General features: G+C 64.3%; 59 protein-coding genes (2 of these 59 cut by a window edge). 19 read left to right on the top strand and 40 right to left on the bottom strand.

The features are described 5' to 3' along the window. The 13 genes from AIOL_RS23395 to AIOL_RS23335 all read right to left on the bottom strand — a co-directional run. Nucleotides 1-1784, bottom strand: the 5' portion of a protein-coding gene (locus tag AIOL_RS23395; RefSeq protein WP_049645191.1) for a 3-hydroxyacyl-CoA dehydrogenase NAD-binding domain-containing protein. It extends 409 nt beyond the left edge of the window; only the first 1784 of its 2193 coding nucleotides appear in the window; it begins with the start codon at nt 1782-1784; its stop codon lies off the left edge, out of view. Then, complete coding sequence (locus tag AIOL_RS23390; RefSeq protein WP_049645190.1) at nt 1777-2265, bottom strand: hypothetical protein; 489 nt, start codon at nt 2263-2265, stop codon at nt 1777-1779. Before AIOL_RS23390 ends, AIOL_RS23395 begins: the two co-directional genes overlap by 8 nt. A 174-nt stretch (nt 2266-2439) precedes the next feature. After that, a complete protein-coding gene (locus AIOL_RS23385; RefSeq protein ID WP_049645189.1) occupies nt 2440-3105 on the bottom strand; it encodes a hypothetical protein in 666 nt (221 codons plus the stop codon). Between the two features lie 14 nt (nt 3106-3119). After that, nucleotides 3120-3596 (bottom strand): cupin domain-containing protein, encoded by a 477-nt coding sequence (locus AIOL_RS23380; protein ID WP_049645188.1) that lies wholly within the window; start codon nt 3594-3596, stop codon nt 3120-3122. A gap of 55 nt (nt 3597-3651) precedes the next feature. Beyond that, entirely contained in the window at nt 3652-4863 is a 1212-nt protein-coding gene (locus AIOL_RS23375) for an acetyl-CoA C-acetyltransferase (RefSeq protein WP_049645187.1), read from the bottom strand. Between the two features lie 72 nt (nt 4864-4935). Next, the gene (locus tag AIOL_RS23370) at nt 4936-5571 is read right to left on the bottom strand and encodes a glutathione S-transferase family protein (protein ID WP_049645186.1); all 636 of its coding nucleotides are present in this window, start codon (nt 5569-5571) and stop codon (nt 4936-4938) included. A 257-nt stretch (nt 5572-5828) separates the two neighbouring features. Continuing rightward, complete coding sequence (locus AIOL_RS23365; protein WP_049645185.1) at nt 5829-6995, bottom strand: acyl-CoA dehydrogenase family protein; 1167 nt, start codon at nt 6993-6995, stop codon at nt 5829-5831. Then, nucleotides 6992-7204, bottom strand: a complete 213-nt coding sequence (locus AIOL_RS23360) for a hypothetical protein (protein WP_049645184.1) — start codon at nt 7202-7204, stop codon at nt 6992-6994. Before AIOL_RS23360 ends, AIOL_RS23365 begins: the two co-directional genes overlap by 4 nt. A gap of 147 nt (nt 7205-7351) precedes the next feature. After that, a complete protein-coding gene (locus AIOL_RS23355; protein WP_152912665.1) occupies nt 7352-7831 on the bottom strand; it encodes a hypothetical protein in 480 nt (159 codons plus the stop codon). A 26-nt stretch (nt 7832-7857) separates the two neighbouring features. Continuing rightward, a complete protein-coding gene (locus AIOL_RS23350; protein WP_049645182.1) occupies nt 7858-9636 on the bottom strand; it encodes an acyl-CoA dehydrogenase C-terminal domain-containing protein in 1779 nt (592 codons plus the stop codon). Between the two features lie 24 nt (nt 9637-9660). Then, the gene (locus AIOL_RS23345; RefSeq protein WP_049645181.1) at nt 9661-10059 is read right to left on the bottom strand and encodes a MerR family transcriptional regulator; all 399 of its coding nucleotides are present in this window, start codon (nt 10057-10059) and stop codon (nt 9661-9663) included. A gap of 297 nt (nt 10060-10356) precedes the next feature. After that, nucleotides 10357-10725 carry a MerR family transcriptional regulator gene (locus tag AIOL_RS23340; protein WP_049645180.1) on the bottom strand — a complete coding sequence of 123 codons (369 nt, stop codon included), beginning with the start codon at nt 10723-10725 and terminating at the stop codon, nt 10357-10359. 80 nt (nt 10726-10805) lie between these two features. Further along, nucleotides 10806-11927 carry a putative manganese transporter gene (locus AIOL_RS23335; RefSeq protein WP_235439147.1) on the bottom strand — a complete coding sequence of 374 codons (1122 nt, stop codon included), beginning with the start codon at nt 11925-11927 and terminating at the stop codon, nt 10806-10808. 169 nt (nt 11928-12096) lie between these two features. Between AIOL_RS23335 and AIOL_RS23330 the strand changes: the two genes are divergently transcribed. The 3 genes from AIOL_RS23330 to AIOL_RS23320 all read left to right on the top strand — a co-directional run bounded on the left by AIOL_RS23330 (nt 12097) and on the right by AIOL_RS23320 (nt 14446). Then, nucleotides 12097-12522, top strand: a complete 426-nt coding sequence (locus AIOL_RS23330) for a PaaI family thioesterase (protein ID WP_049645178.1) — start codon at nt 12097-12099, stop codon at nt 12520-12522. Further along, complete coding sequence (locus AIOL_RS23325) at nt 12519-13034, top strand: PaaI family thioesterase (RefSeq protein WP_049645177.1); 516 nt, start codon at nt 12519-12521, stop codon at nt 13032-13034. The genes AIOL_RS23330 and AIOL_RS23325 overlap by 4 nt, the downstream gene beginning before the upstream one ends. An 86-nt stretch (nt 13035-13120) precedes the next feature. Continuing rightward, entirely contained in the window at nt 13121-14446 is a 1326-nt protein-coding gene (locus tag AIOL_RS23320) for an MATE family efflux transporter (protein WP_049645176.1), read from the top strand. A 233-nt stretch (nt 14447-14679) separates the two neighbouring features. Here AIOL_RS23320 and AIOL_RS23315 read toward each other — a convergent pair whose 3' ends face one another. Together AIOL_RS23315 and AIOL_RS23310 are read right to left on the bottom strand one after the other, a co-directional pair. Next, complete coding sequence (locus tag AIOL_RS23315) at nt 14680-15327, bottom strand: sulfotransferase family 2 domain-containing protein (protein ID WP_049645175.1); 648 nt, start codon at nt 15325-15327, stop codon at nt 14680-14682. A gap of 50 nt (nt 15328-15377) precedes the next feature. Further along, nucleotides 15378-16298: a DMT family transporter gene (locus AIOL_RS23310; protein ID WP_160314558.1), complete on the bottom strand. Its 921-nt coding sequence runs from the start codon at nt 16296-16298 to the stop codon at nt 15378-15380. Between the two features lie 91 nt (nt 16299-16389). Here AIOL_RS23310 and AIOL_RS23305 point away from each other — a divergent pair, with 91 nt between their 5' ends. The 5 genes from AIOL_RS23305 (at nt 16390) to AIOL_RS23285 (ending at nt 22056) form a co-directional block, all read left to right on the top strand. Then, nucleotides 16390-18018: an AMP-binding protein gene (locus AIOL_RS23305; protein ID WP_049645173.1), complete on the top strand. Its 1629-nt coding sequence runs from the start codon at nt 16390-16392 to the stop codon at nt 18016-18018. Between the two features lie 322 nt (nt 18019-18340). Continuing rightward, complete coding sequence (locus tag AIOL_RS23300) at nt 18341-20122, top strand: SLC13 family permease (RefSeq protein ID WP_049645172.1); 1782 nt, start codon at nt 18341-18343, stop codon at nt 20120-20122. Between the two features lie 196 nt (nt 20123-20318). Further along, complete coding sequence (locus AIOL_RS23295) at nt 20319-20786, top strand: type III secretion system chaperone family protein (protein ID WP_049645171.1); 468 nt, start codon at nt 20319-20321, stop codon at nt 20784-20786. Nucleotides 20787-20911: 125 nt separating this feature from the next. After that, the gene (gene proC / locus AIOL_RS23290) at nt 20912-21715 is read left to right on the top strand and encodes a pyrroline-5-carboxylate reductase (RefSeq protein WP_049645170.1); all 804 of its coding nucleotides are present in this window, start codon (nt 20912-20914) and stop codon (nt 21713-21715) included. Beyond that, nucleotides 21712-22056, top strand: coding sequence for a tRNA-binding protein (locus tag AIOL_RS23285; RefSeq protein ID WP_049645169.1), 345 nt, complete (start codon nt 21712-21714; stop codon nt 22054-22056). The genes proC and AIOL_RS23285 overlap by 4 nt, the downstream gene beginning before the upstream one ends. Before the next feature lie 180 nt (nt 22057-22236). On the opposite strand, the gene AIOL_RS23280 is transcribed toward AIOL_RS23285, so the two are convergent. Continuing rightward, nucleotides 22237-22821, bottom strand: a complete 585-nt coding sequence (locus AIOL_RS23280; protein WP_049645168.1) for a thymidine kinase — start codon at nt 22819-22821, stop codon at nt 22237-22239. Nucleotides 22822-22833: 12 nt separating this feature from the next. Next, the gene (locus tag AIOL_RS23275) at nt 22834-23970 is read right to left on the bottom strand and encodes a HupE/UreJ family protein (protein WP_049645167.1); all 1137 of its coding nucleotides are present in this window, start codon (nt 23968-23970) and stop codon (nt 22834-22836) included. A gap of 52 nt (nt 23971-24022) precedes the next feature. Between AIOL_RS23275 and AIOL_RS23270 the strand changes: the two genes are divergently transcribed. Beyond that, nucleotides 24023-24826: a DUF4198 domain-containing protein gene (locus AIOL_RS23270; RefSeq protein WP_049645166.1), complete on the top strand. Its 804-nt coding sequence runs from the start codon at nt 24023-24025 to the stop codon at nt 24824-24826. Nucleotides 24827-24849: 23 nt separating this feature from the next. On the opposite strand, the gene AIOL_RS23265 is transcribed toward AIOL_RS23270, so the two are convergent. Continuing rightward, the gene (locus AIOL_RS23265; protein ID WP_049645165.1) at nt 24850-25770 is read right to left on the bottom strand and encodes a hypothetical protein; all 921 of its coding nucleotides are present in this window, start codon (nt 25768-25770) and stop codon (nt 24850-24852) included. Nucleotides 25771-25791: 21 nt separating this feature from the next. After that, nucleotides 25792-26994, bottom strand: coding sequence for a 3-oxoadipyl-CoA thiolase (gene pcaF / locus AIOL_RS23260; RefSeq protein ID WP_049645164.1), 1203 nt, complete (start codon nt 26992-26994; stop codon nt 25792-25794). A gap of 58 nt (nt 26995-27052) precedes the next feature. On the opposite strand from pcaF, the gene AIOL_RS23255 reads away from it, so the two are divergent. Both AIOL_RS23255 and AIOL_RS23250 read left to right on the top strand, forming a co-directional pair. Further along, nucleotides 27053-28486: a class I adenylate-forming enzyme family protein gene (locus AIOL_RS23255; RefSeq protein ID WP_049645163.1), complete on the top strand. Its 1434-nt coding sequence runs from the start codon at nt 27053-27055 to the stop codon at nt 28484-28486. Continuing rightward, a complete protein-coding gene (locus tag AIOL_RS23250; RefSeq protein WP_200898778.1) occupies nt 28483-30564 on the top strand; it encodes a 3-hydroxyacyl-CoA dehydrogenase NAD-binding domain-containing protein in 2082 nt (693 codons plus the stop codon). Before AIOL_RS23255 ends, AIOL_RS23250 begins: the two co-directional genes overlap by 4 nt. On the opposite strand, the gene AIOL_RS23245 is transcribed toward AIOL_RS23250, so the two are convergent. The 4 genes from AIOL_RS23245 to AIOL_RS23230 form a co-directional block, all read right to left on the bottom strand. Beyond that, the gene (locus AIOL_RS23245; protein WP_049645161.1) at nt 30561-32156 is read right to left on the bottom strand and encodes a DUF6798 domain-containing protein; all 1596 of its coding nucleotides are present in this window, start codon (nt 32154-32156) and stop codon (nt 30561-30563) included. The two genes, AIOL_RS23250 and AIOL_RS23245, sit on opposite strands and share 4 nt — an antisense overlap. A gap of 1 nt (nt 32157) precedes the next feature. Continuing rightward, on the bottom strand, nt 32158-33171 hold the full coding sequence (locus tag AIOL_RS23240) for a glycosyltransferase family 2 protein (protein WP_049645160.1): 1014 nt from the start codon (nt 33169-33171) through the stop codon (nt 32158-32160). A 75-nt stretch (nt 33172-33246) separates the two neighbouring features. Beyond that, a complete protein-coding gene (locus AIOL_RS23235; RefSeq protein WP_049645159.1) occupies nt 33247-34602 on the bottom strand; it encodes an NAD(P)/FAD-dependent oxidoreductase in 1356 nt (451 codons plus the stop codon). A gap of 2 nt (nt 34603-34604) precedes the next feature. Next, nucleotides 34605-35627 carry a lysylphosphatidylglycerol synthase transmembrane domain-containing protein gene (locus tag AIOL_RS23230; RefSeq protein WP_082152759.1) on the bottom strand — a complete coding sequence of 341 codons (1023 nt, stop codon included), beginning with the start codon at nt 35625-35627 and terminating at the stop codon, nt 34605-34607. Between the two features lie 291 nt (nt 35628-35918). On the opposite strand from AIOL_RS23230, the gene folD reads away from it, so the two are divergent. The 6 genes from folD to AIOL_RS23200 all read left to right on the top strand — a co-directional run bounded on the left by folD (nt 35919) and on the right by AIOL_RS23200 (nt 40663). Next, nucleotides 35919-36836, top strand: a complete 918-nt coding sequence (gene folD / locus AIOL_RS23225) for a bifunctional methylenetetrahydrofolate dehydrogenase/methenyltetrahydrofolate cyclohydrolase FolD (protein ID WP_049645158.1) — start codon at nt 35919-35921, stop codon at nt 36834-36836. 323 nt (nt 36837-37159) lie between these two features. Beyond that, nucleotides 37160-37867 carry a hypothetical protein gene (locus tag AIOL_RS23220; protein ID WP_152912662.1) on the top strand — a complete coding sequence of 236 codons (708 nt, stop codon included), beginning with the start codon at nt 37160-37162 and terminating at the stop codon, nt 37865-37867. A 96-nt stretch (nt 37868-37963) separates the two neighbouring features. Further along, on the top strand, nt 37964-38719 hold the full coding sequence (locus tag AIOL_RS23215) for a class II aldolase and adducin N-terminal domain-containing protein (RefSeq protein WP_049645156.1): 756 nt from the start codon (nt 37964-37966) through the stop codon (nt 38717-38719). Between the two features lie 38 nt (nt 38720-38757). Further along, nucleotides 38758-38970, top strand: a complete 213-nt coding sequence (locus AIOL_RS23210; protein ID WP_152912661.1) for a hypothetical protein — start codon at nt 38758-38760, stop codon at nt 38968-38970. A 3-nt stretch (nt 38971-38973) separates the two neighbouring features. Beyond that, entirely contained in the window at nt 38974-39618 is a 645-nt protein-coding gene (locus AIOL_RS23205; RefSeq protein WP_152912660.1) for an endonuclease/exonuclease/phosphatase family protein, read from the top strand. Nucleotides 39619-39676: 58 nt separating this feature from the next. Continuing rightward, nucleotides 39677-40663: a sterol desaturase family protein gene (locus AIOL_RS23200; protein ID WP_049645644.1), complete on the top strand. Its 987-nt coding sequence runs from the start codon at nt 39677-39679 to the stop codon at nt 40661-40663. A gap of 619 nt (nt 40664-41282) precedes the next feature. Here the strand turns inward: AIOL_RS23200 and AIOL_RS23195 are convergent. The 4 genes from AIOL_RS23195 to AIOL_RS23180 are packed head-to-tail and all read right to left on the bottom strand — an operon-like array spanning nt 41283 to nt 43043. Next, nucleotides 41283-41906, bottom strand: coding sequence for a class I SAM-dependent DNA methyltransferase (locus AIOL_RS23195; protein ID WP_049645153.1), 624 nt, complete (start codon nt 41904-41906; stop codon nt 41283-41285). A 42-nt stretch (nt 41907-41948) separates the two neighbouring features. Continuing rightward, complete coding sequence (locus AIOL_RS23190; RefSeq protein WP_049645152.1) at nt 41949-42263, bottom strand: YciI family protein; 315 nt, start codon at nt 42261-42263, stop codon at nt 41949-41951. Between the two features lie 30 nt (nt 42264-42293). Beyond that, entirely contained in the window at nt 42294-42728 is a 435-nt protein-coding gene (locus AIOL_RS23185) for an SRPBCC family protein (protein ID WP_049645151.1), read from the bottom strand. Continuing rightward, entirely contained in the window at nt 42729-43043 is a 315-nt protein-coding gene (locus tag AIOL_RS23180) for an ArsR/SmtB family transcription factor (protein WP_049645150.1), read from the bottom strand. A gap of 178 nt (nt 43044-43221) precedes the next feature. On the opposite strand from AIOL_RS23180, the gene AIOL_RS23175 reads away from it, so the two are divergent. Next, nucleotides 43222-44079 carry an SDR family oxidoreductase gene (locus AIOL_RS23175; protein ID WP_049645149.1) on the top strand — a complete coding sequence of 286 codons (858 nt, stop codon included), beginning with the start codon at nt 43222-43224 and terminating at the stop codon, nt 44077-44079. A 27-nt stretch (nt 44080-44106) separates the two neighbouring features. Here the strand turns inward: AIOL_RS23175 and AIOL_RS23170 are convergent, their stop codons facing one another. From AIOL_RS23170 to AIOL_RS23140, 7 genes are all read right to left on the bottom strand, one after another. Beyond that, on the bottom strand, nt 44107-44295 hold the full coding sequence (locus AIOL_RS23170) for a hypothetical protein (RefSeq protein WP_049645148.1): 189 nt from the start codon (nt 44293-44295) through the stop codon (nt 44107-44109). 109 nt (nt 44296-44404) lie between these two features. Beyond that, nucleotides 44405-46336 (bottom strand): 1-deoxy-D-xylulose-5-phosphate synthase, encoded by a 1932-nt coding sequence (dxs, locus tag AIOL_RS23165; protein ID WP_049645147.1) that lies wholly within the window; start codon nt 46334-46336, stop codon nt 44405-44407. Between the two features lie 12 nt (nt 46337-46348). Then, nucleotides 46349-47167, bottom strand: coding sequence for a polyprenyl synthetase family protein (locus AIOL_RS23160; protein WP_082152758.1), 819 nt, complete (start codon nt 47165-47167; stop codon nt 46349-46351). 89 nt (nt 47168-47256) lie between these two features. Beyond that, nucleotides 47257-47505, bottom strand: a complete 249-nt coding sequence (locus tag AIOL_RS23155) for an exodeoxyribonuclease VII small subunit (protein WP_049645146.1) — start codon at nt 47503-47505, stop codon at nt 47257-47259. Beyond that, nucleotides 47502-48437, bottom strand: a complete 936-nt coding sequence (locus AIOL_RS23150) for a histone deacetylase family protein (RefSeq protein ID WP_049645145.1) — start codon at nt 48435-48437, stop codon at nt 47502-47504. The genes AIOL_RS23155 and AIOL_RS23150 overlap by 4 nt, the downstream gene beginning before the upstream one ends. Before the next feature lie 237 nt (nt 48438-48674). Next, nucleotides 48675-49376 (bottom strand): response regulator, encoded by a 702-nt coding sequence (locus AIOL_RS23145; protein WP_049645144.1) that lies wholly within the window; start codon nt 49374-49376, stop codon nt 48675-48677. Further along, entirely contained in the window at nt 49373-49882 is a 510-nt protein-coding gene (locus tag AIOL_RS23140) for a MarR family winged helix-turn-helix transcriptional regulator (RefSeq protein WP_049645642.1), read from the bottom strand. Before AIOL_RS23140 ends, AIOL_RS23145 begins: the two co-directional genes overlap by 4 nt. Nucleotides 49883-50057: 175 nt before the next feature. On the opposite strand from AIOL_RS23140, the gene AIOL_RS23135 reads away from it, so the two are divergent. Next, the gene (locus tag AIOL_RS23135) at nt 50058-50927 is read left to right on the top strand and encodes a branched-chain amino acid aminotransferase (RefSeq protein ID WP_049645143.1); all 870 of its coding nucleotides are present in this window, start codon (nt 50058-50060) and stop codon (nt 50925-50927) included. A gap of 63 nt (nt 50928-50990) precedes the next feature. On the opposite strand, the gene AIOL_RS23130 is transcribed toward AIOL_RS23135, so the two are convergent. From AIOL_RS23130 to AIOL_RS23105, 6 genes are all read right to left on the bottom strand, one after another. Then, nucleotides 50991-51905, bottom strand: coding sequence for a DMT family transporter (locus AIOL_RS23130; RefSeq protein ID WP_049645142.1), 915 nt, complete (start codon nt 51903-51905; stop codon nt 50991-50993). A gap of 43 nt (nt 51906-51948) precedes the next feature. Continuing rightward, complete coding sequence (gene queG / locus AIOL_RS23125) at nt 51949-52983, bottom strand: tRNA epoxyqueuosine(34) reductase QueG (RefSeq protein WP_049645641.1); 1035 nt, start codon at nt 52981-52983, stop codon at nt 51949-51951. Between the two features lie 72 nt (nt 52984-53055). After that, entirely contained in the window at nt 53056-53721 is a 666-nt protein-coding gene (gene fzlA / locus AIOL_RS23120; RefSeq protein ID WP_049645141.1) for an FtsZ-binding protein FzlA, read from the bottom strand. A gap of 57 nt (nt 53722-53778) precedes the next feature. Further along, the gene (mtgA, locus tag AIOL_RS23115) at nt 53779-54489 is read right to left on the bottom strand and encodes a monofunctional biosynthetic peptidoglycan transglycosylase (RefSeq protein ID WP_049645140.1); all 711 of its coding nucleotides are present in this window, start codon (nt 54487-54489) and stop codon (nt 53779-53781) included. A gap of 184 nt (nt 54490-54673) precedes the next feature. Next, complete coding sequence (locus AIOL_RS23110) at nt 54674-55042, bottom strand: DUF4189 domain-containing protein (RefSeq protein WP_049645139.1); 369 nt, start codon at nt 55040-55042, stop codon at nt 54674-54676. Between the two features lie 93 nt (nt 55043-55135). Continuing rightward, on the bottom strand, nt 55136-55399 hold the 3' portion of the coding sequence (locus AIOL_RS23105; RefSeq protein WP_235439145.1) for a DUF4189 domain-containing protein. Its footprint extends 63 nt past the window's final position; only the last 264 of its 327 coding nucleotides appear in the window; the start codon falls outside the window, past its right edge; it ends in the stop codon at nt 55136-55138.

The following is a 55399-nucleotide window of genomic DNA, read 5'->3' as shown; positions in this document are numbered from 1 at the left end:
CGCCCCATCCGGCCCTGATCGAACAGCCAGAACAGCACCTCATCCGCCGCGCCCGCGTCATAGGCGTCGCCCAACGCCGCCTTGGTCGCCTTGGCGATCTTCACACCCAGGTCAATCGAGGTCTCGTCATTCAGCTGCAGCGGCCCCACCGGGAAGCCCAGCATTTTGGCGGCGTTCTCGACCAAAGCGGGCTCGACCCCCTCGCCGACCATGCGCACGCCCTCATTGATGTAGGGGATGATGCAGCGGTTGGCGTAGAAGAAGCGCGCGTCGTTCACAACGATGGGCGTCTTGCGGATCTGGCGCACGTAATCGAGCGACTTGGCCACCGCGCGGTCGCCGGTCTCGGCGCCCTTGATGATCTCCACCAGCATCATCCGCTCGACGGGCGAGAAGAAGTGGATGCCGATGAACTGCTCGGGGCGGCTCGACGCCTTGGCCAGCTCGGTGATCGGCAAGGTGGAGGTGTTGGAGGCAAAGATGCAATCGGCCGGGATCACGGCCTCGACCTTTTTGGTCATCTCGGCCTTGACCGCGGGGTCCTCGAACACCGCCTCGACGATCAGGTCGCAATCGGCCAGCGCGCTCAGATCCGTGGTGGCGGTGATCCGCGCCAGCATCTGCTCTTTCTTCTCGGGCGTGGCTTTGCGGCGGGCGATGCCCTTGTCCATGTAGGCCTCGGTATAGGCGCGGCCCTTGTCGGCGGCCTCTTGCGTCTGGTCGATCAGCACGACCTCGATCCCCGCCTGCGCAGAGACCAGCGCGATACCTGCGCCCATCATGCCCGCGCCCAGCACGCCGACCTTCTTGACGGTCTCATCGGCCACGTCGGGACGGTTCGCGCCCTTCTCCAGCGCCTCTTTGTTCACAAAGAGCGACCGGATCATCGCCGAGGAGGTCGGGCTCATCAGCACAGAGGTGAAGTGGCGCGCCTCGATCTTCAGCGCGGTCTCGAACGGCACCTGCGCGCCCTCATAGGCCGCCGCCAGCAGGGCCTTGGCCGCGGGGTAGACGCCCTGGGTCTTGCCGTGGACCATGGCCGCGGCCCCCACAAAGGTCATGAAGCCCGAGGGGTGATAGGGCATGCCGCCGGGCATCTTGTAGCCCTTCGCGTCCCAGGGTTTGACGATGTCGGCATCCGTGGCGCCCAGCACCCATTCGCGCGCCGCGGCCATCGGGTCCTCAGAGACCTCGTCGATCAGGCCCGCGGCCTTGGCTTTCTTGGGGTCGGACAGCTTACCTTCGAGCAGGAAGGGCGAGGCCGCCATGGCGCCCAGCTTGCGCACGAGCCGGGTGGTGCCGCCCGCGCCGGGGAAGAGCCCCACAAGGATCTCGGGCAGGCCGATTTTAGCCTTGGGGTTGTCGGCGGCGAAAATCCGGTGGCAGGCCAGCGGGATCTCGAAACCGATGCCCAGCGCGGTGCCCGGCAGCACGCAGGCGATCGGCTTGCCGCCCTTGTTGGTCTTGGGGTCCATGCCCGCGCGCTCGATCTTGCGCAGCCCGTGGTGGCCCGCCATGGTGAAGTCGAACAGAGCCTGGGCGGGATTGTCGCCCGCCTCGGCGCTGATCGAGCCCAGCACGTTGAGGTCCATGCCCCCGGCGAAGTCCTTCTTGCCAGAGGTGATGATGATACCCGTCACCGCCTCATCGGCCAGCGCGTCATCCACCAGGTTGCCCAGCAGGGGCATCGCCTCGCGGCTCATCACGTTCATGGATTTCCCGGGCACGTCCCAGGTGATCACTGCGACGCCATCGTCGCCTTTGGTCATGATAAAGTCAGCCATGGGATTGGTCCTTTTTGTCGGAATTCGGTAAATCGGACGAGCGCGCCGGGCGCGGCTCGAGGGTTTTGTGGAACTGCGCCGAGCCCTCGCTGGCATAGTAAGAGCGCGTCACCGCCCATACGCCGTTGCGGCGATGGATCTCGGTGAACGCAGTCATTTTGTTCTTAAGGAGCTGCTGTGACGAGACGTGCCAGCTTTCGTGGGTGCACAAAATGACGTTTTCATCGCGCGCCTCGATCGAGATCGGTGTGCGAATGGTGTCCGTGATCTGGTTCAGCGCGTAGTAATCAACGAATTCCTGAAAGAGCTGCTTGAGCTCGGAGGTTGTGCGCAAAACGCGATGCCCTTCGAAGGTGCCCGTCTCAAGCGGCAGGTGACAGATCGCAAGGAAGCGTTCAAATGCATTGTCCAGGACGCTGCCTTTTGCCTCTTGCATTAGATGGGCGACGATCGCCTCTGCCTCGGGCTGTTCCAGGGTCATTGCGCGCACAGGCCGCTGGTTGCGGGCGCTGTGCTTAGCTCTGCCAAGCCAGGCAAGGCGCCACGGCGGAGCGTCGGGCCCCGGTATCCCGCAAGAGTTGCGCGCAGAGATCGCTTTGTGCTGGTCGCCCGTGCGAGAAACCTGGGCGCTGATGAGGTATTGGTCAAACATTGCTCAGTCGCCGCTCTCGTCAGAACTCTGACGTATCGACGCCAACCGCCACACTTGGAACCCTGCACTTTGCCCTTCATCTTCCTCTAGGTTTAACTTTTCCTGGCCGCGGCCGATCACAACCGAGGCCGAATCCACGTCACCCGAAAGCACGCGATTCAGCAGATCCGAATCTGGGATGGCATATTGCGAGCACCATACTTGCCAGCCGGCGGTGCCGCGACGCAGTTGCGAATAGACCGCGAAGGCATCCTGGGCGAGACCGCCGTGCGCCAAGACGTAGTTTATATGGCTCGCATGGATGTTATCGGCGCCGTCAAACGCTGCGCTTATGCTACAGCGATGGATCTGGCTGACCCCTAGATCGCGGTAGTATTTGTGCACCGAAAAGAACATGTCCCGCAGCGCCGCCTCGGTGTCTAGGACAATTCGGTTCTCATATGTCTCGACCACGACGGGGATCTCGAAATGACCCACGAACCGGGAAAAGTCTCCGGCGATTAGGGCCGTGCCCGCTTCATTCAAGACATGCTCGACGATTTCCTGGGCCCGGTTCAAGGACGGTGCGCCGCCAAGCGGCCCGGATCCATCGTGAGCCTCAGGCATTCCATGCACCCCGCGCATAGAATACGCGATTTGCCCCGAATACTCGAGCGCCGCAAGCGGCATAGCTAGGTCCAGACTCACTGTCCGCCCTCGCCCCGAATTGGCGACCCGTCACGCCGCGTGAAATTATACTCGCCATCAGTCACACGTACCATCATATCCACATCGCTATAATGTCCAGTTTCTGTGGACGAATGTGTACCGATGACCAAAAATTCGGCGTCTTCTCGGCTGTTGTTCACCAAATGATGCCCGTTAGGGTTGCCTGCGGGGAAAGCCGCACAATCCCCGGGTGATAAAGTGGTCGATCCTTCATCTTCCACCAGCGTGCATGTGCCTTTCGTGACCATTAAGAACTCGTCTTGATTCTCATGCCAATGGCGCTGCGACGCCATTGCGCCTGGCTCCAGCCGCACCAAGTTGGCGCCGAACTGCGTCAGGCCCGCGGCCTTGCCGAGCCGCGTGACGTGACGCTTTTCAAAGCCTGCGTCATACGGCGCGGGGTAGCCCGAGCCGGATTCAGACGGCAACGCGGTGATGTCGATCTTTGGCATCGGGCTTATCTCCTTTGGTCGGGCGCGGCTCGAACAAGCCGCGCCTTCTTTGCGCTTAAACGCGCTCGATGATCGTGGCGGCCCCCATGCCCGAGCCGATGCAAAGCGTGGCCAGCCCGGTCTCTTTGTCGGAGCGCTCCAACTCGTCCAGCAGCGTGCCCAGGATGATCGCGCCGGTGGCCCCCAGCGGGTGGCCCATCGCGATCGAACCGCCATTGACGTTCACCAGGTCGGGGTCGACCTCGAAGGCCTGCATGAAGCGCATCACGACGCTAGCGAAGGCCTCGTTCACCTCAAAGAGGTCGATATCGCTGATGGCCATGCCGCTATCGGCCATGATCTTTTCCGTCACCGGCACGGGGCCCGTGAGCATGATGGTGGGGTCGGTGCCGATCTTGGCGGTGGCCCTGATGCGCGCGCGAGGCTTCAGCCCGTGCTTCTCCCCATAGGCCTTGTTGCCGATGAGGACCGCCGCGGCGCCGTCCACGATGCCCGAGGAGTTGCCCGCGTGGTGGATGTGGTTGATCCGCTCCAGATGCGGGTATTTCATCAGCGCAATGGCGTCGAAGCCGGGCATGGTCTCGCCCAGGTCCTTGAACGAGGGCTTCAGCGCGCCCAGCGCCTGCATGTCGGTGCCGGGGCGCATATACTCGTCATTGTCCAGGATGGTCAGCCCGTTCATGTCCTTGATCGGCACGACCGTTTTGTCGAACCGGCGGTCATCCCAGGCGGCCTTGGCACGGTTCTGGCTGCGCACGGCCAGCTCGTCGGCCATGTCGCGGGTGAAACCATACTCGGTGGCAATGATGTCGCTAGAGATGCCCTGGGGGACGAAGTAGCTCTTCATCGCCACGGTCGGGTCGGCGGCAATGGCGCCGCCATCGGCGCCCATGGGCACCCGGCTCATGCACTCCACACCGCCCGCGATATAGGCGTCGCCAGCCCCGCCGCGTACCTGGTTGGCGGCCATGTTCACGGCCTCCAGGCCAGAGGCGCAGAAGCGGTTGATCGAGACACCGGGGATGCTCTCGTCGAGGTCGCTGGCCAGCACCGCGGTCCGCGCCAGGCAGGCCCCCTGCTCGCCAATCTGGGTGACGTTGCCCCAGATCACGTCCTCGGCGGCGTGCCCGTCCAGATTGTTGCGCGCCTTCAGAGCGTTCAGCATGTCCGCGCTCAGCTTGACCGCGGTCACCTCATGCAGGCTGCCATCCTTGCGTCCCTTCCCGCGGGGCGAGCGCACGGCGTCGTAGATATAGGCTTCTTCCATTTTGGCCTCCTTGGGCGGTCGTTCTTTGTCTCGGGGTCGCTCATCCGCCCTGGCGGGCGTCTGCGCTGTTTCTTAGGCGCGGTCCGCCGGGGAACCGGGCATCAGGTCATACGGGTGCTTCCAGCCCTCCAGGCCCTGGAGGTTCGAAAGCCAACGGTCGATGTTCGGCCAGTCGGCGCGGTCAAAGCCGAACGGCTCTGGGTAGAAAAGATAGCCGCAGCAGGAGATATCCGCATTTGTGACGTTGCGACCGACGATGAATTCCCTGCCGTCAAGATGCGCGTCCAGCACCGTGTAGGCCGCCTTCAGCCGCCCCTGGTTGAAGCCGATCACGTCGGCGCTGCGATGCTGCTCTGGCAGGAAGTTCATCAAGAACCGCGTCATGCCGGCGATCGAGGAGAGCTTGTGGTTGTCCCAGAGCACCCAGCGCAGCACCTCGTATTTCTCCTCCGGCGCGCCGCCGAGCTTGCCGGTTTTGTCGCTGATATACTGCTGGATCACCCCCGATTGCGTCAGCTTCACCTCGCCATCCACCAGCACCGGCGCCTCGCCCATCACGTTCACATCCGCGCGGAATGCCTCGCCGCGGGTCTGCCCGCCGAAGAAGTCCACCTTCACCGGCTCCCAGTCCAGCCCCGACAGCTCCAGCGCCAGCGCCGCCTTGTAGGAGTTCCCGCTTTCGCCGAAGCAGTGCAGTTTGAGGGTCATGTGGTCAGTCTCCGAAGTTGTCGCCCGCGGTTGGGGCTGGATTGCGTATTTTTGACAAGATGAATGCGGAACCTCGTAACCAGAAATTAACGTTAATGCGATCTAAATTGGGGCGCGGTACAGGCTGGCGAGCCGATGACCGCACAAGGTGAAGCCCCGCCTGTGATGCATTTGATGCCCCAGCAGGCGGGGTGGAACTTGTTCCCCTTCATCTTGTCCCAAATACGCAAATTCCGATATCTCTACCCGCGCCGCGCTCACGATTGTTTCCCCGCGAAGCCGCGCGAGATCAGCTCCTTCATGATCTCGTTGGTGCCGCCATAAATCCGCTGCACCCGCGCGTCGGTCCACATCTCGGCCACTGCGTATTCCTGCATGAAGCCGTAGCCGCCATGCAGCTGCAGGCACTCGTCTAGCACCTCGCCCTGGGTGTCGGTCAGCCAGTATTTCGCCATGGCGGCCTTCTCGACGGTCAGCGCGCCTCGAAGGTGTTCCGAGATGCACTCGTTGAGAAAGGCCCGCGCCACGGTGGTCTTGGTCTTGCACTCGGCCAGCTTAAAGCGGGTGTTCTGGAACTGCATGATCGGCCCGCCGAAGGCCTCGCGCTCTTGGCAGTAGGCGATGGTGCGCTCCACCGCGCCCTCCATCGCGCCCACCGCGCCGCAGCCGATGATCAGCCGCTCCTGCGGCAGTTGCTGCATCATCTGATAGAACCCCTGGCCCTCGTCCTGGCCCAGGATGTTCTCGGGCGGGACCTCGACATTGTCGAAGAAGAGCTCTGACGTATCAGCAGCATGGGCGCCGATCTTTTCCAGGTTGCGCCCGCGGCTAAAGCCCTCGGCCCCGTCGGTCTCGACTACCACCAGCGAGGTGCCGCGGGCCTTCTCCTTGGGGTCGGTCTTGGCGGCCACGATGATCAGGTTGGCGTGCTGGCCGTTGGTGATGAAGGTCTTCTGGCCGGTCAGGCGATAGGCGTTGCCGTCCCGAATTGCGCGGGTCTTGATGCTCTGCACATCCGAGCCGCCCGAGGGCTCGGTCATCGCCAGGGCGCCCACCATCTCGCCCGAGACCATCTTGGGCAGCCAGCGCTTCTTTTGCTCCTTGGTGCCGTAGGCGAGGATGTAATGCGCCACGATGCCGGAGTGGATACCGTTGCCCCAGCTGGCCAGGTTGGCGCGCGAGCCCTCCATCAGGATCACCGCCTCGTGGCCGAAATCGCCGCCCGCGCCGCCGTATTCCTCGGGGATCGAGGGGCAGAGAAGCCCCAGCTCACCCGCCTGCTGCCAGGTCGAGCGATCCATCTCGCCCTGCTTGCGCCAGCGCTCGTAATGCGGCTGCCACTCGGCCTCGATGAACTGGCGGGTCATGTCGGCGAGCATCTGGTGCTCGTCGGTCATCCATGTGGTCGGGGTCATGTCGTTCATCGCTTCCGCTCGTCCAGTTCAGCGTTAAAGAGGCGCAGCCGCGCGGTGAGGTTCTCTTCGTTCGTCACCGAGTCGAAATGCTCGAAGAGGAAGGACAGCGCCTCGCCCTCGTCCAGCCCCGCCTCGGAGGCGAAGCGGCGCAACCGGCGATAGCCATCCTCGGTCATGGCGGCGTTGAAGCGGCGCGTCAGACGGAATCGCTTCGGCATGTCTCCTCCCAAATCCTCCGCTCACAAATCCGCCCCGGGGTGCATGCCCGAGGCGGGCCCGTGAGTGGCCCCCTTGCCTTGCGTAAGGGGCCGGCAGGCGCGTCCCCACGCGCCATTCCGTCGTTGCGTATGCGTCACCCCAACACTTTAGGGGTAGCGCTTGTTCCACCAGGCATTAAAGCCCTGAAAATACTCCTTTGGCACAGTAAAGGACTTCTCCACGTCACCGGAGACATTCACCGTGAGCCCATTACGAAGCCCGTGCCTGTAGACATCCATCCCAAAGCCGATCTGGATGTTCACAAATCGCTTCTGCGGCGTGAACTCTGGCTTCGCTCGGACGCCCTCGAAACTCACCGCATCTACCTTGCGCAAGCTCTTGTAAGGCAGGCCGACCAGTCGAAAGTAAGGGCCCTTCGGGCCAACATAGCCCCACATCGCGTAACCAATATTGCCCTTGCCCACATCGCGGAACGTCATCGTGGGCCCCTGCACGACCTTCTGGCGGATTTCCCTGTTATGGATTATCCCGCCGCCATTGGCGATCTCCTGAGCGGTAAAGCTGCGCTGCGCCTGCGTGACGCTCGCGCTGGCCACAAGCGCCAGTATGATTAGCAGAAGTCTCATATTATTCATCTCGCTTGAGACGTACCCTAAAAATTCGCGGCCTCCAGGCCCATCACCGGCTCGGCACCCGACTGAATACGCGCCAGGTGCATCGCCGTCGCTGGCAGGCGCCGCGCCATGTAATAGCGCCCGGTCATCAGCTTTGTCTCATAGAACGTAGCGTCCCCCGTACCATCGGCCAGGGAACGCTTGGCTGCAAGCCCCATCTTGGCCCACATCAGCCCCAGGCAGACATGCCCGAAGAGGTGCATGAAGTCATAGGACCCCGCCAGCGCGTTGTTGGGGTTCTTCATACCGTTCTGCATGAAGTACATCCCCGCCGCTTGCAGGTCCTTGGAGGCGGCCTTTAGTGGCTCCAAATATTGCGCGTCGAATTCTTCGTCGCCCGCGTTCTCCTTGATGAAGCCCTTCACCAGGTCGAAGAAGGCCATCACGTGCTTGCCGCCGTCCTGGGCCAGCTTGCGCCCCACCAGGTCCAGCGCCTGCACGCCGTTGGCGCCCTCGTAGATCATCGCGATGCGGGCGTCGCGGGTGTACTGCGACATGCCCCATTCTTCGATATAGCCGTGCCCGCCATAGACCTGCTGCGCGCGCACGGTCATGTCATAGCCCTCGTCGGTCAAGAAGCCCTTGATCACCGGCGTCAGCAGCGAGACCAGCCCGTCCGCATCGGCGTCCTTGGCGCGGTGGGCGGCGTCGATCATCGTCGCGCCCCACAGAAGGAAGGCGCGGGCGCCCTCGGCAAAGCTTTTCTGGTCCATCAGCGAGCGGCGGATATCGGGATGCACGATCAGCGGGTCCGCCGGGCCGTCGGGGTTCTTCACCCCGGTGACGTCGCGGCCCTGCAGGCGGTCCTTGGCGTAGTCCAGCGCGTTCTGATAGGCGACCTCGGCCTGGGCCAGGCCCTGCATGCCCACGCCCAGCCGCGCCTCGTTCATCATGGTGAACATCGCGCGCATGCCCTTGTGCTCCTCACCCAAGAGCCAGCCCGTGGCAGCGTCATAGTTCATCACGCAGGTCGAGTTGCCGTGGATGCCCATCTTCTCTTCGATCTTGCCGCAGGCCACGCCGTTGCGCGCACCCAGGCTGCCGTCCTCGTTCACCAGGAACTTCGGCACGATAAACAGCGACACGCCCTTGATGCCGTCCGGCCCGCCGGGGATCTTGGCCAGCACCAGGTGGATGATGTTGTCGGCCATGTCATGCTCGCCGGCGGAGATGAAGATCTTCTGCCCGGTGATCGCGTAGGAGCCGTCACCCTGCGGCTCGGCCTTGGTGCGCATCATCCCCAGATCGGTGCCGCAATGCGGCTCGGTCAGGTTCATGGTGCCGGTCCAGTCCAGCGAGACCATGTTCGGCAGATAGGTGGCCTTCTGCGCGTCGGTGCCGTGCGCCAGGATAGCGCTGGCCGCGCCATGGGTCAGGCCCTGATACATGGTGAATGCCTGGTTGGCCGCGCTGAACATCTCGCCCACCGCGGTGCCCATGACTTGGGGCATGTTCTGGCCGCCGAACTCCTCGGGCATGTCCAGCCCGTTCCAGCCGCCCTCTTTGACCTTCTCGAACGCGTCCTTGAACCCGGTGGGCGTGCGCACCACGCCGTTCTCCAGCACGCAGCCCTCGGTGTCCCCGACCACGTTCAGCGGCTGCAGCACCCCGGCCGAGATCTTGCCGGCCTCCTCGAGGATCGCGGATGTGAAATCCGCCTCCAGCTCGTCATAGCCCGGGATGCCCGCGGCGGTGATGTTCAGCACATCATGCAGCACGAACTGCATGTCTTTGGTGGGGGCGGTGTAGCTGGGCATGGTATGCGATCCCTCGTTTAAATCTTACTCGGCAGCTTCGTCTTTCTCGGCGGCGGCCAGCACGCTGGCGCCCCACTCGAGATGTTTCTTAAAATCCGCGATGGTCTCGATCAGCTCGTCGCGCTGCTGCTCCATCTCTGACAGATGGTGCACACCAGCGTTGTAAACCTCGCGCAATTGCGTTTGTTGCTGGTCCTCGATCGAGTACAGATCCAGCAACTGCCGGATCTCTTCCAACGAGAAGCCAAAGCGTTTGCCGCGCAGGATCAGCTTTAGCCGGGCGCGGTCGCGATTGGTGAACAGGCGCCGCTGGCCCTCGCGCAATGGCGAGATCAGCTCTTTGGCCTCGTAGAAACGCAGGGTGCGCGGCGTGACTTCAAAGGCCTCGCACATCTCGCGGATCGTCATCAAGTCTTCGGTCACGGAGCGCTCCTATGGCTTCGGATCGGGTGGCAACCAATTGCTGACACCCTATGATTAAATCAAGATTGCTTTACGCTTACGTAAAGAAAACGTGACGTCACATCCAGTTTGGCGCAGCGTAAAAATGGCCTCAAAGGTGCTGTCTTCCGGTGGCGGGGCAAGATCATCTGCTGATTACGGGCCGCGCTGGGCCTCCGGACGATCTCTCATCAATGCGTCCGAATCGCCAATCCAATGCGCTTTGGATGCCACCCAAGGGCGATTCAGGGTCCGTTTTTGGGAAAGAGCCGCCGGCCCCTAGTCGACCAACCCGACCACTTCGCCGCGCAGCGCCTTTAGGTCGTCGATGGCGGCACCGATCTCGGCGCGCTGCCGCTCAAGCTCGGAAAGCTGGCGGTCCGCCAGCTCAATGAAGGCCTTGAACTGCGTCTGCGAGCCCTTTTCCTCGTACATCAGCAGCCATTGCCGGATCTCCTCCAGCGAGAAGCCGAATTGGCGCCCCCGCATGATCAGCGTCATACGGGCCACCTCGCGGCCGCTATAGAACCGGCTGCGGCCATCGCGTTCGGGCGACAAGAGCTCGATATACTCGTAATAACGCAGGGTCCGGGGGGTCACCTCGAACTTGCTGCACATCTCTTTAAAGGTCAGGCGTGGCTCAGTCATCTCGGGCGTGTCGTGGCGTGTTACCCCTCGAGCTTAGAGCGGAACGCCCGGTCGTTCAATCGCCGCCTTGATGACGTGGACTAGTTCAGGAACCCTGGCGCCAGGAAGAAGAACCCATAGGCGACGACCAGGGCGGGCACCGCGGAGTAGAGCGTGGCCGCAATCGCCGCGCGCGGGTTCAGCGCGATAGCTGGGAACAGCGCGTCCCCGTCATTCGAGATCGCGTTGCCGATCAGCGCCGCAAAGGGGATCACCCCGTTGATATAGAGCGTGGTCACAAGGATCTGCGGCCCGCAGCCCGGCACAAAGCCCACCAGCACCGCGATCAGCGGCAGCACCGGCGCGATGGCGTTGAACCAAGCGGCCAGATCCAGCCCCAGGAACGCCACCGCGTATTCATAGGCCAGAAAGGCCCCAATTACCCAAACCGCGATAAAGCTCGTCTCCTCGGCCATGCGGGTGACCGGGCTGTCGGTGTTGGATGTCATCGCTTTCAGCGGCGAGGTGGCCCAGATCAGCAGGCCCAAGACGGTGCCCGTGATCGCAAGCCACAGCGGGTCGACGCCCAGGATCGACAGGATCTCGACCTGCATCAAACCCGCCGCGCCAACGGCCAACCCCGGCAGCGCCAGGCCCAGGAACAGCATGTCCTGCGGGCGTGTCTTGCCGATGGCGGGCACCAGTTCGGTGGCCCGTGTTGTGGCCCGAAACTCGGTGGTGTTGACCGCGTCCACGATACAGCCGGACAGGATGCCCACGCCGATGCTCAACGGCAGCACGATCACGGCCGCGTCGGGGCGCGTGGCGATCAGCAGGAACGCCGCATCGCCCATGGTCGCTGTCAGCGTCGCCACCACGGCGCCAAAGCCCACCTTACCGCTGGAATAGGCCGCGACCACCACCACGGCGCCGCCGCAACCCGGCGTTGCGCCCAAGAGCGCCGCCAGGGGCACCTGCGCGCCGCGCGACCCCTTCAGCGCCTCGCCAATGTCGAAGTTGAAAACCCGCTCGGCGCTGTAAAACAGCAAAAGCGTGGCCGCCACGAACACGCTCACCGCCAGATAGGCGTCGGCCACCATCTCTTGGGTGACCTCGCCGAGAGCGCCGGGCGCGAAGATCAGGCCGATCAGGATTAGCGCGACGACCAGCCGCTTGCTGCGGAAAGGGCCCAGCTTGTCGCGCGCCACAAAGGTCTCCGGCATCGTTGCCGGCGCGGTCATATTCATTACGTCACCTAAGTACTGCGCTTCACCTGGGACCACATCCTATCTGAGACTGCGAGTAGTTCTCAATCGCGGAAGATAGCGCTTGTTATCCGTTAAGCAAGTGCGAATAACGATACAGCTTGTCACGCCATCTTTGGGGGCCCTCATGGCACCGGATCGCAAGAAAATCGCGTCGCAATTCATCGACGCCCTGCCCCATTCCAATGCGCTGGGCATGGAGGTCATCGAGGTCTCGGACGGCGCGGCCGAGCTTGCGATGGCCTATGACGCGCGGTTTGTCGGCGACCCCAAGACCGGTGTGATCCATGGCGGCGCGGTGTCGGCCCTGCTCGACACCTGCGGCGGCGCGGCGGTGATGAGCCACCCGGACGTGCCCATGGTGACCGCGACGATTGATCTGCGCATCGACTACATGCGCCCTGCCACGCCGGGGCAGCGGATCACGGCGCAGGCCGAGTGCTATCACGTGACCCGCTCGGTGGCCTTCGTGCGCGCCACCGCGATGGACGAGGACCGCGACCGCCCGGTCGCCACCGCCACGGGCGCCTTCACGGTGGAGCAGAAGCGATGAGCCCCCGCGCCCGCCCCGAGCCCGTCCAGGTCGTCAAACAGCGGCGCGACGCAGCGCTCGGCGCGCTGACCGGCGCCATACCCTATGCGCAGTTCCTGGGCATCGCCTTCGAGCGCCATGGCGACGAGCTGACAGCAGTGCTGTCCTTTGATGACAAGCTGATCGGCAACCCAATGCTGCCGGCTTTGCATGGCGGCGTGACGGCGGCGTTCCTGGAGACCACCGCGATCATAGAGCTCGCCTGGGCGCATCTATGGGCCGAGATTGAGGCCGAGCGGGTCGACCCCGCGCAGATCACGGTCGAGACCCTGCCCCACCTGCCCAAGACGATCGACTTCACGGTGGACTATCTGCGTTCGGGCCTGCCGCGCGACGCCTATGCGCGGGCGCGGATCAACCGTTCTGGGCGGCGCTATGCCAGCGTGCATGTGGAGGCCTGGCAGGACAACCGCGCGCGGCTCTTTGCGCAGGCGACGGGGCATTTCCTGATGCCATCACGGGATGGCGCTTAGGTGAGGCCGGGCGGGCCAAATTTCTTCCAAGGAATTTGCAAATCTCTTGGAAGAGATTTGGGCCGCGTCAAGCGCAGCCGACGGGCATGAACACCGCCGCCGCGCCAGAGCAGATAACCCACGCTCGCATCCTCAAGATCGCCGTGCCCATTGTGCTCTCGAACGCCACGGTGCCGATCCTGGGCGCGGTAGACACCGGCGTGGTGGGCCAGATGGGCCTGGCGGCACCCATCGGCGCGGTGGGCATCGGCGCGGTAATCCTGGCCACCTTCTACTGGCTCTTTGGCTTTTTGCGCATGGGTACCACCGGGCTGGTAGCGCAGGCCCGCGGCGCCGGAGAGGTCGCCGAGACCGGCGCGCTCTTCATGCGCGGGCTCATGATCGCCTGCTTCGGCGGGGCGGTGTTTATCGCGGCGCAATCGGCGCTCTTTGCCGGGGCGTTCTGGCTGGCGCCCGCCTCGGCAGAGGTCGAGGGCCTGGCGCGCGACTACCTGTCCATCCGCATCTGGGGCGCCCCCGCCACCATCGCGCTTTATGTCATCACCGGCTGGCTGATCGCGGTGGAGCGCACGCGCGGCGTGCTGGTGCTGCAGCTCTGGATGAACGGACTGAACATCGCGCTGGATCTGTGGTTCGTGCTTGGGCTCGGCTGGGGGGTCGAGGGCGTCGCCGTGGCTACCTTGATCGCGGAATGGACGGGGCTCGCGCTAGGGCTTTATCTCTGCCGCGAGATCTTCCGGGGCCGCGCGTGGCGCGACTGGGGGCGCATCTTTGACCGGGTGCGCATCCGGCGCATGATGTCCGTGAACGGCGATATCATGCTGCGCAACGTGATCCTGACGGGCTCGTTCACCACCTTCGTGTTCCTGGCCGCCGACCTGGGCGACGTGACGCTGGCCGCCAACCAGGTGCTGCTGCAATTCCTTGAGATCACCGCCTTCGCGCTGGACGGCGTTGCCTTTGCGGCCGAAGCGCTGGTGGGCAAGGCGGTGGGCGCGCGGGCGCGGGGAGATCTGCGCCGGGCGGCGCTGATGTGCTCTTATTGGGGGATCGGCTGGGGCGTTCTTCTGGGGTTCATTTTCCTGTTATGCGGCCCGTTCCTGATAGACCTTATGTCGACGGCCCAGGAGGTGCGGGCCGAGGCCCGCCTGTTCTTGGTCTGGATCTTCCTGGCGCCGATCATCAGCGCCCCTGCCTGGATGCTGGACGGTATCTTCTTTGGGGCGACCTGGACGCGCGAGATACGCATCGCAATGTTGCAGTCCGTGGCGATATACGTGGTGGCTCTGGCGGTACTGATCCCACTTTTTGGCAATCATGGGCTCTGGGCAGCGTTGATGGTCCTGAACCTGGCGCGCGGGTTGACACTGGGGATGCGCTATCCGCGGCTGGAGGCCACGGTGGGGCGCTAAAGGGTCCGGTCGCTGTTGGGTCTGGAGCGGTAATTGGCGCGCCGCAATTTTCTTGCAAGAAAATCGCGAAACTCTTCCAAGAGTTTCTTCAGCGCTCCCCGAAATGATTCTTCTATCGCAACTTCTTACCGGCGCGCGGGGCCACTTTCCTTGGAAGGAAAGTGCAAATCTCTTGCAAGAGATTTGGCGCAGCCAAAGGCCCGCTCCAGGCCAAGAACCGCCGCCGCGCAGCGCTAATAACAATACCCGAACTGCTGGATGTCGGCCTTCGACAGCTTTGCGACCAGCTCGGCCAGCTCGTCATCATAATAGCTGCGGTAGTCGCGCGCGCGATCGGAGGCGTTGGCGCGGGGCATGTCGCTCAGCGGGAAGCCAAGATGCGCCTCCAACGGGGCGAGGTCCTCGGTCAGGTGCTCCAGCCTTACATAATGCGCGCCCCGCAGCCGCCCCTGGGCGTCCCGCATATAGGCCGTCGAGGGCGCGGCGCGCATCGCGGTCTGGGTCTGCGGGTGCCGCACGAAGCCCGCGAATTCCAGCGCCTGCGCCAGATGCACCGCCGGGTGGTCAAAGCTCTGGTCCCGCAGCCAATGGTAGTAGCTGACCATGCGGTCCCAGGGGTTGCGCACCAATGTGAACAGAAAGAAGTCGTCCAGCTCGTCCGCCGTTACCAGCCCGTCGATATCGGCCAGTGTCGAATGCTTCCACAATCTGCCTTTGACTGCCACGTCCTGCAGGCGCTTGCGCCGCTGCCGCGCCTTGGGCGTGTCACCGATGATGATGTCGTCGCGTTTTGCGCGGGCCTCCAGCGCCAGCGTCAGGGCGGTGCCTCCGGTCTTGGGAATATGCACAAAAATGTAACGACGGCCACGAGAAACAATCATGACGGCCCCTTAGCAGAAAACGCCAGAAGTTACACAGCCAAAACTGTCCGTTAGGTGCCGATATGTGGCCTGGATCGCCGCTCGGCCCGCGCCAGAAGCAATCCGGACCCGAAGATGAGCCCTATTCCCAGCCAGGCCGTCCCGTTCAGAGCCTGCCCCCACAGCACCCAGGTCCAGGCCGAGGCGAAGATCAGCAGCACGTATTCGAACACCGCCACATAGGGCGCCTCGGCCAGCAGGTAGGCCCGCGTCAGCAGGCCCACGCCGATCACCGAGCCCACGGCCTGTGCCGCAATGAGCCACCAGAGCGTCGGGGTCATCGGCCCCCAGGCGCGCAGCATAAAGCCATCCGCCCCATCGGCCGCAGCGGTCGCGCTCATGGCCAAGCCCGCAGCGCCCACGGCGCCGATGATCAAAAGCGCAGTGAAAAAGGCGGTCAGCAGCGCCAGCGTGCCCTCCTGCGCGCAAAGCCTGCGCGTGACCACCGCCCCGCAGGCGTAAAAGAACGCGCCGCCCAGCGGCATCAGCCGCGCCAGGGTCCCGCCGGTGACGTCTGGCTGCAGCACAAGCAAAGCGCCGCAGAAGGCTATGAGCCCCGCCGCCACGTTCAACATCGGCACCCGCTGGCGCAGCACCAGCACCGTGATCGCCATCACAAAGATCGGCGCGGTGAACATCCCCGCCGAGGCCTCTGCCACGCTCATGAAGCTCAGCGCGCCAAAGTAGAACAGCATGGAGATCGCGATGAAGCTGCCGCGCAGCGCCGCGGCCCAGACGCGGCGCGGGCGCAGGCTCAACCCGAGAAGCGGCGCGGCCACCGCCAAGAATGCCAGCGCCATCGCCGCGCGCAGGAAATGGAACTGCCAGAGGCCCGCGCGCGCGGCGATCATGCCCACGAGATTGTCGACCAATCCGATCAGCGCCATCGCGGCGACAACGCATCCTGCGGCCAGCAATGGTCGGGTTGTCATAGTGTCCGTCATCCCTCGCCCATAATGCGGCTTTGCAATCGGGGCAAGCGGCGCTAAACCCTTCGCACTTTAGCCTTTGGGAGGATTGCAGATGGGCTGGATGGCAGACGAGACGGGGCTGGAGAAATGCGCGGCCAATTACGTGCCGCTGACGCCTTTGAGCCATCTCAATCGCGCCGCGCTGGTATTCCCCAACCGCGAGGCCGTGGTCTATGGCAGCCACCGCAAGACCTATGCGGAGTATCACGCGCGCTGCACCCGGCTGGCCTCGGCTCTGGCCGCCAAAGGCATCAAGCCCGGCGAGGTCGTCTCGACCATGCTGCCCAACATCCCCGCCGCCGCCGAGACCCATTTCGGCGTGCCCGCCTGCGGCGCTGTGCTGAACACGATCAACACGCGGCTAGAGCCCGACACGGTGGGCTACATCTTTGGCCATGCCGAGGCCAAGCTGGCCTTTATCGACACCGCTTTTTTGCCCACCGCCGAGGCCGCGCTTGCGCTGATAGAGGGCGACGGACCCGAGATCATCGAGGTCGCCGACCCGCAGGCGGGCTTCCCCGCCACCGGGCGCTATGTGGAATACGAGGACTTCCTCGTGGGCGGCGATGACGGCTTTGCCTGGCACATGCCCGAGGATGAGTGGGAGAGCATCTCGCTGAACTACACCTCCGGCACCACCGGCCGGCCCAAGGGCGTGGTCTGCCACCATCGCGGTGCGTACCTGATGACCATGGGCACGGTCGTGTCGTGGCGGATGACCTTGCATCCGCGATACCTCACCATTGTGCCGCTGTTCCACTGCAACGGCTGGAACCACACCTGGATGATGCCGCTGGTGGCGGGCACGGTGATCTGCTGCCGCGACATCACCGCCAAGAACATCTACAACGCCATCGCCGACGAGGACGCCACGCATTTCGGCGGCGCGCCAATCGTGCTGAACGCCATCGTGAACGCCAAGCCCGAAGAGCGGCGCGCCTTTGACCACATTGTCGAGGTCTGCACCGCCGGGGCGCCCCCCGCCGCGGCCACGCTGGCGGCCATCGGCAAGCTCGGCTTCAACGTGATGCAGGTCTACGGGCTGACCGAGACCTATGGCCACGTCACCGAATGCGTTTGGGACGCCGACTGGGACGCATTGCCCGAGGATGAGCAGGCCGCAATCAAGGCCCGCCAGGGCGTCGCCTACCCGATGATGGAGCACATCACCGTCAAGGACCCCGAGACCCTGCAGCAGGTGCCGATGGACGGCACCACCCAGGGCGAGATCATGATCCGCGGCAACTCGGTCATGAAGGGCTATCTGAAGAACCCCGAGGCCACGGCCAAGGACTTCGCCGGCGGGTATTTCCACTCCGGCGACATCGCGGTGCAGCACCCCAACGGCTATATGCAGATCGCCGACCGCGCCAAGGACATCATCATCTCGGGCGGCGAGAATGTGAGCTCGGTCGAGGTCGAGGGCGCATTGATGCACCATCCCGCCGTGTCGCTCTGCGCTGTGGTGGCCAAGCCCGACGACAAATGGGGCGAGGTGCCCTGCGCCTTCATCGAGCTAAAGGAGGGCGCAAGCGCCGAGGAGGCCGAGGTCATCGCCTTCGCCCGCGCCCGCCTGGCCGGGTTCAAGACGCCCAAGCGCGTGGTGTTCCAAGAGCTGCCCAAGACCTCAACCGGCAAGATCCAGAAGTTCCAGCTGCGCAAGGTGGCGGCGGAACTGTAGGGGGTGTTTTGGCCTGGGGCGGGCGTTTGGGCGCGCCAAATCTCTTGCAAGAGATATGCACTTTCCTTGCAAGGAAAGTGGTCCCGCGCGCGGATAAGAGGTTGGGATAGAGTGATCATTTCGTGGCGCGCTGTAGAAACTCTTGGAAGAGTTTCGCCATTTTCTTGCAAGAAAATGGCGGCGCGCCAATGCCCGCTCCAGGCCAAAGACGTGCGCCTAGCTTTGCACCTCAAGTCAGTCGGGAATTATTGGCTTCTCGGCAAACCGGTTGCCGATATGCGCCGCAGCGTTCACATAGGAAATGTATGAAACGAGTGGTGAAATGATAGACTTGGGGCTCTCACAGACGGGCGAAGCGGTCCTGGCGCTGACGGTCGTCGCGGCGATGTTCGTGCTCTTTCTGCGCGAGCGCTACCCGACCGAGGTGGTGGCCATCGCGGGCGTCGCCTTGATGCTCGGCTTGGGGCTGTTGCCGTATGACGCGGCTCTGGCCGTCCTGTCTAACCCTGCGCCATGGACCATCGCGGCGATGTTCATCATCATGGGCGCTTTGGTGCGCACCGGCGCCCTGAGCGCCTTCACCTCGGGCGTGGACCGCACTGCGGCGACGCGCCCCGCCTTGGCGCTGGCCAGCCTGATGGGGTTCGTGGTGATCTCCTCGGCCATCGTGTCGAACACGCCCGTGGTTGTGGTGATGATCCCGGTCTTTGTGCAATTGGCCAGGCGTTTGGGCGTGGCGGCCTCGAAGCTGCTGATCCCGCTCAGCTATGGCGCGATCCTTGGCGGCACGCTGACGCTGATAGGGACCTCCACGAACCTGCTGGTCGACGGCGTGGCCCGCACCCAAGGCCTAGAGCCCTTCACGATCTTTGAGGTCACGCCGCTCGCCTTGATCCTCGTCGCCTGGGGGATGCTGTACCTGTGGCTGATCGCGCCGCGGCTGCTGCCCGAACGCGACAGCATGGCCAGCCTCTTGGGCGGCACGCGGTCGAAGATGAAGTTCTTCGCCGAGGCGGTGATCCCCCCCGACAGCGACCTCATCGGGCGCGAGGTGCTGGACGTGCAGCTGTTCAAGCGCGACGGGGTGCGGTTGATCGACGTGATCCGTGGCGACGCCTCGCTGCGGCGCGACCTGAAGGCCGTCACGCTGGAGGTCGGCGACCGTGTGGTGCTACGCAGTCAGATCACCGAGCTGCTGAGCCTGCAGCGCAACAAGTCGCTGCGCCGGATCGATCAGGTCTCGGCGGTGGAGACCGAGACCGTTGAGGTGCTGGTGCCCCCCGGTGCGCGCTTGGTGGGGCGCTCTCTGGGCGAGTTGCGCCTGCGGCGGCGCTATGGCGTCTATCCGCTGGCGGTGCATCGGCGCAATCAGAACATCGGCCGGCAGCTTGACGATCTGGTGGTGCGTGTCGGCGACACGCTCTTGCTAGAGGGCTCGCCCGCCGACATTGCCCGCCTGGCGCAGGACATGCGGTTCGGGGACGTCTCTAAGCCACAGGAGCGCGCCTTTCGGCGCGGCCATGCCCCGGTGGCGATTGCCGCACTTCTCGGGATCGTGGGGCTGGCGGCCTTCGCGGTGGCACCGATCCTGTTGCTGGCCGTTTTGGCCGTAGCCACAGTGCTGATCACGCGCTGCATCGACGCCGAGGAGGCGTTCGGCTTCATCGACGGGCGGCTGCTGGCACTGATCTTCTCGATGCTGGCCATTGGTGCGGCGCTGGAGGCCACCGGCGCGGTGTCCCTGATCGCCGAGGCGCTGGCGCCCTGGCTGGCCAAGCTGCCGCCCTGGCTGATCATCTGGGCGGTCTACCTGCTGACCAGCGTGCTGACCGAGCTGGTGTCCAACAACGCCGTGGCGGTGGTGGTCACGCCCATCGCCATCGGGCTCGCCGCGGCGCTGGGGCTGGACCCGCGCCCGCTGGTGATCGCGGTGATGGTCGCGGCAAGCGCGAGCTTTGCCACGCCCATCGGGTATCAGACGAACATGCTGGTCTACGGGCCCGGCGGTTATAAGTTCACCGATTTCCTGCGCGTGGGCGTGCCGCTGAACCTCTCGGTGGGGCTGATCGCGTCGCTGATGATACCGGTGATCTGGCCGCTCTGATTCGGACGATTCGCGAATCGCCCCCAGAATGATCCCCAACTTATTTGAGCTGCCACACAAATAAGGCTTTACACAACGAATCACCGTCCCCTACGATATGTCGTAGGGGGATGGGGCAATTCACCCAGAACCTAGAGCAGGAAGCGACTTCTAGTGGGCAAAGACCCACCAGTAGCGATAGAAAGCGAGGCGGGCGATGTCCCTATCCCAAGAGTTTCATACAGACGACCTGCATCCCATCGACGTGGTGGAGCATATTGCCGCCCATCACGAGTGGGATTTTGACCGTGTGGCGGACGACCAGATCGCCATGGCGGTCGAGGGCCAGTGGCGCACCTACTCAATCACGCTCGCCTGGTCCGGCTATGACGAGACCCTGCGGCTCATCTGCACCTTCGAGATGGAGCCCCCCGAGGAAAAGCTGTCCGGGATCTACGAGGTGCTCAACCGCACCAACGACATGTGCTGGGCCGGGGCCTTCACCTACTGGCAGGAGCAGCGCCTGATGGTCTACCGCTACGGGCTGGTGCTTGCGGGCGGGCAGGTGGTCGCGCCGGAGCAGATTGACCGGCTGATCGCGGCCGCTGTGTCATCCGCCGAGCGCTTCTACCCGGCCTTCCAGCTGGTGGCCTGGGGCGATCAATCCCCCGCGGAAGCCATGTAGGTGGCCATCGCAGAGGCCTACGGGCGGGCCTAGTTTCGGGCCTGCATCTGGGACCAGAATTTCGCGATTGCATGCGCCGCTGCGGCGGCTAGGTTGGCCCCCGGTTCACCACTGGGGGCTTTTCCATGTTTGAAGAGATAGAACGCCGCGGGCTCGTCCTTTTGGGCTGCGGCAAGATGGGCTCGGCGATGCTGGCGGGCTGGCTGGGCGAGGGGCTTTCAAAGGACGCGGTCTGGGTGCTGGATCCCTATCCTTCGGACTGGCTGCAGGGCACGGGCGTGCATGTGAACGCGGACCTGCCAGAGAGCCCCGCGGTGGCCCTGATCGCGGTGAAGCCGCAGATGATGGGCGATGCGCTGCCGGGGTTGCGCGCCTTGGGCGCCGAGACGCTCTTTGTCTCGATCGCCGCGGGCACGACCATCGCGAGCTTCGAGGACGCACTCGGAGCAGTGCCCATCGTGCGCTCGATGCCCAACACGCCCGCCGCCATCGGCAAGGGGATCACGGCGATCATCGGGAACACCGGCGCCACGGCGGCGCATCTCGATTTGGCAGAGGCGCTGCTCAAAGCGGTCGGACAGGTGGTGCGGCTGGACACCGAGGCGCAGATCGACGCGGTGACGGCGGTGTCAGGCTCCGGCCCGGCCTATGTGTTCCACCTGATCGAGACAATGGCAGCCGCGGGCGCCAAGGAGGGCCTGTCGCCGGAACTGGCGTTGCAGCTCGCCAAGGCCACAGTGGCGGGCGCCGGCGCCCTGGCGATGGAGGCCGCAGAGGACCCCGCGCAGCTGCGAGTGAACGTCACCAGCCCGGCCGGCACCACGGCTGCCGCGCTCGAGGTGCTGATGGACCAGGATCGCGGCTTTCCCGTGCTTCTGGAAGAAGCCGTGAAGGCCGCCGCGGATCGAGGAAGGGAGCTGGCCGGATGAGCGACGCCGATCTGAGCTTTGACGAGTTCCTGCGCGTGGATATCCGCGTGGGCCAGATCCTGCGCGCCGAGCCCTACCCGGAGGCGCGCAAACCCGCGATCAAGCTCTGGGTGGATTTCGGGCCCGAGATTGGCGAGCGCAAAAGCTCCGCCCAGATCACGGCGCATTACGCGCCAGAGGACCTGCCGGGCAAGCGCGTGATGGGCGTGGTGAACTTCCCGCCGCGCCAGATCGGCAAGTTCATGTCCGAGGTGCTGGTGCTGGGTGTGCCCGATGAGGACGGCGAGGTGGTGCTGCTGGTGCCTGATAAGGACGTGCCCATCGGCGGTCGAATGTACTAGGGCCCGTTGCTAAGCGGAGTTCGCTGCGCTCACGCATGTTTAGCCCGTACTCGCCTCCGGCTCCGTGCGGGCGGTTGGCGCCAAGGTTCTTAGGACGCGCATCCTCGCGTCCGGACGGCCCGAGGAGGAGGACGGAGGACGACGACGAGATGTAAAGCGCGCCGAAGGCGCTCCTTTGGATTACGCTTTATCGCCCGTCGCTTCTCGCCAGTGCCGTCGGCAGAGCGACACATAGGTCTCGTTGCCGCCGATCTGAACCTGTGCGCCGTCGGTCAGCACGTTTCCATCGGCGTCCTGCCGGACCACCATCGTTGCCTTCTTGCCGCAGTGGCAGATCGTGCGCGCTTCGCGCATCTCGTCCGCGAGCGCCAGCAGGGCAGCCGATCCGGGAAACAGCTCGCCTTGGAAATCCACCCGCAGCCCGTAGCACATCACCGGCACGCCCAGATCGTCCACCGCGCGGGCGAGCTGCCACACCTGCTCCTTCTCCAAGAACTGCGCCTCGTCGATGAACACGCAATCCACCCGGCCGCGCTCAATGCGCGCCTCCAGCTTGGCAAAGAGATCCTCGCCCGGCGTAAAGAGGTCCGCCGCCTCGCTCAGCCCCGCCCGGCTGGCAATGCGGCCCTCGCCTGCGCGGTCGTCAAACCGCGCCGTCAGCAAATACGTCGCCATCCCGCGCTCGCGGTAGTTGAACGACGCCTGCAATAGCAGCGTCGACTTGCCCGCGTTCATCGTCGAGTAGTGAAAGTAGAGCTTCGCCATTGTCAGCGTGTTCTAAAGGAATGGCACGAACCCAAGGAAGCCCAAATCGAACACCCGGTCCATCACCCAATGCACGCCGATCAGGGCGATCACCAGCGAGGCCGGGATCGCGATCGCCGAGCGGTACCAGTCGCGCTTGCCAAAGGGCAGCCCCACCAGCACGAAGGCCACCGCGATCACCGCAAGCTGGCCGAGCTCCACCCCGATGTTGAAGCCGATCAGGCGCGAAAGGAAATGCGTTTGCCCGCCGCCGAGCTCGCCCAGCACCGAGGCAAAACCCAGCCCGTGCAGCAGCCCAAACACAAACACCACGACCGTGCGCCAGATGCCAAGCTGCGGCCGCACGATATTCTCCACCGCCACGAAGACGATGGAGGCTGCGATAAGCGGCTCTACGATGCTCGCCGGGATCGTCACGATGCCAAGTGCGGCCAGGGCTAACGTCACCGTATGCGCCACGGTGAAGGCGGTGACCTGCGCCAGCAGGGGCCGCACCGCCAGAGAGAAGAAGAACAGCCCCAGCACGAACACGATATGGTCCGCACCCTTGGGGATGATGTGCTCAAAACCCTCAATGATGAAGCGCCAGAAGACCGAGCCCGCCGTCTCAGCGGCGTAGCCCTGGCGCGGCAGGGCCTCGCTGACCTCGCCACCATCAAGGAGCGCCGAATAGGCATCGTCGCCGGCATCCACCTGGCGGATCACCAGCGGGCCGTTATTGGCGGTCCAGCCAATGGTGACGGGGGTACCGTCATCGGGCAAAGCGGCGGAAAGGGTGATCCGGCTGTCGCGCACCAGGTCGAGGTCGCCCACCTCCGGGATCGCTACCGAAAGGATCGCGGGCCGCAGGCCCGCCTCCCCGGCCGAGAAAAGGAAGTTCTCTGCAAGGCCATCCCACGCGCCGCGCAGCTCTGCCTCTAGGGCGGCGGGGTCCATCGCGCGCAGGGCGTCATAGCGCGCGGCGTTGGGTGCGGCATCCGTGTCGTCAATCTCTGAGACGTCGATCTCGGCCACCAGGGCCTCGAGCGCCAGTTCAATCTCGACCGAGACCTCATCCGCGCCCACGCTCACATCGGCGATGGCCGGGCGCAGCTCATGCGCCTGCGCTGCGTTCACAAGCGAGAGGGCCAGCGCGATCACAGTTGACATAACAGCCAGCCGTGCCAGCTTTAGCCTCGTAGTCATCTTAAGAGACCCAACCATGCGCTTCGTACCCCTGTTTCTCGCCCAATTGTTCGTGGCCGCGCCAATTGCGGCTCACGAGTTCTGGATTTCACCCAAGGACTACATCATTGATCCGCAAGATCAACTGGTGGCTGACATTCGCGTGGGCCAGGATTTCAAGGGCAACGCCAGCGGCTACCTGCCGCCGCGTTTCGTGCGTTTCGATCTTGTGCAGGGCGACGACTTGGTCCCGGTGGAGGGCGCCATGGGCGACCGTCCCGCGCTTCAGATGCAAGCGCCCGGCGAGGGCCTGGTGACGGTGGTCTATCAAACCACCGACAGCCGCCTGACCTATTCTGAGTGGGAGAAATTCGTGAATTTCGTGACCCACAAAGACCTGGCCTGGGCGCTGGAAGAGCATGCCGAGCGCGGGCTGCCCCAGACCGGGTTCCGCGAGGTCTATAGCCGCTACGGCAAAAGCCTAATGGCGGTGGGGGCCGGCGCAGGGGCGGACCAAGAGGTCGGCCTTCTGACCGAGATCGTTAGCCTAGCGAACCCCTATACCGACCCGCTGCCCCAGGGCCTGCCCGTCCGGGTGCTCTATGAGGGCGCGCCGCGCGCCTTCACGCAGATTGAGGTCTTCCAGAAAGCGCCGGATGACACCGTGAGTGTCGCGACCTACCGAACCGACGCCGCCGGTGTGGCGAATGTGCCGGTGAAGCCGGGGCATGAATACCTCGTGGATTCCGTGGTCATACGCGGCCTGGTGCCCGAGGCCGAGGGCGATCCGGTGTGGGAATCGCTTTGGGCGTCGCTGACTTTCGAGTTCCCCGCCGAGTAATCCCGGCCCGCGCGCGCGATTGCTCAACGCCCGCGATACCCGCCAAAGGCTGTAAGCAGCGCGCCGGCCATGTAGAGCGACAGGCCGATCAGCGTCGCTGTGGCGAACGCAACCCGGCCCTCCAGGATCTGCAGCCCGAAAATGACAATCGGGCCGAGTGCGGTCAGCACTGCGATCGTAAAGGTCGACACCAGCGCGACCGCGCGCTGCAACACATAGAGCGGCGGAACGGCCAGCACAAAGCCAAGCGCGCAAAGGCCCAGCAATTGCCAAATCGGCAGCGGGGTCATGCTTTGCGCCGTGACAGCCGCCACCGCGCCGGTCGCAACGGTGTAGAGCAACAGCCGCAGGCCCATCACCGCCGCCGGGCCCACGCCCGCGGCATTCAAGCGGCCCGACAGCGCCAGGATCAGCGTGAAGAATACCCCGTCCAGCATCGCCGTCGCCACGCCCAGCGCGCCTTGCCAGATACCGCCCCGCACAAATCCTGACCACCCGGACAGCGTCGCGATGGACAGGTAGACCACGCCTGCAAAGATCACCACCGTGCCGGCCAATTCCGACCAGTTTCGCAAGCCTCCGCCCTTGGTGACGCCGAACCACGCAAAGACGAGCGCCGAAAGCGGCATCATGCCCGAGGAGATCGAATAGGTAATCGCCGGCTCGATAAGCTGCACCGAGACCAGATAGGACATGAACGTCACCAGGGCGCAGAGGTTCAAAAGCACAACATGCTTGAAATGCGCCCGCGCTGCCGCGATCTCCTTCGGGCGAACCAGCCAGGTCCAGCCGGTAAACCCCACCGCCGTCCCGCCAAAGACGATCAGGCCAAAGAGGAACGGGTCGATGCGCTGGAACAGCCCGCCGAGATATACGAACTGCGTGGCCTCAAGCACGACATAGAAGCAGGTCAGAGCGACCCCGAATGCCGCGCCGCGCCTCACTGCCCCGGTCCGCGCGCGCCGCTAAACACGCTCAAGCGCCACAGCGATGCCCTGGCCCACCCCGATGCACATCGTGGCCAGCGCGTATTGCCCGTCGCCCGCCGCAAGGTCCAAGGCTGCCGAGCCGGTGATCCGCGCGCCCGACATCCCCAATGGGTGCCCCAAGGCGATGGCCCCGCCATTGGGGTTCACCCGTGGGTCGTCATCGGCGAAGCCCAGCTCGCGCAGCACCGCAAGCCCCTGGGCCGCGAAGGCCTCGTTCAGCTCCACCAGATCGAAGTCGCGCGGGGTCAGACCGTGGCGCGCGCAGAGCCGCTTGGTGGCGGGCGCGGGTCCGATCCCCATGATCCGCGGCGGCACGCCCGCGCAGGCCCCGCCCATGACGCGCGCGATGGGGGTCAGCCCGTGCTTCTTGGCCGCGGCCTCAGAGGCCACGATCAGCGCCGCCGCGCCATCATTCACGCCCGAGGCGTTGCCCGCGGTCACCGAGCCGCCCTGGCGGAAGGGCGCCTTCAGCGCGCCGAGCTTGCCAATGGTGGTCTCACGCGGATGCTCGTCGCGGTCCACCACGATGTCCTCGCCGCGCCGCTGCGGGATTGTGACCGGTGTGATCTCACGCGCCAATCGCCCGTTGGCCTGGGCCGCCGCGGCCTTGGCCTGCGAGCGCAGCGCGAACTGGTCCTGATCGCCGCGCAGAATTTTGTATTCCTCGGCGACGTTCTCGGCGGTCTCGGGCATGCTGTCGATGCCGTATTGCGCCTTCATCACCGGGTTCACAAAGCGCCAGCCGATGGTCGTGTCATGGATCTCGGCGTTGCGGCTGAAGGCCGCGTCCGCCTTGGGCATCACCATGGGCGCGCGGCTCATGCTCTCGACCCCGCCCGCGATCGTGATCTCGGCGTCGCCCGCCATGATCGCCCGCGCGGCGTCCATCACGGCGTTCATGCCCGAGCCGCAAAGTCGGTTGATCGTGGCGCCCGGCACGGCCTCTGGCAGGCCCGCCAGCAGAGAGGACATGCGCGCCACATTGCGGTTGTCCTCGCCCGCCTGGTTGGCGCAGCCATAGAGCACGTCGTCCACGGCCTCCCAGTCCACGCCGGGGTTGCGCGCCATCAGCGCCCGCAAGGGCACCGCGCCCAGGTCGTCGGCGCGCACATGCGCCAGCGCCCCGCCGAAGCGGCCGATGGGGGTGCGGATATAGTCACAAAGGAACGCGTGGGGCATGATTTGGGCCTTTCAACTGTCTTCTGGAGCGTCTTACAGTGGGGCCCGGAGGAGTTCTATGCCCAACTGGGTGCACCAGCTGATCGACGGCCACGAGGCGGCCAAGCCCGCCGTGGAGGAGCCCTGGGGCGATGTGCTGAGCTACGGCGATCTGCGCGCGCGTGCCGAGGCGGTCGAGGCCGACCTGCGGCGCGAGGGCGCTCGGCCCGGGGACCGGGTCATGCTCATCTGCGAGAATTGCGGGGATTACGTGGCCATGGCGCTGGCCTGCTCGCGGCTGCGCGCCTGGTTCATGCCAGTGAACGCGCGCCATACCGAGGCCGAGCTGACCGCCCTGCGCGACCATTCGCAGGCCCGGATCGTTGCCCGCACGCATGGCGCCGAGGGGCTGAGCTATGCGCCCGCCGCGGGCGATCCAGAGCCCGTGAGCGAAGACCCGCATCAGCAGGTCGCGGCGCTGCTCTATACGACCGGCACCACCAGCGCGCCCAAGGGCGTAATGCTGACCCATCGCAACCTGACCTGGAACGCGGCGAACTCGGCGCGGCTGCGCGGGATGCGGCCCGATGACCTGGTGCTGGGGGTGCTGCCGGGCAGCCATGCCTTCGGCTTCTCCTCGACCATGCTGGCCACGCTGCATAGGAGGGCCTGCATCCGGTTCCTGCCGCGGTTCGAGCCGCAGGCGGTGCTGGACGCGCTGGCCGAGGGGGCCAGCGTCTGGCCGGCGGTGCCGCAAATGTATGCGGCGCTGTTGAAATACATGGAGGATCGCGGGGCGAAGCTCCGCGCCCCGCATTTGCATTACATCTCGGCGGGCGGGGCGCCGCTGGACCCGGATTGGAAGGCGCGGGTGGAGGCGGCCTTTGGCCTCGCGCTCAACAACGGCTATGGAATCACCGAGGCGGGCCCGACCGTGGCGGCCACGCGGGTTGACGCGCCACGCAGCGATCTGTCCTCGGGCCCCGCCGTCTGGGACGTGACCCTGTCGATTGATGGCCCGGACAAGGACGGCGTGGGCGAGGTGCTGATCGACAGCCCCGGAGTGATGAAGGGCTATTTCCGCAACCCAGAGGCCACCGCCGAGGCGCTGCCCCGCCCCGGCCTGCTGCGCTCGGGCGATCTGGGGCGGCTGGACCCCGACGGCGCGCTCTTCATCGAGGGTCGCAAGAAAGAGCTGATCATCCGCTCTGGCTTTAACGTCTACCCGCCTGAGATCGAGGGCTGGCTGACCAAGCACCCCGCGGTGAGCGTCGCCGCCGTGGTGCCGCATCGCAGGGACGGAAACGAGGACATCCTGGCCTTCGCGATGGGCGATGTCGGCGCCGAAGAGCTGGCCAATTGGTTGCGGCAGCACCTGGTCGGCTATAAGCAGCCGCAAGCGATCTTCATGGTCGACAGCCTGCCCGCTGCGCCCACCGGCAAGATCCTGAAACACAAACTGATTTCCCATTTCGCGGACGAGGTCCGCGCATGGGAGGAGGCCCAAGTATGACCGCCGCATCCGATACCGTGAGCTATGAAATCGTCGGCGATGTCGGCCTGATCTGCCTGGAGAACCCGCCTGTGAACGCGGCCTCCGCCAGCTTGCGCGCCGGGATCGTAGCGGCTCTTCAAGCCCTCGAAATTGAGGTCAGCGCAATCGGCATCTACGGCGCCGGGCGGGCTTTCATCGCCGGGGCCGACATCAAGGAGTTCGGCCAGCCGCAGGCAGACCCAATCCTGCCCGAGGTCTGCCTGGCGGTCGAGAACTGCGCGGTGCCGGTGGTCGCAATCGTCCACGGGCCCACCTTGGGCGGAGGGCTGGAGGTCGCCATGTCCTGCCACGCCCGCATCGCCTTGCCGTCGCTGCGCGCCGGGCTGCCCGAGGTGCTGCTGGGGATCATCCCCGGTGCTGGCGGCACTCAGCGGGGTCCGCGCCTGATGGGCGTGCGAAACACACTCGACCTGGCCACCACCGGGCGGCATGTGAAGGCCGACGAGGCCCTGGCGCTCGGCCTGGTGGACCGGCTGGACGAGGGCGCGCCGCGAGACGTGGCCCTGCGGGCGGCCCAAGAGGTTATCGCAGGTCGGCTTGCGACCCGCCGCACCGCCGAGATCATCGTTAAGGCCGACCGCACGGTGCTGAACGAATTCGCCAGCGCGCTACGCGCCAAGCAGGCGCATCTTTTTAGCCCGCATAAGGCGGTGGAGGCCGTGGCCTTTGCCAGCGGCGACTTCGCCCATGGCATGCAGCGCGAGCGCGAGATCTTCCAGGAATGCATCCAGAGCCCGCAACGCGCCGGATTGATCCACGCCTTCTTTGCAGAGCGCGCCGTGGGCAAGTACCCCGAGATGGGCGCGACCCCACGCGAGGTTGCCGAGGTCGGCGTGGTCGGAGGCGGCACCATGGGCGCGGGGATCGCCACGGCCTGCCTGCTTGCGGGGCTCAAAGTCGTGCTGCTTGAGATGAACGTCGACGCGCTCGACCGCGCCCGCGCCACCATCACCGGCAATCTCGACGGCGCGGTGAAGCGCGGCAAGATGAGCGCCGAGGCCCGCGACGCCGCGCTGGGCGAGCTCTTGAAGCTGAGCACGAAATACCCCGACTTCAGCGCCTGCGACATGATCATCGAGGCGGTGTTCGAGGACATGACCGTCAAAAAGCAGGTCTTCCGCAATCTCAACCTGCACGCCAAGCCCGGGGCGATCCTGGCGACAAACACCTCTTATCTGGACGTGGACGAGGTCGCCAAAGCCACGGCGCGCCCCGAGAGCGTGATCGGGCTGCATTTCTTCTCGCCCGCCCATGTGATGAAGCTGTTAGAGATCGTGGTGGGGGCGCACACGGCGCCCGAGGTCGTGGCCACAGGATTCGCGCTGGCCAAGAAGCTGCGCAAGATCGCTGTGCGGGCGGGGGTCTGCGACGGGTTCATCGGCAACCGGATCCTGAACCATTACCGCAAGGTGGCCGACTACCTGATCATGGATGGCGCGAGCCCCGCGCAGGTGGACGCCGCGGTGCGCGGGTTCGGGTTCGCGATGGGGCCGTTCCAGGTCATGGACCTGGCTGGGCTGGACATCGGCTGGGCCACCCGCAAGCGCCTTGCGCCCACGCGCCCCGCCGAAGAGCGCTATGTCGAGATCGCCGATAGGGTCTGCGAGAACGGCTGGTTCGGGCGCAAGGCCGGCCGCGGTTACTATGACTACCCCGATGGGACGCCCAACGCCGACGTGCTGCAGATCATCGAGACCGAGCGCGCCAAGGCCGGGATCACCCCGTGCGACTTCTCGGACCAGGAAATTGTCGAGCGCTACATGACGGCGATGGTCTGCGAGGCCGTGCGCATCCTTGAGGACGGCATCGCCCAGCGCCCCATCGATATCGACGCGGTGCAGCTCTTTGGCTACGGCTTCCCCCGCCACCACGGCGGCCCTCTGCACTATGCCGACAGCATTGGCCTGGCCGAGATCGTCGCCCGCGCAGAGCGCTACGCCAGCGAGGACGCGCATTACTGGCAAGTTCCAAGATTGTTGCGCGAACTGGCCGATACAGGTGGCAGCTTTGCGGAGCTTAACCAGGCCGCCGGCTAGGCGGGAACCCTGCGTACCTCAAGCACCTCAAAAGCATCATTTTGCCAGGCTGGCGCGGCGCAGTCCTGGAGCGGGTCGCGCATTTCACTTCCGGCTCGCAGAACCACGTAGTCGACGGGTTGCTCCAGCAAGGCGGTGCAGCCATCAGTGGCCACGTCCTTGCTCCAGTTGACCAAGCGGTACCAACGCAAAAGGTCTTCGGGGCTGGTTGGAACGAATTTGTAGTTCACCAGCGTGGCACGACCGGAAAGACGCTCAAAGCCGAGATGGGCAACCTCGCGCTGATATTGTGATAGCTTCGGCCACTCCGCCAGGAAAACTACGGCCCGCGGCGGCGTGTTCTCTTTTGTCCAAATCAGCAGTGCTTCTTCGTCCTCGGTCAGCGCCGCTAACAGAGTGGGCGCGCGCGCCGACAATTGCGCCTGCTCCACCACGTCAGGAACGACGTCCAGCAGCATCAAAAAGAGGAACGCAATCGCCGCCACCCTGCGCAACAGCAATGGTGCCAATGACAAGGCGCCATCTATGAGGACCAACAATGCAAGAAGCAGGCCCAAGGACGACGGGCGGAATAGGTAGAGCGTGCCAAAGTGGTGTGCCTCACGGTCCAGATATGCCAGCCCGAACGCCAAAACGAGGTAGGCGGTGACGCCGCCCAGCCAGAGCGCCTCGCTTCTGCGGGGCCAGACGCGAATGGCCGCAAGCGCCAGCAATGCCGCGGCCAGGAGCGCGGTCCAGATAGCGCCTACCCGCCAAAACCGCTCGAATATCGCCGCGCTCTCAAAAGGCGCCACGTGATGCGCATGGCGGTAGCCCGAATAAATCTGGTTCACGGTGAGGTCGACGCCCGAATAATCCAGCGAGACGCCAAATCGGCCCGACAGCAGGATCCAGCCGAGCGGCAATACCGACAGGACAAACAGCGCCGCCATGCCGCCCAGCGCCCGCCCGCGATGCCCCAAAACCATCGCCAGAAAGATCAGCGCGATCCCCCAGAAACCGCCGACCAGAAAATGCATATACGCGGCAAGGGCCAGCAGAACCGCCGCCCCTAAAAGGCGGCCGCGCAGGACGAAACCGAGGGCGGCAAAGACCGCGACATAGGCGAAAACCTTCCCCTCGACCGCGTCAAAGATCCACTCGCCGCCCATCAGCTCTTGGCCGTTCTTTAGGAAGGCCAGCATCGCCAACACCAGAACGACGACCGAGACGCGCATCGCATTCAGCGCGAACGCCACGGCGGCGGACATCGCCAACCATAGCCCGAAAGCCAGAACCGCATGGGCCGTCTCGTGACCCAGCCAGGCCACGGAATACCCAATCAGGTACAGACCCAGCGACCGGAACGTCAGCCCGTCGAAAACCGCGTGATACTCGGTGAAACGCTCCGGGTGGGTGAACCGCAGCCCCAGATCGAAATAGTGCATCTCGTTGACCTTCCAGCCAACGGGCAACATCTCTTGCGCCAACAGAAGAAGCGTGATCGCAAACAGCCAGCCAAAGCCGATGTCGGACCGCAGCGGCAGATCAATCCAGTTAAGCCACTTGCTGCCCGGCGCGGGCCTTTCTGCCGGCTTTTTGCTGACCGCCAAACTATTCTGCAGCGCGCTTGGTCAGCGGGTCGGATTTGGCAGCATCGCGATCTTCAATTCGCGCGGAGTAAGAGCTTTCCACCCCGCCAACCACAACGCGGTCGATGATGAACATCGGACGCTGTTTGCTTTCGATAAAGAGCCGCCCAAGATACTCGCCGATCACGCCAAGCACCAAAAGCTGCACGCTGGACAGAACCAGCACCACGGTGATGAGGCTGGTCCAACCCGAAACGGTCTCGAAGAAAAGCCACTGACCGATGGTGTAGAAGATCATCATTGCGGCGATGGCGCCAAAAATGAACCCAAGATAAGACGCCAATTTCAGCGGGCGCACGGAGAAGCCAGTGATCGCGTCTGCAGATAGCGACAGCATCCGTTTGAGCGGATACTTGGTCTCACCAGCAAAGCGTTCGTCCCGTGCGTAGGGAAAAGCGACTTGGTTGAAACCGGCCCAGGCCACCATGCCGCGAATGTAGCGGTGCCGCTCTGGCATATCGAGCAAGACAGACAGCACCTTGCGATTCATCAGCCGGAAGTCACCCGTGTCCTTAGGAATATCGGTTTCCACCAACCGATCTAGCAGCCGATAGAACGCCGCGGCGGTGATGCGCTTGAACCAGATGTCGCCTTTGCGCTCGGTACGCTGGCCATAGACCACGTCTGCGCCATCCTCCATCACTTTTAGCATTGGCTGCAACAGCTCTGGCGGGTCCTGAAGGTCGGCATCGATGACAAGAATTCGGTCGCCGCGGCAGATTTCCAGCCCAGAGGACAGGGCGATCTGGTGGCCATGGTTGCGCGCCAGCTTGACGGCGACGATGTGATCGTCCTCGATCGAAAGCGAATGGATCATACCCCAGGTTGCGTCCATCGATCCATCATCGACAAGCACAATCTCGTAGTTGTCACCCATTGCCAGCCGACATGCGTCGGTCAACCGGCGATAAAGCTCCGGCAGCGAGGCTTCTTCATTGTAGCAAGGCACCACGGCCGATAGTCCAACACTATTCATTAAATTAGTTGCCTCTAGCTTCGTTAGACGCCACCACCGGCTCTACATTTTTCTGAAGAGATTAGCAATGTTAGCCTATTGAGCGGCGATGTTGATGCGCGAGTTTTGGCCACTTTGGCTACCCGCTAAGCGTTTGCCGATGCGGCGCCCTTCTCGGACGGCATAGTTGGTCCCGCGGTCCTCGGGGTAGATCTGTGCCATGGAGCACAGATGCAAACCCTCCAGCGGGGCGTCCTCATGCGGAATAAGCTTTGAATAGTGCTGTTCAACCACTGGCTGAGACCACCGCGCCCGCCAAACATTTGATTTGCGGATCCAATCGGGGCTGAAGGCGGGGAACATCTTCTGAAGATGCGGGATCGAGAACTCCAGGACCTCTTCGTCGCTCATCCGATACAGATCGTCTGTGTGCGGCAGGTATTTCGATAGATAGACGATGTGGTTGCCGCCATAGGTCTCGGCCTTCTCGAAATTGGTATGCTCGATCACCGCCACATAAGGGAAGCTTGGGTCGTTCACGTTCAACCAGTACGTAGACGACAGCGACCGATCAAGCTGCAGCACCAGGCAGACATTGGCCAGATAGTCGATCCGGTCCAGGCTGGCGACATAGTCTGCATCCGCGGTGTCGCGGATCATATCGGCCACCTGCGGCAAGGCCGGGGTGGCAATGACGCGGTCCGCGGTCACTTCGCCCCACGCGCCCCTGGCCGTCCAGCCGTCGGGCCCTTGGGTGAGGCTCTCAACGGCTGCGTTGAGCCTGATCTCGCCGCCCTGCGCCGCCACCTGGCGCGCGGTCTCTTCGGCCAGCTTCACGAAGCCCCCGCTGAAATAGCACAGCCGCTCCTCGCCGCCCTTGCCACGGGACCCGCCGCGCAGCTTCAGCTTGTTCCACATCCAGACCGCCGAGATCTTGTCGGCATAAGGGCCGAACTTGCCGCTCATAAGCGGCTCCCACACCACGCGATAGACGTTCTTGCCGCCCAGCGAGGTCAGCCATTCCGCGGCGGTGCGGTGCTCTAGATCCATCCAGCTCTTCACCCGCCGCGCGCGCAGCGCCAAAAGGCCCAACCGAATGCGATCCAGGAACGGCAGGGGCTTGAACTTCAGCAGATCCATCGGCGTGGAGAGCTTGAAGATCGTATTGGCAAAATAGAGCCCGGTATTGGTCGGATGCTCGACCACATGATCACGCATCCCCAGATCGTCGATCAGCCCCATGACCTCCAGGTCGTTGGTGAACCAGTGGTGATAGAAACGGTCCAGGCGCTCGCCGCCCTCGACCTCAAACGCCGAGGCCAATCCGCCGACCCCGGCATCTGCCTCCAGCACCGTGACCTTTTGGCCGGCCTTTGTCAGCTCGAACGCCGCCGAGAGACCCGCGAACCCGCCGCCGATAATGAGGAAACTGTCGAGCGTGTCGGAGACCATGTTCAAATTGCCTTTGCAGGTTCAGAAGTGTCGGTGGAGGCGCTTGGGCGGGTGAATGCGCCCTGGCTGTTAAGATAGAGCAAACAGATGCCGCCAACGATCGTGACCGGCAGCCAAAGCACCATATGCACCAGCACCGCAAAGGCCGTCGCGGCGACCGCCGGGTTGCCGACCAGCTGCATCGCCTGGACTACGAAGAAGTCAAACGTGCCCAGATAGCCCGGCGTTGACGGGATCAGCGTGGACAGAGTGCCCACCGGCAGCGCCAGCCATACCGCCGTGGCCTCAACCAGCATCGGAAGCGCCAGGGCCGTGCAATAGAACACCAAGCCTTCGCATATCCAGGCCACGAAGGACCACAGCACCAGCACCACCATGCGGGGTCCCTTGGCTTGGGTCGCCAGCGTTTCGAACACCTTTGTCGCGGCGGCCTCTAATTTGCGTCCAAGCCCGGCCGAGACACGCGCAACCAATCGGATTACCGCGAAGACAATCGGCGCCAACAGGCCCGGAAACAAAAGTACCGCCAGCACGCAAAGGCCCAAGGCGATCAGCCCGGTGGCCCCCATGCCCACGAGCTGCCCCGCTGTTTCGCCGCCGAGCCCGAACCAAAACAGCGCCAGCCCCAGCGCAAGCAGAAGCGTCAAAAGATCCAAAAACCGCTCTACAAGCAGGGTCGCCAGCACCGCAGAGGCGCTTTGTCCCAGCCATTTTGTGAAACCGAAGGCCCGCAAGACGTCGCCCGCCCGAAAGGGCAGCACGTTATTGGCCGCAATCGAAGCCATGAACGGCCCAAACGCGCGACCGCCCGTGATCTGCGGGTTGCCATCGCTCAACATCAGCCGCCAGCGCGCCACGCGCGCGGCATAGCCGGCGAAAAACAAAACCACTGCCGCGGCGATCCACCCGGGCTGCGACGCAGCAAGGGCGCCCCAAACATCCGCCACGTCCACATGCCGGAGAATGAGCCAGACAAAAAGCCCGGCGATCGCAACGCCTAATGCGAATTGAAACCAACGGCCCATATGGCCCTTCCAAGATGTTAGCGCAAAACCGGCAGCCGCTGCATTACTCAATTTCGAGCTAAAAGTCACCCGCTGCATTCCTATTTAGGTTGCATTTAGGCGCGCCATATCGCCGCTTTCTGGGCGATTCTCCGCTGTCCCTTGGCCGCAAAACCCTCACTGGAGAAACATGCGCGGCTTTGCCCCGCCTGTCGCGTTGGCAATTGGGTGTGTCGCTATCCCGCAGGCGCCGATGTGGCACAAGGGTGAGAAATCTGGCAAAGCGCAAAGGGGCGATTCGGGGAGGCTGACATGGCGGCAAAGATTATCGACGGAAAGGCATTTGCGGCGGACGTGCGCGGCAAGGTGACCGAGCATGTCGCGAGGCTCAAAGAAGAGCACGGCATCACGCCCGGTCTTGCCGTGGTTTTGGTGGGTGAGGACCCCGCAAGCCAGGTCTATGTGCGCTCCAAAGGCAAGCAGACCGTCGAAGTCGGCATGAACTCCTTCGAGCACAAGCTTGACATAGACACCTCCGAGGCGGACCTGCTGGCGCTGATTGATCAGCTCAATGCAGACCCAACGGTGCATGGGATACTCGTGCAGCTTCCCCTGCCGGGGCATCTGAATTCCGACCTGGTGATCAATTCGATTGATCCGGCCAAGGATGTGGACGGGTTCCACATCTCGAATGTTGGCCTGTTGGGGACGGGGCAGAAGTCCATGGTGCCCTGCACACCGCTGGGCTGCCTGATGATGCTGCGCGAGCACCATGGCTCCCTGAGCGGGTTGAACGCCGTGGTCGTTGGGCGGTCGAACATCGTCGGCAAGCCGATGGCGAACCTGCTGCTCAAGGATAGCTGCACGGTGACAATCGCCCATAGCCGGACCAAGGACCTTCCCGAGGTGGTGCGCGGCGCAGACATCGTCGTCGGCGCGGTGGGGCGTCCCGAGATGATCGTCGGCGACTGGATCAAGCCCGGAGCGACGGTGATCGATGTGGGCATCAATCGCATCGACGCGCCCGAGAGGGGCACAAACGAGGACGGCAGCGTCAAGACCCGGTTGGTTGGCGACTGCCATTTCGCGAGCTGCGCCGAGGTTGCTGGCGCCATCACGCCGGTGCCAGGAGGGGTTGGGCCGATGACCATCGCCTGCTTGCTTGCGAATACCGTAACGGCGTGCTGCCGCGCGAATGACTTGGACGAGCCGCAGGGCCTCACCGCATAAATTCTTCTTGGCGCCGAATCGCAGCAGAGTGACGGTCGCGCATCGCGTGCATTATGCGAATTCAGGACCAACACGTCCCGTTGGGCAGAGAAAGAGTGCCGCTTCGTTAATTAAACCTTGCCGTCGGCGGCGCCCAGCCCTCCCCCAAAATGGCGAGGCGCCGAGGCGGTCGGCCAGAGAATTGCGGCGCAACCCATTGATAAATTTATATAAACTATCACCAATCAAACACCTGAAAAGCGCCCCATAGCTTTACTCAATTTTAGAAGCTCAAAGTTTAAACATCCTTCTAGCCAATACTTGTAACATGGACGAGGTCTGTTTTGTTTACCCCGCTGCAAAGTTCGCCGCCTTCTGAAATAGCTGAAATTCCACCTTTGGGGGTCGAAGGCTCTCTTGTCGCCGAGCAAGAACTGTTGATCACGTTGCAGATCAACGCATCAGATCAAAAGCGGCGCGACTGGACGGTGCGAAAGGTCGCCCACAAGACCGGCGCGTTTGAGAACTGCATCACGTTTCGCACGCCTGAAACGTTAGAGAGCGCCTTTCCCGCCGCGTTCGCTGCTCTGGTGGGAAGACATCTACGGGAAAGCCAAGCCCGCCCCAATATGCTGAGCCTGCCCGATGCATTCGTGGAGCTGCAGGATCTTGTGCTGGGCGGGATGCGGATCGTGTTCTACAAATGCAGGGACGGCGTCCAGCAGGCCGTCGTTCGGTTCAAGCGCATGGTGGGGACGTTGCGCGGATTGTTTAGGGATCTGCGCTACATCGACGCCGCCGATCAGGTCTGTGATCAAACAAGCTTGCGCGCGCTGCTCGGGCTGATCCACCCTTGCCTGCAGCTGACCTCGATTGATGGCGAGACCGCGGATAGTGCCCCGCAAAGCGTGGGGAATGCGCTAGAGACGCTGCGCCGGAACCGGGATGAGCTTTCGTTTTATGAGCAGTTAATCAAACGGTACGTCACCCAAAGGGCCCGCCGAAGCGCGGGGATTGGGCCAAGCGGTCTTGAGGCGCGGATCCCAATCTGACCGTTGTTATGTCTGCGACGGCTGGCTTGTCGCCTCTGGGCTAGAAATCCCGTCAGCGGCATGGCCTAATGCGCGCATAGCTATGGAGGCCCGCGCATGTCCGTCACACAGATCCGACCGAACCTGGACCACTGGCAGGAGCGTGTCGATCTTGCCGCCGCGTTTCGCTGGACCGCGCGCCTGAACTTGCACGAGGCGGTGTCGAACCACTTTTCGCTGGCTGTGAACGACGACGGCACGCAGTTCCTGATGAACCCCAACCAGGTGCATTTCAGCCGGGTGAAGGCCTCGGAGCTGCTGCATCTGGATGCCAACGACCCCAACACGCTGGACCGGCCCGACGCGCCCGATGCGACGGCGTGGGGGCTGCACGGCGCGATCCACCGCCGCGTCCCGCACGCGCGCTGCGCGATGCATGTGCACTCGGTGCACGCCACCGTCCTGGCCAGCCTCGCCGATAGCCGCTTGCCCGCGATCGACCAGAACACCGCGATCTTCCACGACCGCGTGGTGATCGACGAGAACTTCGGCGGGCTGGCCTTTGAGGAAGAGGGCGAGCGCTGCGCCGAGCTTTTCGCAGATCCCAAGCACACCGTCATGGTTATGGGCAATCACGGGATCATGGTGATCGGCAGGACCGTGGCCGAGACCTTCAATCGGATGTACTACTTTGAGCGCGCCGCCGAGACCTACATCCGCGCGCTGCAGACCGGCCAGCCCCTGCGCTACATCCCCGACGAGATCGCCGCGCAGGTCGCCGCTGATATCGAGGAATACGACAACCAGGATGTGCGTCACCTGTCAGAGCTGAAGGCGATCCTGGACGACGAGGGTTCGAACTACGCCACTTAAGAGTACGTCGGGACCAACCGCCCCTTCAGAGACAGGATATGCGCCGAATAGTTTTGTCCTCGATAGCCGGCCTTTGTCTGGCCGCACTGGTCTTTTCCTATCTCGGCGCGCTGCACCCAGCGGGGGATCTGGTTGCCATCGCGGCGCCGGCTCTGGGGCTGTTCGGGCTCTTCGCGGCGGGGCTGCTCTGGGGCCGCGCGGGCAAGGTTCTGACATGCGTCTTCGCTGTCTTGTTGGCGCAACACGGCTGAGCGCTGCTGGCGCCGACCGGCCCGGCGGGCGGCTTTACGATCTACCAAAAGAACCTGTGGTTCCGAAACGCCGAGCTGCCCGCTCTGGCCGAAGACATCATCTCCAGCGGGGCGGATGTGGTGACGTTCCAGGAACTCTCGGACCGCAACAAGGCGATATTGGAGCTCCTGGCCAAAACCTACCCGCACGTTCATATTTGCGACTTCTCGCGCTGGAGCGACCTTGCCGTGCTGTCCCGGCACCCGATGCGCACCGGGTCCCAGCAATGCTCGCCCCGGCGCGGCCTGGCTGCGGCGCAGGTGGAGACCGACGGCGGACCGATTTGGGTGGCCTCGATCCACCTGCCATGGCCCTACCCCTATGACCAAGCCGCGCGGCTGCGGCTCATCGAACCGATGCTGGCGAAGATGGACGGCCCTGTGGTCATCGGCGCGGATCTCAACATGTTCCCTGTGACGCGTCCCAGCCGCCGGATCGCGCAGGTTTCCGGCACACGCGAGCTGCGGCCATTGCGGCCAACGCTCTTCATGCGCGGGCGGCTGCCCATGTTCATTGACCATGTGTATGCCGCCAGTGGGCGGGTGGAGCGCCGCCCTCTGCTGGGCTCGGACCATTATGGGCTGGTTGGCCACGTTCAGCCCAATTGAGGTTTGATGTCACAACATGTCTTGCCCTGACGCTGCGATCCGGGCGAAGCTCAAGGATATGAGTGAACAAGAAGCCTCGCGCTGGAACCACACTCCTGACCTGCCGATACAGGTCTCGCCCCTGTTTCGCTGGCCGCTGAGGCCAGTGGCGATCCTGCGGTGGTTCTGGGCGTCTTGGTTCCTGGTCTCAGAGAAGCTGCTGATCCTGGGCATCGCCATGGTCAGCTGGTTCTGGTTCACGCCACCGATCGAGCAGATGCAAAGCCTGGCTCTTGGCTGGGTCGCGGAGCTGTGGCTGCGAAACTTCGTCTTGATCGGCGTGGTCGCCGCGGCACTGCATTGGTGGTTTTACGCCCACCAGGGCCAGGGCACGCGGCTTAAATTCGACCCGCGCGCGATGAAGGACGGGCGCAGTTTCACGTTCGGCCGCCAGGTCTGGGACAACGCGTTCTGGACGCTCTCCAGCGGCGTCGCGGTGTGGACAGCGCTCGAGGTCTTGATGCTTTGGGCCTTGGCCAATGGCTGGATCCCCTGGCTGACATTCGCGCAGAACCCGGTCTGGTTCGTCGCGATCTTCTTTCTGATCCCGATCTGGGAGAGCTTTTGGTTCTACTGGATTCACCGCGCGCTGCATTGGCGACCGCTCTACAAGATCGCGCACCACCTGCATCACCGGAACACCAATGTCGGGCCGTGGTCGGGCATGTCGATGCACCCGCTGGAACATGTGATGTTCCTGGGCGGGGTCTTGGTGCATTGGCTGTTCGCCAGCCACCCGCTGCATATCCTGTTCCACCTGCAGTACTACACGCTCAGCGCGGTGACGACGCATTCGGGCTATGCCGCCCTGCTGGTGAAGGACAAAGAGAGGCTGGCGATGGGCACGTTCCATCACCAGATGCACCACCGATATTTTGAGTGCAACTACGGCTCGCTCGAGATCCCCTGGGACAAGCTGTTCGGCTCTTTCCATGACGGCACGGATGACGGGCGCGACCAGATGAACGCGCGGCGCAAGCGGTTGGCGGGCAAGCTGGGCGGTTAGATTCCGACCGTTCCAAGGCCGCAATCCCGTTAGAAGCAACTCCTGTCCCTGTGCGGGCTGAAGGCCAGGCAAGGGAGGCGCGCCATGTCTGACTTCAGAATCGGGAGCGAGGCCGAGCGTTGGAGCCGCCTCCGGGGGCAGGTGCGGCTGAGCCGCTTTTCACCTGGCCATTCCATCCCCTGGCTATCCTGGTCTACGCCCTGCGCTTTTCTGTGCTGGCTGCTCTAAAGCGTGCCGCCTTTAACTTGAGGCATAAGGTTGAAGGCAAACGCCCGCTAAGTCAGCGGGTTCTGCCGCGTTTCGCTTTCGTACCAGATTCAGGTTTTTTTGCGATCCTCTGAAGGTAGCCGCTCATCCGCCCTTTTGGGCGTCTTCGCCGGTCCTAGATCGGCTCCTCGTGTTTGCGACCGGCATGTTTTGAACGGGCCGCGGCAAATCCCCGCCGGGCCCAATTTTTTTAACGATTTCTTAGAATGTCACCGCGAACTTGAAACCGGGTGGGTGACGTCAGTCACCGAGCGGCCGCTCCCACCCGGATCTATGATCCGGGACGAATCACCAAGATTTTCCTAACAATCTCCAACAAAAACGCCTCGGCAGAACAAGAGCCGCGCGCGCCTTATCGCTTGCGGAAGGTCGCGATATACCCCGTATCATCCTTGTGTGCCCCGGTTGCGTTGGGCCCGTAGAAACGGACTTCTGGCAGCTCCAACGCCGCGATCCGATCCGCGAGCCCGTCCAAAGCGGCCTGGAACCCCAGCGCCTCGAAATGTTGCTTGTTGACCGACAGGGCAAACAGTGCCCCTGGCGCGGCCAGGTCCAGCAGGATCGAAATTGCCTCTGGCCCGACATGCCCGTTCGTGAAGGTGCCAGAGCTGACCACGCCCGCATAGGGCGCCCCCGGCATGTGATAGCCATCCAGCACGTCACCTGACACGAGATGGCCGTAGCAGCCCTTTCGGGCCGCCACGGCCAGCATTTCCTTTGACAGATCAGCGCCATCCAATGGCCCCACGCCGAGCTGCGTCAGCCGCTCGCCGATGAGCCCGGTACCACAGCCAAAATCAAGGACGGGCCCGGCACCACCTGCGGCCGCGAAGGCCTCGGCGACACTGGCCGGAAGGGTGAAGTCCATTTGCCCAGCGAAGTCGCTGTCATAGGACTCCGCCCAGTCGGCATAGAGCCGCTTGGTATCATCGAGTGAATTCAGCGCATATGCGCCATCAAGGCTTGGCTCAGACATCTCACACCCCCTTCAGGTTTGTGAGAGCATACACGATTCCTTTCACATTTGAATTATTTCTGCGACCTCTACGGATCCGGACCCTTCTTCGATCATAGGGCAGCCCTTTGCCATCTCGCAGGCGGCGGCCTGATCGGCGGCCTCAACGATGGTGAGGCCAGAGACCGGGTTCGCGCCGCCATCCTCAGCCACGCCGCTGGGACTGACGGTCATGGACGGCCCTGCAGGCCCCCCACCATCGGCCACCGCGTCGCCCATCGCGCCATACCAAGCGCCCCATGCGGCCATGGCCTTTTCGCCCTCCTCGGGGCTCTCGGGCGCTTTGCCGCCGTGATAAACAAACATATATCTGGGCATTCAAATTCCTCCTTATTGCGCTTCTTTGGATTACGCGTCCGACATCGCCTGCAGCTTGCGCAAGCTCGACGTCCAACCCTGGTTGTGGTTCTGCGCGGCCTCCTCGTCGGGCAGGTCCACATGGCTCAGTGTGAAATGCGTGCCGCCGTTCTGGGCCGGCACCAGCCGGATCGTCACGTGGCTCTCCACGCCGCGCTGGTCCGCCTCGTCATGCCAGGCCCAGGTAAAGCCGATGGAGTTCGGCGGATCGACATGGGTGACCTGGCCCGACACCTTAAAGCGGCCCCCGGCATCGTTCGTCATCACCGACATCCAAGGCCCGGGCTTGTCCATGGCCAGCGCGTGCTCGGTCACTTGAACCGTCTCGGGCCCCCACCATTTCAGCAGGTGCTCGGTCTTGGAGACGAAGTCAAAGACCTTCTCGATCGGCGCGGCAAAGCTGCGTTCTAGCGTCAAATTGGGCATTCAGTCGTCCTCTTTCAGGGCGGCGGCGAGCCGGTCGAGGCTGGCATTCCAGAACGCCTCATGCTCGACCATCCAGGCGTTGATCTCGCCCAGCGCTTGCGGAGCCACCGCGTAGATGCGGCGCTGCTTATCCACGCTTTGGGTGATCAGGCCGGCTTCGCGCAGGACCTTGAGGTGGCGCGAGATCGCAGGCGCCGAGATATCCGCGACGTCCTGCAGCGCGCCCGCGGCCAGCGCGCCGTCGGACATCAAGCGCTCGACAATCGCGAACCGGGTGGGGTCGCCAAGCGCGGCAAAGGTCTTTGGTAGGGTCATTGGGTCATTAATTCCTAATTCCATTAATTAACTATTACGTAAATAAATGTCAGGTCAAGCCCGAAGTCTCGGCAAATTTATCGCGCCGCCCCGCGCTGGGGCCCTTTAATTCTCTCCGGATCGGTGAATAACTCGCGCGGAACGCCCGGTCGGGGCGGGTGTAAGCAAAGGCGCGCATATGCAGAAAACGCTGCTCTCATTTGGTCACGGGTATTCCGCGCGGGCGTTGGCGCGCCTGCTCTTGCCGCAGGGCTGGCGGGTGATTGGCACGACGCGGTCCGAGGCAAAAGCCGAGACCATCCGCGACGAAGGGGCCGAGGCGCTGATCTGGCCCGGCTCGGACCTCGCCGAGGCGCTAAGCACCGCGACGCATATCCTGATCTCCGCGAGCCCGGGGCCAGAGGGCGACCCCGTTTTGAACGCCGCGCGGGCACAGATTGAAGGATCCCGGCCCGAATGGGTCGGCTACCTCTCCACGACGGGCGTGTATGGCGACCATAATGGCGGGTGGGTGGACGAGACCGCCGACCTGACCCCCGCGACGCGGCGCGGTCAGATGCGCGTGGAGGCAGAGAGCGCCTGGCAAGCGCTGGCCGCTGACGCCGATCTGCCGCTGCACATCTTCCGGCTCGCTGGGATCTACGGGCCCGGTCGGGGGCCCTTTGCAAAGGTGCGCGCAGGCACTGCGCGGCGCATCATTAAGCCCGGCCAGGTCTTCAGCCGCATCCATGTCGAGGACATCGCCCAGGTGCTTGCCGCCTCCATCGCGCGGCCCAACCCCGGCGCGATCTACAACCTCTGCGACGACGACCCAGCGCCGCCAGAGGACGTGATCGCCTATGCCGCCCAGCTGCTGGGCGTGCCCGTACCGCCCGCAATCGACTATGAGGCCGCGGACATGACACCCATGGCCCGCAGCTTTTACGCGGAATCAAAGCGCGTCCGCAACGAGCGGATCAAGGCAGAGCTTGGCGTTGTTCTGAGATACAAAAACTACCGAGACGGGCTACGCGCCCTTCTCGGTGACGATAGCTAACATGACAATCGCGGTCTCAGGCGCAGGTTAGCCGCCGACGCCGAGATATATGATCGTCAAGAAGGTCATTAGAACGCCGACCCATTCGTCTGATCCGGCCGATTCCACAGCGTCCACGACAACCACGTCCGGTGCCACCACCGGATCATGCAACCCACCAGAAAAAGCAGAGGTTGCGAGCAGCGCGAATGCGCCCGTTAGGATGAGTTTTTTCATGTTACCGCCCCGTTTAGTACGTGTCTCTCATCTACCTGTGGGCGGGTTTCTTTCTAACAATTCGTGCAGTTTTCCGGTCCGTCCTGCAAGTTTGTGTTGATTTCCGGCATCAGGCGCGCCGATCTGCCAGGTTATCCACATTTAGAACCGTGAGTATCTTAGCTTGAATGTCGGCGGCGTTAAGCTTTGCGACCGCATACATGTCGCTGGGGCTGGCCTGGTCGATGAATGTGTCCGGCAGGACCATGGACCGAAACTTCAGACCGGTATCAAATACGCCCTCATCGGCGAGCAGTTGCGCCACATGGCTGCCAAAGCCTCCGACCGCGCCCTCCTCGATGGTGACGAGCACGTCGTGCTCGGCCGCGAGCGCCAGGATCAGGTCGCGATCCAGCGGCTTGGCGAAACGCGCGTCGGCCACGGTCGGCGCGATACCCTGCGCGCCCAGATTGTCCGCCGCCTCCAGAACCTCTTTCAGCCGCGCCCCGAAGGACAGGATCGCCACGCCCTTGCCCTCGCGCACCAAGCGGCCCTTGCCGATCTGCAGCACCTCGCCGCGCTCCGGCATCTCGACGCCAACGCCCTCGCCGCGCGGGAAGCGGAACGCTATCGGCCCCTCGTCATGCGCCACCGCCGTGGCGACCATGTGCTTGAGCTCCGCCTCGTCAGCGGCGGCCATCACCACCATGCCGGGCAGGTTCGCCATGAAGCCGATGTCATAGGCGCCCGCATGGGTCGCGCCATCGGCGCCCACCAGCCCGGCGCGGTCAATCGCGAAGCGCACCGGCAGGCGCTGCAGCGCCACGTCATGGACGACCTGGTCATAGCCGCGCTGCAGGAAGGTCGAGTAGATCGCGCAGAAGGGCTTCATCCCGCCCGCGGCGAGCCCCGCCGCAAAGGTCACCCCGTGCTGCTCGGCGATGCCTACGTCAAAGCACCGGCTGGGGTAGCGCTCGGCAAAAAGGTTCAGGCCCGTCCCGTCCGGCATCGCGGCGGTCACGGCGCAGATCTTGTCGTCCTCGGCGGCTTCCTCAAGAAGCGCCTGCGCGAAGACCTTGGTGTAGCTGGGCGCATTCGAGGGCGCCTTGCGCTGCGCGCCGGTCACCACGTCGAACTTGGACACCCCGTGCCCCTTGTCGCGGGCCGTCTCGGCGGGGGCGTAGCCCTTGCCTTTCTGCGTGACCACATGGATCAGCATCGGCCCCGTGGCGCGGTCCTTCACGGTGCGCAGCACCGGCAGGAGCTGCTCCAGGTCATGCCCGTCGATGGGGCCGAGATAGCTAAAGCCCAGGCTCTCAAAGAATGTCCCGCCCACGGCCATGCCCTTGAGCATCTCCTTGGCCCGCCGCGCGCCTTCCTGGAAGGGCTCGGGCAGCAGGCTCACGGCCCCCTTCGCGGCGGCCTTCAGCTCTTGGAAGGGTGCGCCCGCATAGAGGCTGGACAGGTAGCTCGACATCGCGCCCACAGGCGGGGCGATGGACATCTCGTTGTCGTTGAGGATCACAAAGAGGCGCCGCTTGAGGTGGCCCGCGTTGTTCATCGCCTCATAGGCCATGCCCGCGCTCATGGCGCCATCGCCGATCACCGCGATCGCATCGCCCAGCGCAGGCTCGGCCGCCCCGCCCAGATCACGCGCCACGGCGAAACCCAACGCGGCAGAGATCGACGTCGAGGAATGCGCCGCCCCGAACGGGTCATAGGCGCTCTCGGACCGCTTGGTGAAGCCGCTCAGCCCGTCCTTCTGGCGCAGGGTGCGGATGCGGTCGCGCCGCCCGGTGAGGATCTTATGCGGGTAGCATTGGTGCGAGACGTCCCAGATCAGTCGGTCCCGCGGCGTGTCAAAGACCGCATGCAGCGCCACGGTCAGCTCCACAACGCCCAGTCCCGCGCCCAGATGCCCGCCGGTCTCGGAGACCGCCGAGACGGTCTCGGCGCGCAGCTCATCGGCCACGCGGCACAGCTCGGCGTCGCTCAGCCTTTTGAGGTCCGCCGGGCTCTGCACCCGGTCCAGTGTCGGTGTCTGTGGTCTGTCGTCGGCCATGGATGCCTCGCCTTAGCTCTGGCGCGAGATAACGAAGCGCGCGGCCTCTCTCAAGGTCTCAGCCTCGTCACCATAGATAGATAAGCACTCTATAGCCTCTGTCACCAGCTCCTGGGCGCGGCGTTTCGCCCCGTCTAGGCCCAGATGGCTGACAAAGGTGGCCTTTCCGGCGCCCGCGTCCTTGCCCACGGCCTTGCCCACGGTGGCGGCGTCGCCCTCGACATCGAGGATGTCGTCGGCGATCTGGAAGGCGAGGCCGATCTTGTGCCCGTAGAGGCCCATGCGTTCGGTCGAATGGTGGTCTGCCAGATCTGGAATGTTGGTGAAATACGGCCCAACCAGGCATGGCAATTCAATTAGCTTGCCAGTTTTGTGCGCCTGCAGATCAAGAATGTCGTCAAGGCTTAAGGGTTCCTTCGCGTTCTCAGCCGCTATATCCAGTGCCTGCCCCTTAACCATGCCTCCGTTCCCGGCGGACATAGCTAGCATAAAGGCGAAATGCGCGCGCTGAGTATCGCTGCCGACAGTCGACTTTTCCTCGCCGAATTTTCCATACGGGTGCAGTGCGAGTTCAAAAGCAAGCGCTTGAAGGGCATCCCCCGCAAGCACCGCCGTGGCTTCGTCCCACTTTTTATGAACGGTCGGCTGGCCACGTCGAAAATCGTCGTCATCCATGCAAGGCAAGTCATCATGCACAAGCGAATAGGCGTGCATCGCCTCAATCGCCATGGCGGGTCGGATCGCCGTCTCCTCGGGAACCTGGAACAACTTAGCGCTCTCCAGTGCTAAGAATGCACGAAATCTCTTTCCGCCTACCAACGCGTAGCGCATTGCTTGATGCAATGGCAGAGACCCGCCCACTCGGGCGGCAATCTTCCGGTCGATCAGCTTTCTCGTATGTGCTATTCGCTCTTGAATAGTCACGATGCATCGAGCGGCTGCGTGCCTGTGGCCTGCCCATCGGCGTTCAGCGTGATCGCGGCGACCTTTTCTTCGGCCTCTTTCAGCTTGGCCTCGCAGCGCTTCTTCAGCTCGGCGCCGCGCTCGTAGAGCTTGATCGAGGCCTCCAGTTCCACGTCACCTGATTCCAGCTGGCCCACGACCGCCTCCAGGGCGCGCATCGCCTCCTCAAAGCTCATCTCGCCAACGGGTTTCTCTGTGTCGCTCATCCGGCTACCTCCATCAGGACCTGCACATGCGCCGCGGTGCCCTCCGCCAGCGCGCCCAGGTCATAGCCGCCCTCAAGCGTGGACACAACGCGCCCGTCGCAGACCGCGTCCGCCGTCTCGCAGATGCGGCGGGTGACCCAGGCGAAGTCCTCGGTCGTCCAGTTCAGGTTCGCCAGCGGGTCGTCCGCATGGGCGTCGAACCCGGCCGAGATCAGGATCAGCTCGGGCTGCCAGTCGCGCACGGCGGGCAGGATCACCTGGTCATAGGCGGCGCGCATCTGGGCGCTGCCCGTCATCGGATCAAGCGGCGCGTTCAGCACGTTGTCATGGGCGCCGGTCTCATGCGCCGCACCCGAGCCGGGGTAGAGCGGCATCTGGTGCGATGAAGCAAACAAGGCGCGCCCCTCGCTCCACAGCAGATCCTGCGTGCCATTGCCGTGATGCACGTCGAAATCGATGACGGCAACGCGGCCCAGCCCATGATGATCCAGCGCGCGCTTGGCGGCGATGGCCACCGAGCCGAAGAGGCAAAAGCCCATGGCAGTGGCGGTCTCGGCATGGTGCCCCGGCGGGCGCATCGCGGTAAAGGCATTGCCCGCCTTACCGGCCAGCACCGCGTCCACGGCGGCGCAGTTGCCGCCCACCGCGCGCATGGCCGACTCCAGCGAGCCGGGCGAGACATGGGTGTCCGCGTCCAGCGAGCGGTAGCCCTCGGCCGGGATCGCGGCCTCGATCCGCGCCACGTAGTCCTCGGGGTGGCAGCGCAGGACCTCCGCGCGGTCGCCCATCGGCGCCTCTTTGCGGATCAGCCCGTCGAAGGCGGGGTCAGACAAAGCCTGGGTGATCGCCTGATAGCGCGCCACCCTCTCGGGATGGCCCGGCGGGGTCACGTGTTCCAGACTGGCGGGGTGTGATAAGAGCAGCGTTGACATGGTACCATAGGAACCGCAAAGGCGGCCGAATGACAAGCATCCTTCACGCCGCACTGGTGGCGGTGCTCTGCGCGCGGTGCGCACCGATCTTAGGGCGCGGCCGGTGACACGCGGGACCGATCCCCAGGAGATCCCCAAGCCCTACGGCCGCGATTGGGAGTAACGTTGATGCTTGGCGGGGCAAATTTCTTGCAAGAAATTTACAAAAATCTTGGAAGATTTTTGTGTCGCCCAGCTTCAATCGGGTGCCAGCATATACCCCGCGCCGCGTACCGTTTGCAGGTAGCGCGGCTGCTTGGGGTCGGTCTCGATCTTGCGCCGCAGGCGCGTGATCTGCACATCCACCGCGCGCTCCTGCGCCTGGCCATGGTCCCGGCCCAGATCCTCAACCAGCTTGGACCGGGTCAGCGCCTCCCCCGGCGCGGCCGAGAAGATCTTCATCAGCTGCGATTCCGTGGCCGTAAGCCGCACCATTTCGTCGCCGCGCCACATCTCGCCGCGCTCGATGTCGTAGCGGATGGGCCCCAGGGACAGCACCTTAGGCGCGGCGTCAGGCTCAGCGGCGGGGATCCGGCGCAGGATCGCGTTGATCCGCAGCAGCAGCTCCTTTGGCTCGAAGGGCTTGGGCAGATAGTCGTCGGCCCCGGCCGCCAGCCCCTCAATGCGGTCATCCGTGTCGCCCCGCGCGGTCAGCAGCAGGATCGGGGTCGTGGTGCCCTCGGCGCGCAGGGCCCTGGTGAGGCTTAACCCGTCCTCGCCCGGCATCATCACGTCCAGCACGATCATGTCGAACTCCAGCCCGCTCAGCACGCTGCGCGCATGGGCGGCGTCCCGCGCGGCGGTGACCCAGAAGCCGTTCCGCATCAGGAACTTCTGCAACAGGCCGCGAATGCGCTCGTCATCGTCCACAATTAAGAGATGCGCGTCGGGTAGGGTCATGATCCGGCCTCTTTCAACGCTTTGAAATGGTGGTGCAGGTCAGTGTCCATCATCGCCTCCAGCACGGTGCGAAAGCCCGCGACCGCTTCGGGCCCGGCGCTGCGATAGGCGGCCCGCATGCGCACGCGTTGCGCGTCGGAGAGCTCTCGCTCCAAAGCCGCGCCGGTCTCGGTCAGGAAGAGGTTGCGCTGGCGCTTGTCCTGCGCGCCCACGCGGCTCTCGACCAGCCCGTCCTCGATCAACGCGCGCAAGACGCGGTTCAGCGATTGCTTGGTGACGCCGAGGATGTTCAGCAGGTTGTTGACCGTGGTGCCCGGGGCGCGGTTGATGAAATGCACCGCGCGGTGATGCGCCCGCCCGTAGCCGTGCGCGGCCAGGATGCGGTCGGGATCGGCGGTGAAGCCGCGATAGGCAAAGAACATCGCCTCGATCCCCTTGCGAAGCTGCTCGTCGGTCAGAAACAGAAGGCTCTCGCCCCCCGGACCGCCGGTACCGCCCTCTGCCATGCACATCGCCCCGCTGATCACATCTGGGTCCATTTTATGTCAGCCTTGTTGACATTCCAAGGGTGAACCTTTATCGATTCGCCGGATTTGGCGCAACTTTATGTCCGCATCGGCCATAATTTGCGCAATAATTGAAAAGATTGGGCCTTTGCCCGCCAATGTAAGGACCGCAAACATGGCTGCAGGATACGACGATCGCGACGGGGTCATCTGGCTGGACGGCAAGCTTGTGCCGTGGCGCGAGGCCAACGTGCACATCCTAAGCCACGGGCTGCATTACGCCTCCTCCGTGTTCGAGGGCGAGCGCGCCTATGGCGGCAAGATCTTCCTCAGCCGCAAGCACTCCGAGCGGCTGCTGTTCTCCGGCAACGAGATCGACATGCCGATCCCCTACACGGTCGACCAGATCGAGGCCGCGAAATACGAGGTGCTGAACGCCAACGGCCTAAAGGACGCCTATGTGCGGCCCGTGTGCTGGCGCGGCTCGGGCGAAGACATGGGTGTCAGCTCGGCGCGCAACCCCGTCCGCATGGCCATCGCGGTCTGGGAGTGGGGCGCCTATTACGGCGACAGCAAGTTCAAGGGCGCCAAGCTGGACATCTCCAAGTGGAAGCGCCCCAGCCCCGACACCATCCCGGTCCATGCCAAGGCCGCCGGCCTTTACATGATCTGCACCACGTCCAAGCACGCCGCCGAGGCCAAGGGCTGCTCGGACGCGCTGTTCTTTGACTACCGCGGCTACGTGGCCGAGGCGACGGGCGCGAACGTGTTCTTCGTGAAGGATGGCGAGGTGCACACGCCCCTGGCGGACACCTTCCTCAACGGGCTGACCCGGCAGACGGTGATCGGCATGCTCAAGGACCGCCAGATCAAAGTGCATGAGCGCCATATCGACCCCGGCGAGATGGAGGACATGCAGCAATGCTGGCTGACCGGCTCGGCGGCAGAGGTCACCCCGGTGGGCTCCATCGGGGACTACAATTTCGAGGTCGGCAACCTGACGCGAGAGATCGCTGACGGCTATGACAAGCTGGTGCGGGCGTAGCTCGGCGCTATCGCGCTGACCCTTGTTGCGAAACCGGCCGCCGCGGAGCGTGCGGCCGACCGCTCAGCCGTTCTTCAGCAAGCTGCGCACCTTCTGCTCGGCGGTGCGTTGGTGCCCCAGCGCGCGCTCGCGCAGCACGATGGCGATGCCGGAGGCGATCACCAGCGCCGCGCCGCCCAGCATGGCCAGCGTCGGCACCTCGCCGAAGAACACATAGCCCAGCCCCAGCGCCCAAATCATGCCGACATAGGTGAAGGGCGCCAGCGTGCCCGCGTCGGCGTGTTTGTAGCTGGCGGTCACAAAGAGCTGCCCGAGCCCGCCGAACAGCCCCGCCCCGACCAACCAGACCCATTCCACGCCCACCGGCCAGACCCAGCCAAAGGGCAGCGACAGCAGCGAAAGCGTGGAGGCGGTGCCGAGGAAGTAGAACACGATGGCGGTGGTGCTCTCCTTGCCGGCCATGCCCTTCAGGATCACCTGCGCGAAGGCCGCCAGCCCGGCGGAGACCAGCGTGGCCGACGCGCCCAGGAAGGCCGCGTCGCCGAGTTCTAGGTCCAGCCGCGGCCAGATGATGATCATGACACCGACCAGGCCGACCAGGACCGCCGTGACGCGGAAGCGGCGGATCACCTCGCCCAGGATCAGCGCCGCGAAGACCACCACCAAGATGGGCGTGACAAAGCGGATCGCCGTGGCCTCGGGCAGCGGGATCAGCTTGATCCCGTAGAACCCCAGCCCCATGGCGCAGCTGCCGGCGATGGCGCGCACGGCGTGCCCGCGCCAGCTCTGCACCCGCAGCCCCTCGCGCAGCCCGCCCCGCAGCGCCAGCCAGACGACCAGCACCGGCAGCGCGCAGAAGGCGCGGAAGAACACGATCTCGCCCGCGGGTATGCGGTCGGCGGCCTTCACCAGGGCGCCCATGATCGAGAATAGCGAGATCGCTGTGACCATCAGAAGGATGCCGCGGGACGGGTTCATCAGAGGTGCTTTCGAAGGGTTTCCCGCCTTTCCTATCAGGGGCTTACCCGGATGACCATTGCGCCAGCCGCATAGCTGCCCAGCGCGCGGCGTCGGCCACGGCGGGGTCGGGGTCGTCCGCTAGGGGCAGGGCGGCGGCCCGCAGGGCCGCCTCGCCCGAGTTACCGATGGCGTAGAGCACGTTGCGCACGAAACGGTCGCGGCCGATCCGCTTGATCGGCGACCCAGAGAACTTCGCCCGAAAGCCCGCGTCATCCAGCTGGACCAGCTCCGCCAGTCGTGGCGCGCGCAGGTCTTCGCGGGCGGCATAGCGGGTCTCATGCGCGGCTTGCGCGAACTTGTTCCAGGGGCAGACCGCCAGGCAGTCGTCGCAGCCGTAGATGCGGTTGCCCATCTTGGCGCGCAGCGCCTCGTCCACGCGGCCCTTGTGCTCGATGGTCAGGTAGGAAATGCAGCGCCGCGCGTCCAGTTGGAAGGGCGCGGGGAAGGCCTCGGTGGGGCAGATGTCCAGGCAGGCGCGGCAGGACCCGCAATGCTCGCCCTCGGGCGGGTCCGGGGCCAGCTCCAGGGTGGTGAAGATCGCGCCGAGAAAGAACCAGCTGCCCAGGTCGCGCGCCAGAAGGTTGGTGTGCTTGCCCTGCCAGCCCAGCCCAGCCGCCTCGGCCAGGGGCTTTTCCATCACCGGGGCAGTGTCGACGAAGACCTTGATCTCGCAGGGGCTTTGCTCGATCAACCAGCGCCCCAGCCGCTTGAGGCGCTTCTTGACGATGTCGTGATAGTCGCGGTTCTGGGCGTAGACCGAGATCGCGGCGCGGTCGCGTTGCCCCAGCACCTCCAGGGGGTCATGGTCGGGCGTGTAGGCCTCGGCGAGCATAATCACAGAGCGCGCCTCGGGCCAGAGCGCCGCCGGGTCGCCGCGCCAATGCATGCGCTCGGCCATCCAGCCCATCTGGCCGTGCCGCCCCTTCTCGACGAACTGCGCCAGCCGGGCGGCCGCATCCGGCACGGCGTCCGGCACCGTCACCCGGCATTTCGAGAACCCCTCCTGCAAGGCGCGCGCCACAAGTGCCGCCTTCACATGGTCCTGCTTCTTTTCGGCTTCAAATACGGCGGGGGGTTTGGGGGGCTGGCCCCCCAACGGCCCAGGCATCTAAAAGTCCAGGTCGGCGTAATGCGCGGGCGGCGGGAAGCCGGGGACCTGGTCGGCCAGGATCGACCGAAAGGCGGGGCGCGACTTGATCTTGGCGTACCAGTCCTTGACCACCGCGCTGCGGTTCCAGTCCACATCCGAGATGTAGTCCAGCGCGCTCAGATGCGCGGCGGCGGCGAAATCGGCCAGCGTCATGACGTCGCCGGCCAGCCAGCGGCGCTGGTCCAGCAGCCAGCCCATATAGTCCAGGTGGTACTTGATCTTCTGCGCGCCGGCCTTGACGTTCTTGGACTCCGGATAGCCCCGGCCCATGATCTTTTTGTTGACGCGCTCGTAGAGCAGCTTCGAGGTCACCTCTTGGTGAAACTTGTCATCGAACCAGGCAACCAGCCGGCGCACCTCGAACCGCGCGTCCTTGCCCTCGGGCATCAGGGCGGGCTGGGGATGCGCCTCTTCGATATACTCGCAGATCGCCGCGCTTTCGGTCATCACGCGGCCGCCCATCTTGAGCACGGGGACCTTCCCGGCGGGGTTGCGGCGCATGAATTCGGGCTGCTGCTCCCAATAGCGCTCCTCGACCAGTTCCACCTCGATCTTCTTTTCGGCCAGCGACAGGCGAACCTTGCGGCAGAAGGGCGAGAGCGGAACGTGAAAGAGACGGTTCATTTGTTCGTTTGGCTATTTATGCGGGTTTGCCCTCAATGCCGCGAAAGGCCGGGCAGTTCAATCCTCGAAACAATCGGCGCGGCCATCGGCGCGGATAGTGGCCGCCCCGTCGGCGATGGCGGCCGCGCGCTTGGCCACGCGGGCAGAGGGACTGGCGGCGTCGCGCCCCTTCGGGTTGGGCAGTATCGCGGCCAGCCTGGCCGCCTCCCGCCCCGAGAGTTGCGCGGCGGATTTGCCAAAATAATGCTTAGCGGCGGCCTCCACCCCGAACACGCCCGCGTCGAATTCGGCGATGTTGAGATACACCTCCAGGATGCGGCGCTTGGGCCAAAGCGTCTCGACCAGCGGCGTGATCAACGCCTCCAGCGCCTTTCGCGCCCAGGAGCGCCCGTGCCAAAGATAGGCGTTTTTGACGGTCTGCTGGCTGATGGTGGAACCGCCTCGGGCACTCCCATCGTCCAGGGCGGCGCGGATGGCCGCCATGTCGAACCCCCAATGCAGGCAGAAATTGGCGTCCTCGGCCGCCACAGCGGATCGCGCCATGACCGGTGCGATCTCCGCCCAGGGGACCCATTGCCGCTCGACTTCGCCCAGGCGCCGCACCTCAGAGAGGATGTACGGCGTGGTCGGCGGCGGCATCACCCGGTAAGCCAGCACGGCGAGCACCACAAGCAACACGGCAAGGACGCACAACCGGACCGCCCAGCGCAACAGGAACCGGATTGGCCGGACGCGTGGCTTTGGCTGCGGTTTTGCTTTCTTCGCCATGGCCAGAGGCAAAACACGCGCCGCCGCCTGGCGTCAAGCCATCATGGCGCCCCATTTTAACGACGCGCGACCGCGCCCACCCTGGGTCGATTGTTCCCCGAGTCGCGCTAATAATTGATGAACTTTTGCAATCGACCCAGGGCCCGTCGCACCAAGCCACCCAAGCCGCGCCCCGAAGGCGCTGTCAGTATGAGCAGGCCCAGACCCGGACTTGGCAGTTGCCGGAATTGCTGTAGTCCAGGCAGGTATCCACCGCGTAGTATTCGGCCAGTTCCTGCGTGTCGCCCCAGCCGGATCCCCAGGCGCCGTCCGACGCACTCGCGATCGCGCCGCAGGCGTTGACGAAGCTGTACCATTGCTCGCAGTTAGGGCATTCGCCAAAGAGCCGGTCGAGCGCGCCGTTCTCGCTTGGGTAGCCCGTGGAGTAGCCCCAGACCCCGTTCGGGCCGATCCCCACCGCGCCCCAGCAATCCTGGTAACCGCAGGCCAGGGCAGCGGCGGAGCCGAGATGCAGCAGGGCCGCGGCGGCGGCAACAAGGATCGCATGGCGCATGGCTGTCTCCTTTCGCAATAAGGGTATCATAGCGCAGCCATCACGCCACAAAGATTTCCATAGGGCTTGCCCAAGGGCGGGGCGCTGGCTGCGTCATTGAGAGCAGGCGGTGACGCGCACCCGGCAGGCGCGCTCGCCGCTGGCCTCGCACGCGGCTGTGGCCTGCTGCAGGGCGTCCTCTTGGGTGCTCCCGAAACCGGCGAAGCGCGCGGTCTGCCCGGACTGCACGATCGCGCCGCAGCCGGAATGGAACACCTCGATTTGTGTGCATTTGCCGTTGCAAACCCGATCGGCGCGCGCCCAGGCGTCCGGCGCGGTGCGCATCGCGCTGGCGCGGGCCGCCAAGCCGCGGTCGCC

The organism is Candidatus Rhodobacter oscarellae (genome assembly GCF_001078595.1).
Classification (GTDB): Bacteria; Pseudomonadota; Alphaproteobacteria; order Rhodobacterales; family Rhodobacteraceae; genus Rhodobacter_B; species Rhodobacter_B oscarellae.
Note: the sequence above shows the minus strand (reverse complement) of the source record. Positions and strands in the feature narration are given on the sequence as shown.

Coding starts and splice junctions, on each gene's coding strand:
- AIOL_RS23390 (WP_049645190.1), bottom strand. CDS start 2,265: ATGACCCTGGAACAGCCCGAGGCAGAGGCGATCGTCGCCCATCTAATG.
- AIOL_RS23385 (WP_049645189.1), bottom strand. CDS start 3,105: ATGCCGCTTGCGGCGCTCGAGTATTCGGGGCAAATCGCGTATTCTATG.
- AIOL_RS23380 (WP_049645188.1), bottom strand. CDS start 3,596: ATGCCAAAGATCGACATCACCGCGTTGCCGTCTGAATCCGGCTCGGGC.
- AIOL_RS23375 (WP_049645187.1), bottom strand. CDS start 4,863: ATGGAAGAAGCCTATATCTACGACGCCGTGCGCTCGCCCCGCGGGAAG.
- AIOL_RS23370 (WP_049645186.1), bottom strand. CDS start 5,571: ATGACCCTCAAACTGCACTGCTTCGGCGAAAGCGGGAACTCCTACAAG.
- AIOL_RS23365 (WP_049645185.1), bottom strand. CDS start 6,995: ATGAACGACATGACCCCGACCACATGGATGACCGACGAGCACCAGATG.
- AIOL_RS23360 (WP_049645184.1), bottom strand. CDS start 7,204: ATGCCGAAGCGATTCCGTCTGACGCGCCGCTTCAACGCCGCCATGACC.
- AIOL_RS23355 (WP_152912665.1), bottom strand. CDS start 7,831: ATGAGACTTCTGCTAATCATACTGGCGCTTGTGGCCAGCGCGAGCGTC.
- AIOL_RS23350 (WP_049645182.1), bottom strand. CDS start 9,636: ATGCCCAGCTACACCGCCCCCACCAAAGACATGCAGTTCGTGCTGCAT.
- AIOL_RS23340 (WP_049645180.1), bottom strand. CDS start 10,725: ATGACTGAGCCACGCCTGACCTTTAAAGAGATGTGCAGCAAGTTCGAG.
- AIOL_RS23335 (WP_235439147.1), bottom strand. CDS start 11,927: ATGCCGGAGACCTTTGTGGCGCGCGACAAGCTGGGCCCTTTCCGCAGC.
- AIOL_RS23330 (WP_049645178.1), top strand. CDS start 12,097: ATGGCACCGGATCGCAAGAAAATCGCGTCGCAATTCATCGACGCCCTG.
- AIOL_RS23325 (WP_049645177.1), top strand. CDS start 12,519: ATGAGCCCCCGCGCCCGCCCCGAGCCCGTCCAGGTCGTCAAACAGCGG.
- AIOL_RS23320 (WP_049645176.1), top strand. CDS start 13,121: ATGAACACCGCCGCCGCGCCAGAGCAGATAACCCACGCTCGCATCCTC.
- AIOL_RS23315 (WP_049645175.1), bottom strand. CDS start 15,327: ATGATTGTTTCTCGTGGCCGTCGTTACATTTTTGTGCATATTCCCAAG.
- AIOL_RS23310 (WP_160314558.1), bottom strand. CDS start 16,298: ATGACAACCCGACCATTGCTGGCCGCAGGATGCGTTGTCGCCGCGATG.
- AIOL_RS23305 (WP_049645173.1), top strand. CDS start 16,390: ATGGGCTGGATGGCAGACGAGACGGGGCTGGAGAAATGCGCGGCCAAT.
- AIOL_RS23300 (WP_049645172.1), top strand. CDS start 18,341: ATGATAGACTTGGGGCTCTCACAGACGGGCGAAGCGGTCCTGGCGCTG.
- AIOL_RS23295 (WP_049645171.1), top strand. CDS start 20,319: ATGTCCCTATCCCAAGAGTTTCATACAGACGACCTGCATCCCATCGAC.
- proC (WP_049645170.1), top strand. CDS start 20,912: ATGTTTGAAGAGATAGAACGCCGCGGGCTCGTCCTTTTGGGCTGCGGC.
- AIOL_RS23285 (WP_049645169.1), top strand. CDS start 21,712: ATGAGCGACGCCGATCTGAGCTTTGACGAGTTCCTGCGCGTGGATATC.
- AIOL_RS23280 (WP_049645168.1), bottom strand. CDS start 22,821: ATGGCGAAGCTCTACTTTCACTACTCGACGATGAACGCGGGCAAGTCG.
- AIOL_RS23275 (WP_049645167.1), bottom strand. CDS start 23,970: ATGTCAACTGTGATCGCGCTGGCCCTCTCGCTTGTGAACGCAGCGCAG.
- AIOL_RS23270 (WP_049645166.1), top strand. CDS start 24,023: ATGCGCTTCGTACCCCTGTTTCTCGCCCAATTGTTCGTGGCCGCGCCA.
- pcaF (WP_049645164.1), bottom strand. CDS start 26,994: ATGCCCCACGCGTTCCTTTGTGACTATATCCGCACCCCCATCGGCCGC.
- AIOL_RS23255 (WP_049645163.1), top strand. CDS start 27,053: ATGCCCAACTGGGTGCACCAGCTGATCGACGGCCACGAGGCGGCCAAG.
- AIOL_RS23250 (WP_200898778.1), top strand. CDS start 28,483: ATGACCGCCGCATCCGATACCGTGAGCTATGAAATCGTCGGCGATGTC.
- AIOL_RS23240 (WP_049645160.1), bottom strand. CDS start 33,171: ATGAATAGTGTTGGACTATCGGCCGTGGTGCCTTGCTACAATGAAGAA.
- AIOL_RS23235 (WP_049645159.1), bottom strand. CDS start 34,602: ATGGTCTCCGACACGCTCGACAGTTTCCTCATTATCGGCGGCGGGTTC.
- AIOL_RS23230 (WP_082152759.1), bottom strand. CDS start 35,627: ATGGGCCGTTGGTTTCAATTCGCATTAGGCGTTGCGATCGCCGGGCTT.
- folD (WP_049645158.1), top strand. CDS start 35,919: ATGGCGGCAAAGATTATCGACGGAAAGGCATTTGCGGCGGACGTGCGC.
- AIOL_RS23215 (WP_049645156.1), top strand. CDS start 37,964: ATGTCCGTCACACAGATCCGACCGAACCTGGACCACTGGCAGGAGCGT.
- AIOL_RS23210 (WP_152912661.1), top strand. CDS start 38,758: ATGCGCCGAATAGTTTTGTCCTCGATAGCCGGCCTTTGTCTGGCCGCA.
- AIOL_RS23200 (WP_049645644.1), top strand. CDS start 39,677: ATGAGTGAACAAGAAGCCTCGCGCTGGAACCACACTCCTGACCTGCCG.
- AIOL_RS23195 (WP_049645153.1), bottom strand. CDS start 41,906: ATGTCTGAGCCAAGCCTTGATGGCGCATATGCGCTGAATTCACTCGAT.
- AIOL_RS23190 (WP_049645152.1), bottom strand. CDS start 42,263: ATGCCCAGATATATGTTTGTTTATCACGGCGGCAAAGCGCCCGAGAGC.
- AIOL_RS23185 (WP_049645151.1), bottom strand. CDS start 42,728: ATGCCCAATTTGACGCTAGAACGCAGCTTTGCCGCGCCGATCGAGAAG.
- AIOL_RS23180 (WP_049645150.1), bottom strand. CDS start 43,043: ATGACCCTACCAAAGACCTTTGCCGCGCTTGGCGACCCCACCCGGTTC.
- AIOL_RS23175 (WP_049645149.1), top strand. CDS start 43,222: ATGCAGAAAACGCTGCTCTCATTTGGTCACGGGTATTCCGCGCGGGCG.
- AIOL_RS23170 (WP_049645148.1), bottom strand. CDS start 44,295: ATGAAAAAACTCATCCTAACGGGCGCATTCGCGCTGCTCGCAACCTCT.
- dxs (WP_049645147.1), bottom strand. CDS start 46,336: ATGGCCGACGACAGACCACAGACACCGACACTGGACCGGGTGCAGAGC.
- AIOL_RS23160 (WP_082152758.1), bottom strand. CDS start 47,167: ATGCGCTACGCGTTGGTAGGCGGAAAGAGATTTCGTGCATTCTTAGCA.
- AIOL_RS23155 (WP_049645146.1), bottom strand. CDS start 47,505: ATGAGCGACACAGAGAAACCCGTTGGCGAGATGAGCTTTGAGGAGGCG.
- AIOL_RS23150 (WP_049645145.1), bottom strand. CDS start 48,437: ATGTCAACGCTGCTCTTATCACACCCCGCCAGTCTGGAACACGTGACC.
- AIOL_RS23145 (WP_049645144.1), bottom strand. CDS start 49,376: ATGACCCTACCCGACGCGCATCTCTTAATTGTGGACGATGACGAGCGC.
- AIOL_RS23140 (WP_049645642.1), bottom strand. CDS start 49,882: ATGGCAGAGGGCGGTACCGGCGGTCCGGGGGGCGAGAGCCTTCTGTTT.
- AIOL_RS23135 (WP_049645143.1), top strand. CDS start 50,058: ATGGCTGCAGGATACGACGATCGCGACGGGGTCATCTGGCTGGACGGC.
- AIOL_RS23130 (WP_049645142.1), bottom strand. CDS start 51,905: ATGAACCCGTCCCGCGGCATCCTTCTGATGGTCACAGCGATCTCGCTA.
- fzlA (WP_049645141.1), bottom strand. CDS start 53,721: ATGAACCGTCTCTTTCACGTTCCGCTCTCGCCCTTCTGCCGCAAGGTT.
- mtgA (WP_049645140.1), bottom strand. CDS start 54,489: ATGGCGAAGAAAGCAAAACCGCAGCCAAAGCCACGCGTCCGGCCAATC.
- AIOL_RS23110 (WP_049645139.1), bottom strand. CDS start 55,042: ATGCGCCATGCGATCCTTGTTGCCGCCGCCGCGGCCCTGCTGCATCTC.